Annotated in this window: 51 protein-coding genes and 5 pseudogenes (1 of these 56 only partly in view); 16 read left to right on the forward strand and 40 right to left on the reverse strand. The window is 61.4% G+C overall.

From position 1 onward, the window contains the following. Positions 1-227: pseudogene (locus AB4Y36_RS27440) on the forward strand (ISNCY family transposase); the annotation flags it as partial. 483 nt (positions 228-710) lie between these two features. Here AB4Y36_RS27440 and AB4Y36_RS27445 read toward each other — a convergent pair. Next, the gene (locus tag AB4Y36_RS27445) at positions 711-1895 is read right to left on the reverse strand and encodes an endo-1,4-beta-xylanase (RefSeq protein ID WP_368684670.1); all 1185 of its coding nucleotides are present in this window, start codon (positions 1893-1895) and stop codon (positions 711-713) included. 94 nt (positions 1896-1989) lie between these two features. After that, positions 1990-2412 carry a hypothetical protein gene (locus AB4Y36_RS27450; protein ID WP_368684671.1) on the reverse strand — a complete coding sequence of 141 codons (423 nt, stop codon included), beginning with the start codon at positions 2410-2412 and terminating at the stop codon, positions 1990-1992. A gap of 475 nt (positions 2413-2887) precedes the next feature. On the opposite strand from AB4Y36_RS27450, the gene AB4Y36_RS27455 reads away from it, so the two are divergent. Beyond that, positions 2888-3607, forward strand: coding sequence for an alpha/beta family hydrolase (locus AB4Y36_RS27455; RefSeq protein ID WP_368684672.1), 720 nt, complete (start codon positions 2888-2890; stop codon positions 3605-3607). A gap of 411 nt (positions 3608-4018) precedes the next feature. Here the strand turns inward: AB4Y36_RS27455 and AB4Y36_RS27460 are convergent, their stop codons facing one another. The 9 genes from AB4Y36_RS27460 to AB4Y36_RS27500 all read right to left on the reverse strand — a co-directional run bounded on the left by AB4Y36_RS27460 (position 4019) and on the right by AB4Y36_RS27500 (position 10444). Then, positions 4019-6211 (reverse strand): ATP-binding protein, encoded by a 2193-nt coding sequence (locus AB4Y36_RS27460; RefSeq protein ID WP_368684673.1) that lies wholly within the window; start codon positions 6209-6211, stop codon positions 4019-4021. A gap of 231 nt (positions 6212-6442) precedes the next feature. Further along, entirely contained in the window at positions 6443-7036 is a 594-nt protein-coding gene (locus AB4Y36_RS27465; protein WP_368684674.1) for a hypothetical protein, read from the reverse strand. Positions 7037-7068: 32 nt separating this feature from the next. Then, the gene (locus AB4Y36_RS27470; protein ID WP_069266262.1) at positions 7069-7311 is read right to left on the reverse strand and encodes a hypothetical protein; all 243 of its coding nucleotides are present in this window, start codon (positions 7309-7311) and stop codon (positions 7069-7071) included. 233 nt (positions 7312-7544) lie between these two features. Beyond that, complete coding sequence (locus AB4Y36_RS27475) at positions 7545-7853, reverse strand: hypothetical protein (RefSeq protein WP_368684675.1); 309 nt, start codon at positions 7851-7853, stop codon at positions 7545-7547. A gap of 105 nt (positions 7854-7958) precedes the next feature. Continuing rightward, on the reverse strand, positions 7959-8240 hold the full coding sequence (locus AB4Y36_RS27480; RefSeq protein WP_368684676.1) for a hypothetical protein: 282 nt from the start codon (positions 8238-8240) through the stop codon (positions 7959-7961). An 80-nt stretch (positions 8241-8320) separates the two neighbouring features. Further along, positions 8321-8734 carry an Hsp20/alpha crystallin family protein gene (locus tag AB4Y36_RS27485; protein ID WP_069266264.1) on the reverse strand — a complete coding sequence of 138 codons (414 nt, stop codon included), beginning with the start codon at positions 8732-8734 and terminating at the stop codon, positions 8321-8323. A 40-nt stretch (positions 8735-8774) separates the two neighbouring features. Continuing rightward, complete coding sequence (locus AB4Y36_RS27490; protein ID WP_069266265.1) at positions 8775-9215, reverse strand: Hsp20/alpha crystallin family protein; 441 nt, start codon at positions 9213-9215, stop codon at positions 8775-8777. A 365-nt stretch (positions 9216-9580) separates the two neighbouring features. After that, positions 9581-9988, reverse strand: a complete 408-nt coding sequence (locus tag AB4Y36_RS27495) for an Hsp20/alpha crystallin family protein (RefSeq protein ID WP_069266266.1) — start codon at positions 9986-9988, stop codon at positions 9581-9583. 15 nt (positions 9989-10003) lie between these two features. Beyond that, a complete protein-coding gene (locus tag AB4Y36_RS27500; RefSeq protein ID WP_069266267.1) occupies positions 10004-10444 on the reverse strand; it encodes an Hsp20/alpha crystallin family protein in 441 nt (146 codons plus the stop codon). A gap of 246 nt (positions 10445-10690) precedes the next feature. On the opposite strand from AB4Y36_RS27500, the gene AB4Y36_RS27505 reads away from it, so the two are divergent. Further along, a complete protein-coding gene (locus AB4Y36_RS27505; protein WP_069266268.1) occupies positions 10691-11074 on the forward strand; it encodes a hypothetical protein in 384 nt (127 codons plus the stop codon). Between the two features lie 193 nt (positions 11075-11267). Here the strand turns inward: AB4Y36_RS27505 and AB4Y36_RS27510 are convergent, their stop codons facing one another. Then, complete coding sequence (locus AB4Y36_RS27510; protein ID WP_368684677.1) at positions 11268-12488, reverse strand: sensor histidine kinase; 1221 nt, start codon at positions 12486-12488, stop codon at positions 11268-11270. Between the two features lie 635 nt (positions 12489-13123). Beyond that, on the reverse strand, positions 13124-13414 hold the full coding sequence (locus AB4Y36_RS27515) for a hypothetical protein (protein WP_368684678.1): 291 nt from the start codon (positions 13412-13414) through the stop codon (positions 13124-13126). A 242-nt stretch (positions 13415-13656) separates the two neighbouring features. On the opposite strand from AB4Y36_RS27515, the gene AB4Y36_RS27520 reads away from it, so the two are divergent. Next, positions 13657-14139 (forward strand): hypothetical protein, encoded by a 483-nt coding sequence (locus tag AB4Y36_RS27520; protein ID WP_368602984.1) that lies wholly within the window; start codon positions 13657-13659, stop codon positions 14137-14139. Positions 14140-14323: 184 nt separating this feature from the next. Here the strand turns inward: AB4Y36_RS27520 and AB4Y36_RS27525 are convergent, their stop codons facing one another. The 10 genes from AB4Y36_RS27525 to AB4Y36_RS27570 form a co-directional block, all read right to left on the reverse strand. Then, positions 14324-15202 carry an amidohydrolase gene (locus tag AB4Y36_RS27525; RefSeq protein WP_368684679.1) on the reverse strand — a complete coding sequence of 293 codons (879 nt, stop codon included), beginning with the start codon at positions 15200-15202 and terminating at the stop codon, positions 14324-14326. Positions 15203-15263: 61 nt separating this feature from the next. Then, a complete protein-coding gene (locus tag AB4Y36_RS27530; RefSeq protein ID WP_368684680.1) occupies positions 15264-16592 on the reverse strand; it encodes an MFS transporter in 1329 nt (442 codons plus the stop codon). Between the two features lie 17 nt (positions 16593-16609). Then, positions 16610-17854, reverse strand: a complete 1245-nt coding sequence (locus tag AB4Y36_RS27535; protein WP_368684681.1) for an MFS transporter — start codon at positions 17852-17854, stop codon at positions 16610-16612. Further along, positions 17851-19128 (reverse strand): MFS transporter, encoded by a 1278-nt coding sequence (locus tag AB4Y36_RS27540; protein ID WP_368684682.1) that lies wholly within the window; start codon positions 19126-19128, stop codon positions 17851-17853. The genes AB4Y36_RS27535 and AB4Y36_RS27540 overlap by 4 nt, the downstream gene beginning before the upstream one ends. Then, positions 19129-20172, reverse strand: a complete 1044-nt coding sequence (locus AB4Y36_RS27545; RefSeq protein ID WP_368684683.1) for an amidohydrolase — start codon at positions 20170-20172, stop codon at positions 19129-19131. 11 nt (positions 20173-20183) lie between these two features. After that, positions 20184-21356 (reverse strand): porin, encoded by a 1173-nt coding sequence (locus tag AB4Y36_RS27550; protein ID WP_368684684.1) that lies wholly within the window; start codon positions 21354-21356, stop codon positions 20184-20186. Positions 21357-21430: 74 nt separating this feature from the next. Further along, the gene (locus AB4Y36_RS27555) at positions 21431-22807 is read right to left on the reverse strand and encodes an MFS transporter (RefSeq protein WP_368684685.1); all 1377 of its coding nucleotides are present in this window, start codon (positions 22805-22807) and stop codon (positions 21431-21433) included. Between the two features lie 82 nt (positions 22808-22889). After that, positions 22890-23828, reverse strand: coding sequence for an SMP-30/gluconolactonase/LRE family protein (locus tag AB4Y36_RS27560; RefSeq protein WP_368684686.1), 939 nt, complete (start codon positions 23826-23828; stop codon positions 22890-22892). A 19-nt stretch (positions 23829-23847) separates the two neighbouring features. After that, the gene (locus AB4Y36_RS27565) at positions 23848-24804 is read right to left on the reverse strand and encodes a hydroxyacid dehydrogenase (protein ID WP_368684687.1); all 957 of its coding nucleotides are present in this window, start codon (positions 24802-24804) and stop codon (positions 23848-23850) included. Beyond that, positions 24804-25505 (reverse strand): RraA family protein, encoded by a 702-nt coding sequence (locus AB4Y36_RS27570; protein ID WP_069266278.1) that lies wholly within the window; start codon positions 25503-25505, stop codon positions 24804-24806. The genes AB4Y36_RS27565 and AB4Y36_RS27570 overlap by 1 nt, the downstream gene beginning before the upstream one ends. Positions 25506-25700: 195 nt before the next feature. Here AB4Y36_RS27570 and AB4Y36_RS27575 point away from each other — a divergent pair, with 195 nt between their 5' ends. After that, the gene (locus tag AB4Y36_RS27575) at positions 25701-26441 is read left to right on the forward strand and encodes an IclR family transcriptional regulator (protein WP_368684688.1); all 741 of its coding nucleotides are present in this window, start codon (positions 25701-25703) and stop codon (positions 26439-26441) included. Positions 26442-26790: 349 nt separating this feature from the next. Next, positions 26791-27030: a hypothetical protein gene (locus AB4Y36_RS27580; RefSeq protein WP_368602994.1), complete on the forward strand. Its 240-nt coding sequence runs from the start codon at positions 26791-26793 to the stop codon at positions 27028-27030. 25 nt (positions 27031-27055) lie between these two features. On the opposite strand, the pseudogene AB4Y36_RS27585 reads toward AB4Y36_RS27580, so the two are convergent. From AB4Y36_RS27585 to AB4Y36_RS27600, 4 genes and pseudogenes are all read right to left on the reverse strand, one after another. Beyond that, positions 27056-27181, reverse strand: a pseudogene (locus AB4Y36_RS27585) (nitric oxide dioxygenase); the annotation flags it as partial. 117 nt (positions 27182-27298) lie between these two features. Further along, a pseudogene (locus tag AB4Y36_RS27590) lies at positions 27299-27460 on the reverse strand (LysR family transcriptional regulator); the annotation flags it as partial. A gap of 308 nt (positions 27461-27768) precedes the next feature. Then, positions 27769-30576, reverse strand: coding sequence for an ATP-dependent Clp protease ATP-binding subunit (locus tag AB4Y36_RS27595; RefSeq protein WP_368684689.1), 2808 nt, complete (start codon positions 30574-30576; stop codon positions 27769-27771). 41 nt (positions 30577-30617) lie between these two features. Further along, positions 30618-30791, reverse strand: a pseudogene (locus AB4Y36_RS27600) (encapsulin); the annotation flags it as partial. A gap of 647 nt (positions 30792-31438) precedes the next feature. Between AB4Y36_RS27600 and AB4Y36_RS27605 the strand changes: the two are divergent. Then, positions 31439-31897 (forward strand): hypothetical protein, encoded by a 459-nt coding sequence (locus tag AB4Y36_RS27605; protein ID WP_218108667.1) that lies wholly within the window; start codon positions 31439-31441, stop codon positions 31895-31897. A 34-nt stretch (positions 31898-31931) separates the two neighbouring features. Then, positions 31932-32264 (forward strand): DUF6566 family protein, encoded by a 333-nt coding sequence (locus AB4Y36_RS27610; protein WP_069266285.1) that lies wholly within the window; start codon positions 31932-31934, stop codon positions 32262-32264. A gap of 212 nt (positions 32265-32476) precedes the next feature. Here AB4Y36_RS27610 and AB4Y36_RS27615 read toward each other — a convergent pair whose 3' ends face one another. From AB4Y36_RS27615 to AB4Y36_RS27650, 8 genes and pseudogenes are all read right to left on the reverse strand, one after another. Continuing rightward, positions 32477-32998, reverse strand: coding sequence for a DUF1269 domain-containing protein (locus AB4Y36_RS27615; protein WP_368684690.1), 522 nt, complete (start codon positions 32996-32998; stop codon positions 32477-32479). Positions 32999-33012: 14 nt separating this feature from the next. Further along, positions 33013-33912, reverse strand: coding sequence for a LysR family transcriptional regulator (locus tag AB4Y36_RS27620; protein WP_069266362.1), 900 nt, complete (start codon positions 33910-33912; stop codon positions 33013-33015). 416 nt (positions 33913-34328) lie between these two features. Further along, positions 34329-34586, reverse strand: a complete 258-nt coding sequence (locus AB4Y36_RS27625) for a hypothetical protein (protein WP_368684691.1) — start codon at positions 34584-34586, stop codon at positions 34329-34331. Positions 34587-34644: 58 nt separating this feature from the next. Beyond that, a complete protein-coding gene (locus AB4Y36_RS27630; protein ID WP_342946407.1) occupies positions 34645-35556 on the reverse strand; it encodes a bestrophin family ion channel in 912 nt (303 codons plus the stop codon). Between the two features lie 133 nt (positions 35557-35689). Next, positions 35690-36697 (reverse strand): cytochrome d ubiquinol oxidase subunit II, encoded by a 1008-nt coding sequence (gene cydB, locus AB4Y36_RS27635; RefSeq protein WP_342946406.1) that lies wholly within the window; start codon positions 36695-36697, stop codon positions 35690-35692. Positions 36698-36701: 4 nt separating this feature from the next. Beyond that, the gene (locus tag AB4Y36_RS27640) at positions 36702-38090 is read right to left on the reverse strand and encodes a cytochrome ubiquinol oxidase subunit I (protein ID WP_368684692.1); all 1389 of its coding nucleotides are present in this window, start codon (positions 38088-38090) and stop codon (positions 36702-36704) included. Between the two features lie 99 nt (positions 38091-38189). Further along, complete coding sequence (locus tag AB4Y36_RS27645) at positions 38190-40466, reverse strand: FdhF/YdeP family oxidoreductase (protein ID WP_368684693.1); 2277 nt, start codon at positions 40464-40466, stop codon at positions 38190-38192. Between the two features lie 332 nt (positions 40467-40798). Beyond that, positions 40799-40924: pseudogene (locus tag AB4Y36_RS27650) on the reverse strand (cytochrome BD ubiquinol oxidase subunit II); the annotation flags it as partial. A gap of 320 nt (positions 40925-41244) precedes the next feature. Between AB4Y36_RS27650 and AB4Y36_RS27655 the strand changes: the two are divergent. The 3 genes from AB4Y36_RS27655 to AB4Y36_RS27665 all read left to right on the forward strand — a co-directional run bounded on the left by AB4Y36_RS27655 (position 41245) and on the right by AB4Y36_RS27665 (position 44469). Beyond that, positions 41245-42669, forward strand: coding sequence for a PLP-dependent aminotransferase family protein (locus AB4Y36_RS27655; RefSeq protein ID WP_368684694.1), 1425 nt, complete (start codon positions 41245-41247; stop codon positions 42667-42669). Between the two features lie 746 nt (positions 42670-43415). Further along, complete coding sequence (locus AB4Y36_RS27660) at positions 43416-44057, forward strand: MarC family protein (protein ID WP_368684695.1); 642 nt, start codon at positions 43416-43418, stop codon at positions 44055-44057. Between the two features lie 37 nt (positions 44058-44094). Next, the gene (locus AB4Y36_RS27665; RefSeq protein ID WP_368684696.1) at positions 44095-44469 is read left to right on the forward strand and encodes a TraR/DksA family transcriptional regulator; all 375 of its coding nucleotides are present in this window, start codon (positions 44095-44097) and stop codon (positions 44467-44469) included. 49 nt (positions 44470-44518) lie between these two features. On the opposite strand, the gene AB4Y36_RS27670 is transcribed toward AB4Y36_RS27665, so the two are convergent. The 3 genes from AB4Y36_RS27670 to AB4Y36_RS27680 all read right to left on the reverse strand — a co-directional run bounded on the left by AB4Y36_RS27670 (position 44519) and on the right by AB4Y36_RS27680 (position 47010). Next, positions 44519-45487 (reverse strand): Dyp-type peroxidase, encoded by a 969-nt coding sequence (locus tag AB4Y36_RS27670; protein ID WP_368684764.1) that lies wholly within the window; start codon positions 45485-45487, stop codon positions 44519-44521. 319 nt (positions 45488-45806) lie between these two features. Next, on the reverse strand, positions 45807-46361 hold the full coding sequence (locus AB4Y36_RS27675; RefSeq protein WP_069266295.1) for a hypothetical protein: 555 nt from the start codon (positions 46359-46361) through the stop codon (positions 45807-45809). 484 nt (positions 46362-46845) lie between these two features. After that, positions 46846-47010, reverse strand: a complete 165-nt coding sequence (locus AB4Y36_RS27680; RefSeq protein ID WP_368684697.1) for a helix-turn-helix domain-containing protein — start codon at positions 47008-47010, stop codon at positions 46846-46848. A gap of 394 nt (positions 47011-47404) precedes the next feature. Between AB4Y36_RS27680 and AB4Y36_RS27685 the strand changes: the two genes are divergently transcribed. Beyond that, positions 47405-48592 carry a TIGR03118 family protein gene (locus AB4Y36_RS27685; RefSeq protein ID WP_342946399.1) on the forward strand — a complete coding sequence of 396 codons (1188 nt, stop codon included), beginning with the start codon at positions 47405-47407 and terminating at the stop codon, positions 48590-48592. 221 nt (positions 48593-48813) lie between these two features. Here AB4Y36_RS27685 and AB4Y36_RS27690 read toward each other — a convergent pair whose 3' ends face one another. Further along, positions 48814-49998 (reverse strand): porin, encoded by a 1185-nt coding sequence (locus tag AB4Y36_RS27690; protein ID WP_069266297.1) that lies wholly within the window; start codon positions 49996-49998, stop codon positions 48814-48816. 511 nt (positions 49999-50509) lie between these two features. Between AB4Y36_RS27690 and AB4Y36_RS27695 the strand changes: the two genes are divergently transcribed. Next, complete coding sequence (locus AB4Y36_RS27695; protein ID WP_368684698.1) at positions 50510-50692, forward strand: hypothetical protein; 183 nt, start codon at positions 50510-50512, stop codon at positions 50690-50692. 25 nt (positions 50693-50717) lie between these two features. Here the strand turns inward: AB4Y36_RS27695 and AB4Y36_RS27700 are convergent, their stop codons facing one another. Further along, positions 50718-51398, reverse strand: coding sequence for a TetR/AcrR family transcriptional regulator (locus tag AB4Y36_RS27700; protein WP_368684699.1), 681 nt, complete (start codon positions 51396-51398; stop codon positions 50718-50720). A 235-nt stretch (positions 51399-51633) separates the two neighbouring features. Here AB4Y36_RS27700 and AB4Y36_RS27705 point away from each other — a divergent pair, with 235 nt between their 5' ends. The 3 genes in view from AB4Y36_RS27705 to AB4Y36_RS27715 are tightly spaced (at most 2 nt apart) and all read left to right on the forward strand, a layout consistent with a single transcriptional unit that may run on beyond the window. Next, positions 51634-52812 carry an efflux RND transporter periplasmic adaptor subunit gene (locus AB4Y36_RS27705; protein WP_368684700.1) on the forward strand — a complete coding sequence of 393 codons (1179 nt, stop codon included), beginning with the start codon at positions 51634-51636 and terminating at the stop codon, positions 52810-52812. After that, positions 52809-55982 carry an efflux RND transporter permease subunit gene (locus AB4Y36_RS27710; RefSeq protein ID WP_368684701.1) on the forward strand — a complete coding sequence of 1058 codons (3174 nt, stop codon included), beginning with the start codon at positions 52809-52811 and terminating at the stop codon, positions 55980-55982. The genes AB4Y36_RS27705 and AB4Y36_RS27710 overlap by 4 nt, the downstream gene beginning before the upstream one ends. A 2-nt stretch (positions 55983-55984) precedes the next feature. Continuing rightward, positions 55985-56919: the 5' portion of an efflux transporter outer membrane subunit gene (locus AB4Y36_RS27715; protein ID WP_368684702.1), read on the forward strand. It continues 529 nt past the right edge of the window; the window shows 935 of its 1464 coding nt (coding positions 1-935); the start codon lies at positions 55985-55987; the stop codon falls past the right edge of the window.

Below are 56919 nucleotides of genomic sequence, written 5' to 3' on the forward strand. Positions count from 1 at the left end.
GGCTCGGCCATGCGCTGCGCGTCGCCCAGGCGCTGCAGGCGCAACGCGATAACCGTCGCGTATCAGGCTCGCCATCCCGCACCAATCGCGGCGCCGCGGTACGCAAACCGAAACCATTGCCTGGCGCACGGAAGCAGCGCGAAGTGACGCTCGAGGACTTGAATGTGGCGGTAATGGGGACTCACCGCAACCCGGGAGGCTCGGTGCTAAAAACCCCCTCCAGATAAATATAAAGGACTGCGAAACAACCACACCCAGAACCAACCTCAACCCCGACATCTGTATTTAGCCGGGACCCCGACATCTGAAAATGGCTTTGACATGGTTTGTAGTCCTATTTTTTATCGAAGCGGCGATGACGTCGCGAGGCGATCTGGCTTCAAGGCGATTACGCTGGTGAAAGCAGTGGTCGTGAGTGTTAAGAACGCGAGCGCTGTTGGTGAATAAAGGGCTGGATCAACGCCTTTTTAAGCGGTCATGTGTCAAAGCGACAGCAATTGCCTGTCTTCGCTGCCATTACGGGGTGTGGGAGGCGGATTTCGCGGCTCAAAACGACAAGAATTGGTTGGAAAACAGCGACATTAATTGGTGAACTCCACACTCTTCCGATGGCCGCCAGACGACCGCGTTCTGTTCGAAGCTCTCTCGCCGCAATATGACGGATGCCTGGACGTCGGCAAGACCGTGGACTATCAATTTCGCCATCCGCCTTACGGCTGCCACGACGAATCGGCTATTGCCCAGAACGCGGCTTTCGGTTTCAGGTTCGCGTCGAATAGCAGCGGCAGATTGGTACGCGGCACCGGTATGGAGGTCAGCCACGTGTGCTTGTCCGAATAGCCCCAGAAGCTGACGGCCTTGATGCTTGGCTCGTGCTCGAACAGATCGAACACCGCGCGATACCGCTGCGCCTGCGCACGCATCACGTCGTTCGGCACCGGTTGGCCGAGATCGGGCAAGCACGCAGGCGGATGGCTCCAGCATGCGCCCGGGTCGCTGTAGAGACTGACATCGAGTTCCGTCACCTGGTTTTCGAGTCCGAGGGCGGCGACGTCGTCGAAAGCCTGCTTCATATTTTGCAGCGGCGGCCAGTTGATGCTGATATGCATTTGATGCCCGACGCCATCGATCGGCACGCCCTGAGCACGCAAATCGCGTATCACGGAGAGCAGCTTCGCGCGCTTGGCCGCGTCGTCCGTGCTGTACTCGTTGATATAGAGTTTGACGTCAGGGTCGGCCGCACGTGCGGCGCGGAACGCAATTGCAATGTAGTCCTTGCCGAGCGCGCGATACCACGGGCTGTCTTCGCGATAGACCTGATGCGGGTCGTCGCTGATGACTTCGTTCACGACGTCCCATGCATAGACCTTGCCGCGAAAATGCGTGACGACGTCGGTCACATAGCGTTGGAGCCGTGCCGCGACGATATCGTGATAATGCGGATCTTTGGCGTCGCCTGCAAAGAACCAGTCCGGAGCCTCGGTCCATTCGCCGCTCCTGTAATGCCACACCAGCGTGTGCCCACGCACGGCCAGGCCATGCGCCTGCGCGAACGCCACGATCTGGTCGGCCGGCGCGAAGTTGTACTCGCCTGCGGCCACGCCTATCGTGCCCGGCTTCATTTTGTTCTCGGCGGTCAGGCTCGAGAACTGGACGGCCAGCAGCGCGGCGTCGGCGGGACTGTCGATGGAATCGGGTTCAATCGCCGCGCCTACCTTGAAATGCGCGGCCATCACGCTTTTCAGTTGCGGCACGGCTTGCGTGGGAGCGACTGCGAGCGGCAATCCATCGGGGGTGGCAGCCGTTTGGTTGTGCGCGCAACCTGAGATCGACGCAATCGTGAGCAATGTGACGCCGGCGTACAGTGCACGCACGGTGACTCCCGATGGACGCATTCCCGTCTCCTTATAGTGATGTGCCTCGCCAGAAAGCATGTTTGCGTACCATGCGACGTTACCGGTAACGTCGTGGGATGTTAAACACCGGACTTCAAGGTTGCCATGCGGGGTTTACCTGACGCGCGCGAGGTGCAGCGGCGGCCTTTGACGCGCCGTTGATCGTAATCGTCCCGGCCCCGGTTTTGACAAACTGGCCTTGTAGCGACACGGGATCGCTCGCAACGCCAGCGTTGTTGATCGTGCCGGAGAAAGCGGTGTCGGTGCCGTCGGTGCCGACAATCAGGACGTGGTTGGGGGGAGTGTCGATGGTTCCGCTCCCGGAGAGATTGGGCAGTTCAGTGGGTATCTGCTGTGCCAGCGCCGGCACGGGTGACTGGCCCAGGAGCCAGATGGCATGGAGGATGCTGAGGGAGTTGAGCCGCTGATGCCGCGTCGTCGGCGATGTCGCCAATTGACTGCGCGCGACGCCTGCAAAAGTGTTTAACGATGCGCGACGAATCGATCTTGCAGCCATGCCAGCCCCTCCAATACCCGCCGGTGGAAGCTTGCCAGGTCAGTGAACTCGACCTTGGGAGACCGACCCATCGACGATAAATGTTGGACAGCGAGGCCCCGAACAGTCAATGCCCTACTAGTTGTGCCCTGTCGGTTGAGTTGTAATTAAGCCTCGCTAATAATAGGTAGGCAGATCGAATTGTCAAGAAGAAACCCGGAAGGATTCGATTGCGAATCTACCATCTCCTAAACACACGTGAACGCAGCCAAAATGCATGTTATTCAATATGTTTGCATTCAGTAAATTGGATACCTAAATATTATTAGCGGTGGCGACGATTGGCGGCTTCGCCCTTTAAATGAACTGCCCTTCGAGAAATTCCTTTGACGCTGATTGCAGTGTCGTAACAGTTCGCTGACAATGATGCAGGCGTGCAATTACACCGCTTGATGCAGAATCGGCGCAATGGCCACAACGACACGACCTGAATACCATGGACGACCCAGAATCGCTTTCCCTGGCACTGCCCGACGGCACCAAGGTCTCTGCGCTCCTCCGAGTGCCGGAGGACGCGCGAGCCCTGTATGTCTTCGCGCACGGTGCCGGGGCGGGCATGCAGCATGCCGGCATGTCGACATTGGCCGACGCGCTTGCGTCGGCCAATGTCGCCACACTGCGCTACCAGTTTCCGTACATGGAGCGGGGCTCCAAACGGGTGGACTCGCCGGCCGTGGCACATGCTGCCGTGCAGGCAGCAGTCGCAGAGGGCCGCCGGCGGCTGCCAGACCTGCCGCTCTTCGCGGGCGGCAGGTCGTTCGGCGGCCGCATGACGTCCCAGGCCCAAGCCATCGCACCGCTCGACGGCGTGCGTGGCCTCGCTTTCGTCGCATTCCCGCTGCACCCCGCGGGCGCGCCCGGCGTGGAGCGGGCACGGCACCTGGCGGACGTCACGGTGCCGATTCTCTTCCTGCAGGGCACGCGCGACAAGCTGGCCGAGCTTCACCTGCTGAGGTCGGTCGTCGAGACACTGGGGCCACGCGCCACGCTGCATGTGGTGGACGACGCAGATCATTCGTTCCACGTGCGCGCGTCCTCCGGCCGGACCGACGCGGAAGTCGTGCTCGAGCTGGCACGGACGATGTCGGCGTGGTTCTTCGCCGAAGGAGAGTTCGTGCCAGGTACCTGGTCCAGGAAATCAGGCGCGAGTCGATAAATCTACAAAGACTTCAACTGAACCGAAGACCGGGTAGAGCCCGATTGGGAGTGCGTGAACGTCCGTTCGTCGGGGCGACGCGGGGGTACGTTCCTACGGTTTAGATAGGAATACTTACTCAAGGACCACATTGAATGTCGATTTTCAGGAAAACTAAAACTCATGAAGCCTGCGAGGAGTCGCGCAGATCGGGGCGCGGGTAACAGGCGAGGGCGCCGGAAGACCGTGTACTGTCCCGAGGCGTCCCGATTGGACGCTCCCATGCGGGCGGCGTGCGTCGCGGAGCCGCCTTGCCGTCCGCGATATTTCCCGGCGAGCTTGCACATACGGCTCGGAGGGGCGAGGACCCAGGCTGTGAGGAATGAACGTCGGTGTGCGCGCGAACGAACCGCAATGTTCGGCGAGATGGCATCACTTTCGCTCCCTGCCTGCTGGCGAGGCCAGGATCATATCCAGAAGCAGGGGCGGCTGCAACGGCTTCACGAAGTGGTGATCGAAGCCTGCGGCGCGGCTGCGCGCCCGGTCGCCGTCCTGCCCGTAGCCGGTCAGCGCCACGTACGTGCGCGCCCGCGAGACGAGTAGGGTGCGTAAGCGCCTGCACAATTCGTAACCGTCCATGCCAGGAAGGCCGATATCGAGCACGACGACGTCAGGATCGATTGACGGCGCGCATTGCAGGGCTGCGACCGGATCATGAAGCGTCTCTACGATATGACCATGGATCCGCAGCCACTCGGCGAGCGCAAGGGCCGCATCTTCATTATCGTCGACCACGAGGACCCGCCGCCCCGCGGCTGCCGTCACAGTCGCCATACCGCCCTTCGTATCGGCAGGCAGCGGTTCGACGTTGCCGCGTGGCAGCTCGACGGTGAATTCGCTGCCGCATCCGGGCCCGTCGCTCGTCGCGCGCACCGAGCCGCCGTGCAGCTCGACGAGATTTTTCACGAGCGCCAGACCGAGCCCCAGTCCGCCTGCACCGCGTCCGTCGGCTGCGTTGCCGCGATAGAACGGCAAGAAGATTTGCGTGAGCGAGTCCGGTGCGATGCCCATGCCGTTATCGCGTACGCGGATCTGGACATGTTGACCGTCGCATGAAGCTCTTACGCTTATCTTGCCCGCCGCATCGGTATAACGTGCCGCGTTCGTAAGCAGATTGCTGATGATTTGCGCGAAGCGCACGGGATCTGCGTCGCAGATCATGTCGCTCCCGATATCGACCTCGAGGGCGTGTCCGCGCAGCTCGAGCAGCGGGCTTGCCATTTCTACTGCCTTCGCGATCGCCTCCCGAACATTGACGGTTTCCTTTTTCAGCACCACGTCGCCGCGTGTGATGCGGGAAACATCCATCAGGTCATCGACCAGACGGACGAGGTGGTCCACCTGGCGCTCGACGATCAAATGCTCGCGGGCCACTGCCGTTTCTCCGCGCAGCCGCATGAGCTGCAGCGCGGTGACAATCGGTGCCAGCGGGTTGCGCAGTTCGTGACCCAGCATGGCGAGGAATTCATCCTTGACGCGACCTGCCTGCTCGAGATCAGCGACCAGCGTGGCCCGTTCCGCATGCAGTCGTTCCAGCCGTTCACGCGTACGCACATGCTCCGTAACGTCAACGGCCGTCAGGATCAGGCTGTCGACGGGCTGGCCGCTTTCCGGATGCAGCGGATTGATGTGCACGGTGAACACGCGCCCAGCGCCAGCGGCTCCGTGACGGCGGTGTTCGTCGATGACGACCGCCTCGCCGCGCGCGAACGCGCGCCGCAACGCCTGTACGATCTCATGATCCCCGGGAAACACGTCGGCGTAGCGGCGACCGATGACGTCATCGTGACCCGCCAGCGCCGCGTAGGCGAGATTCGCGAGGCGGAAGCAATGATCGGGACCGACGAGCAGTGCGGAGGCGACAGGTGAATTCATCAGCATGCCGTCACGCTGTCGCTCGGCGCGCTGCCGGCGCAGGATTTCCGCCTCCAGGGCGCCCGCTTTTTGCCGCCAGAGCGCAGTGTGCCGGAATGCCTCCGCTGGCGAATCGGCGGTGAAAATGTCGTCTGGCAGCACGCGCGTATGGGCGTCGCAGATGTGCCGGAAAACGCCAGTTTCTTCGCCAGTCGGAAAGAGGCGTTGCGGGTAGGCGCACATCAGCGAGAAGTGGTACCGGGTGCCCAGCGCGTTCCACAGGTGCTCGAGCCGCAGGGCTGCGTCATGCCGGCCCTGCGCGGACAACAGCGCGACCATCTCGCCAAACGCGTGCACGGGTCCGCTGCGTCGCGCAGCGCGGGCGACAATGGCACCGACCGTCGAATCGAACAGACGCTCGTCCGGCCAGCCGTCAACGCTCAGACCTGAGAGCGTCGTCTGCGCATCGAGCATGACGAGTGACGACTCGCGGGCCTCAGGATCGCCGCGGACGCTGCGACCGCTCAGGCGCGCCCGAAGCGCGGCAAGATGCGGCTCCGTTGCAATCAGGATCGCGCTGCCGCCGGCGTCCAGCCCTTCTTCCGCGAAGTCCGCGACGCGCCGGATCAGCAGCGCATCGTCTTCATAGAAGTGCACGCAGTGGTCGGCATGGCCGCCCGATCCTGCCGTCAATACGTCGGTAGTTTTCATCGATGACACCGGAGGTATGGATCGCCTGCGCCCTTGCGCATCGGAGGCCCCGGCCGCCGAAAGACCAAAGCGGTGCGAGCAACGTTATGCCCAGCAAAAATCGTTCCGCTGCATACACTCCAGTTCCGTGCTGATCGGTTTCCAGTGACGCATCAGCCCGATGATTCCGGTGACCGCTATGACATGAAGCGAAGTTCCCGACGCTGGATATTTGGCTGTACGACGCCTGTGCTAGTTGCGCTGGAGCGAGCGACGCACTCGCGAATTCATGTCGCGGCCGACTGGCAGCCCAATAGCCGAAAGAAAGTATCGTGCCTGCGGGAAGCCGCTTTCGGGGTAGCGCTCGAAAATTCGGTTGAACGCCTCGACGAGTGGACGGGCACGCACCGGCACAGGGGCGTCAGGCCCCAGCATCAAGGCAGTTTGTCCAAACTTGACCGGTCCAGCCTTTATCAAGGCACGCAGCCCGGAATTCGCGCTGCCGCGCCCGAACAGCTCCATGCCGTATGCGCGGATCATGGCGCGCACGATCGCTTCCGCAGCGGGCGTAAGCGGCGGCATGGCCTCGACCAGGTGCAGATGCGGTGAGCGCACATTCGCCGTGGTGAAACGTCCGATGTCGTCGATGTCGGCTTGCAGACGCTGCACCGGCAGGTCAGGGCTGAAGAGCAGGAGCCGGATGCGTTCATAAAGCGCGTCTTCGTCGTCGGGATCGATGACTGCAATATCTGTCATTCTCTTTTCCGTGATGTGGCTTGTGCCCAAACAGTTCCGGAAGCACGGCGAACCGGACTCGGATCGACCCTCGAATCCGCCGTTGTTCACCGTGCGTCCGGACGGCAGTTGCTGATTGGCGGCTAGGTTCGTCGGACATACCGGTCTGAAACGACCGAGCGCTGCTGGATCCACGCGACGGCAAGCTCCAGCGCTTCATCGCGTGCCTCCTGGGCGTTGGCAAAATCTCCATCGACACCGAGCGTGCGTATTTCGCCCGCCCGGTCGGTGACGACGGCCGCGGCTGCGTAACGGCCACTCCCGGTGGCGGTGACCACCGGCCGGACCTCGCAGCCGTGATACTCGATGACTTTGTCCGTTTGCATATGACATCTCCAGCTGAGCATCATTTCCGAAACATCACCGGACAGGCGGAATTCGCGTCCAGTCCGTCAAGCGCAGCACGTATCATTCCCCGACCTGCACGCTCGGGTGGCCATCGGTTGGACGCCCGACGACGACCTGTATCGCACCGGGGTTACCGGAGAATTTCACGGTAACCTCGCGCCCACACGCGACCGCGGAGACGACAAGCCAGGCGTTGTGATCGCACACCCATTCAGCCTGCATGTCCCGGCACCACGATATCCGCCGGTTGGCTGCCCGGCACGGGGGACGGCTCCGGCCTCTCCCCACTGCCGTTGCCGGCGGTCTTCCGGCTTCGGCGGGCTGCGTCGCCCGGGTGAAGCGCGTCGAGGAACGTTCGGCCCTTCCCGGTCAGGTATGCGCGGCGTGCGCCCTCGGCGCAATGTTCCAGCATGACCAGCTGGCGTTCGAGCAGCGCGTCGAGTTCGGCGCGGTCCATGTCGAGCTGGTCCGGCGCCTGACGAACCAGCATCAGGGTCGCAAATTCGTGTGGACTGAGCATTTTCTTCTCCCGTAAGGCAGGGTCCCGACAGCAGCGGTCCCCTGCAGAAAAACGAAACGTAGTGCAAGCCGGAAAGGGGCTGCGCCACCATGCAACGCGGCGCGCTCACGCGAGGAATCGCGCCGGCGAACCCGTGTCGTTCAGACAGCCTGCGTTGATGGCGCGTATCGCGTACTCGACCGTCTCCCGATGCGCCTCGACCACGCTTGCCCAGTGCTGGGCGTAGCGCGGCAGATGCCAGTCCGCGACCATCTGCTCCGCGTGCCGGATGCGCACGACGGCCACGTACGTATCGCGGCCGGCATGAGGCAGCGCACAGTGCCGAACCGGAAACGCGCGGGTCTCGATCACGAAGCCCTTCCAGCATTCGCTGCGTACGTCGTCCATAAATACCTCCGCGTGACAGGTCACGCGGCGCGGGCCGCCCGGTCCACGCCGCATGACCGGCCTTGCCCCTGTGCATACGCCTAGCCAACGTTCACCTCAATGCGTCGCGGCTTTGCCTTCTCACGACGAGGAACGGTGAGCTTCAGGACGCCATCGCGCAACTGTGCGTCGATGCGCGAGGCGTCGAAATCGGGGCTGAGCGTGAAGGCGCGCCTGAAGTGCGGGTGGACCACCTCGCCATGCTGCAGGCGCAGTCCTGATGGAACGGGAATCACTGCCTCGCCCTCGATGTTCAGACTGCCGTCCTGCACGCGCACGTCGAGCTTTTCGCGCGGCACACCAGGCAGGTCGGCATATAGCGTGATGCCGCGGCTGTCCTCGAAGATGTCAACCGCAGGTGAGATCCGGGTCAGCTGCTTCGCAGGTTGCGCACCCTCGCGCGAGGCAACGTCAGTGCGCGACTCACGGGCGGCCAGTTCAGTGCTGTCGTTCATGATGTCCTCCGTGCTTTCACGTACTCCATTTGCGCCGGGCTCACTGGACGGCGATGGCGCGTGGCTTCGACGCCTCGGAACGTCCGACGCTCACCGTCAGGCATCCGTTCACATAGCGCGCACTGACCTTGTCGGGGTCCGCGTGCTGCGGCAGCTCGATCACGCGCCGGAATGCCCCCATGAAGCGTTCCGTGGCGTAGACGCGGGTCTGATCGTCCGCTTCAGGTCCGGGCGGCTTGCGCTCGCCACTGATCGCAAGCACCCCCTTGTCGATCGAAACGTTGATGGCGGCGGGATCGAGTCCTGGCGCGAACGCGACGATCTCGAGGCTGTCGTCGGTGCTGCCGATGTTGACGGGTGGAAAGGTTTCGCTGCGCGTGGCGCGCAGGCTCGCGGGCAAGCCCGCAAAGACGCTGGCCATCTGCCGTTGCAGGCGGTCGAATTCGCCCAGCAGATCGGTGCTGAAGAAAAGATCGCTCATGACTGGCTCCCTGAAACCGGGGCCGCGCACGAAAGACGAACGGAACCACGCGCTCCAGTCCGCCTGCCCGTGGGAAACCCCGCCGACAAACAAATCGAAACACGCAGCGCATGATCGCGACTGCCTGAGCGATGCATAAAATAGCGCAAGGAACGGAAATTTCAAGTGGCCCTGCAACATGTCTACCGGGAGGCTTCATGGACCTTTTCGACAGGCTTCAGGAGCAGATCGATACCGTGCAACCGCCGCTCTACTTGCCTCCCGCGCCGCCGTTTATCTGCCGTCGACGGGCCTCCGCTGTCAGAGGGTGGCAGCCAGGCAGCCGCCACCCGGTGCTTCCTGCCGTTGTTGCCCGCGCGCCGACCTCAGCCCGTCCGCACTTCGATTCGTCGCGGGCGCGCCTCGTCGCGGCGCGGGATCGTGAGCTTCAGTACGCCGTCCTTCAGGCTCGCCTCGATCTTCGAGGTATCGAAGTCCGGGGAGAGCGTGAACGTGCGCGCAAAGCGCGGCTCACGAACCTCAGCATGCTGCAGCCGCAGATTTGCCGGTGTCGGCACAACCGCCTCAGCCTCGATGGCGAGATTGCCGTCGTGGACTCGCACATCGAGCTTGTCCCGGGTAACACCGGGGAGGTCCGCCCACAACGTGACGCCCTGGGTGTTCTCGTAGATATCGACAGCGGGAGTAATCGTCATCCGCCGTGCGGAGGGCCGGCTTTCGCTGCGCGCGACCGCTGACGGGTCGCGCCTGCTCAGTTCGGTGGTATCGCTCATTTTCAGCTCCCTGGATTACTGGACTGTGATGGCTCGAGGCTTCGAAGATTCGCGCTTGCCGATGGCGATCGACAGGCAACCGTTCTCGTAGCGTGCCTGAACCTTGTCGGGGTCCGCGTTCTCCGGCAGTTCGATGACCCGCCGGAACGCGCCAGTGAAGCGCTCCTGCGCATAAACGCGTGTGTCCTCGCCGGTATCCGGTTGTGCCGGCTTGCGCTCACCGCTGATGGTCAGCAGTCCCTTGTCGATCGATACGTTGAGCTCCGCCGCATTGATGCCCGGTGCAAACGCGACAATCTCGATCGAGTCGTCGGTGGCGCCAATATTGACGGGCGGGAACGTGCCGAAGCGGCTCGCCCGGAGACTGGAGGGGAAAGTACCGAGAAGGCTCGCCATCTGCTGCTGCAGCCGGTCGAACTCGCTGAAGAGGCCGGATCCAGAATAGAGATCGCTCATGATGCAGTTCTCCTTGAACGACGCAAGGAGGCGAACGGGCCTACGCGCTCCAGCTCGCCTGCCAGCGTCTGGCAAACAATCGAAACACGCAGCGCACGGGACGCGGAAACCCGCGCGTCTGCCTGAGCGAATCCTAAGATAGGTACTCTGGCGAGGATTTCAAGGAGCAAAAGCGGCGTTACACCTTGAAAAAATTTTGCCAGCTCATATCATCGCGGCGGAAACATGTAGCAAGCGGAGGACACGATGGAATTCGATACCGACTGGTTGACCCTGGGCCCGCACCGCGTGCGTCTGCGCTCGACCAAAGGTTTTCCGACGGAAGCAATGCGTAAGGCGGTGGACGTCATCCGGACTGCGGTCGACAACAACATGAGCGCCCGCGCGCGCCTGGTGGAGGTGGTCTGCCGACAGGAAAAAAACTATGAAGTCACGATCGGGACGACCGTCGCCAAGGACAAGGTATGCGCGCCGCAGCTCGAAACGTTTATCGCAGGCGTGCTTGGTCTCCTGCCGGACCAGATCACCCTGATCGTTACCGCAGTCGATCAGTCTGAAGTGGACCTGCACTTCGGCGTGTACGAGCGGATGCTGGCCGAAAAGCTGGGCACCGCACCGCCGATCCAGTGACAGGGCTGCAGACGGGCCGGTGGCAGCCGCTGGAGTGTGCCCCCGGCGCGACAAGGACGTGAGGCGTCGGCCGAAGGCCGTCCTGCGGAGCAGGTCGGGCTGGATCCGCGATATCGACCCCGCCGGGAACACTGACCGAGAGGCGCTCACCCTGCTTACATCCGTTCAGATCACGAGCCGGGCGGGCGCCGCGTCAGCCTCGCGGCTTCAGGTCGACCGGAAAGCGGATTTCGAAGGTCGTGCCTTGACCCTCGCGGGACTCGAAGTGGATCTCGCCCTCGAGTGCGTGGCACAGCTCCCTGACGATCGCCAGACCCAGGCCGGCGCCCGGGATGTCGTCGCTGGCGGCCCGCTCGAACTCCCTGAACACGCGCTCCGTATCTGACGGCGCAATGCCGACACCGGTATCGGCCACGCGCATGAACCACCGGCCGTCACCGCATCTCGCGATGACCAGTTCGATTCCCCCCTCGCGGGTATATTTCGTTGCATTCGACAGCAGGTTCAGCGCAACCTGCTTGAGCTTGATGCGGTTGGACTGCACACGGACCAGTCCGGCCTCAAGCGAGGCGGACAGACGCAGGCCTTTTCCTTCGATCGCGGGACGGGCGTTCGTGACCAGTTCGTCAAACAGCATGGGCAGATCAACCGGCTCGATGCAGATCTGGCTGCTGTCGCCGACGACAACCGAATATTCCACCATTTCGTCGACCAGCTGCTTCATGTCCTCCGCCTGCCGGGTCGCGAGCGCAAGTCCGGCCTCGGCTCGGGACGGAACGCGCGCAATCAGTTGCAGGTCGATCGAAAAGGCGTTCAGAAAGTTGCGCAGGTCGTGCACGAGGCCGCGCGTGACCTGCATGCGCGACCGGTACAGTTCGCCGACCTCGCGTTGCTGCTCACGCAGTTCCTCGTTAGCACGCTCCAGCTGGCTCGTGTATTCGGCGATGGTCCGGTCACGCTCGCCGATGACCTCGCGGATCGATGTCAGGGTGACAAAGCTGAGCGCCTCGTCGATCAGATGCAGGGCGCGGGATTCGTGGTCGCGTGTGAACGTGTCGTCGGACTCCGCGAATGCCCGGACGGCGGCGGCCAGTTCCTGCCGGAACAGCTCCAGTTCACGCACGAGTTCATCAACGCGGTACCCCTGCTGCCAGCGCACGTTCCCGTGCTGCCTCGCATTGCGTTCAATGGCCCGCTCGACCGGTTGGAGATCCTGCTCTTCGAGCGCGATGCAGATGCCGCTCAGGATAGCGGGCAGATGATCGGCCAGCTGCTCCCACGTCAGCCGGTCGGCTTCGATGAGGTCGGCATCCGCAGCGACGGCCTGCATCCATCTTTCCGTCAGGCGCGCCTGTTCCCGTCGTAGACATCCGGCGAGGGCCTGCAGGGTAGTTCCCGTTTGAGAATCGGTCATGATCCGTACCAATGCGTGACACCATTTCGAAAGACCTGCGTGCGAGGCACATTATCGTTTCCTCGCACCGTCTATGGACAATGACCAGGATGGCAGCCGGGAACGCAATTTGCTCCGCCTGGCGGAAACAAGTCCACCGACCAGCAGAATACCTTCTATCCTGCCTGTCGACGACCCGCCTCAACTGCCTGACGCCTAGTGCCTCACGTTCACCCTCGAACGGGTACGGCGTGTACTGCGCACACAATGGCGTGGAGGCCCTCAACCATGCCCTGCGCCAGCCACCGATCTGATCATAACGGACTGGACGATGTCGCTGGCCGGTATGTGAGCTGTGCCGCCAGATCCGGGCGCATCCTGCGCTGGCACACATCCGGATTCTGCTTCCTACGGCGATGCCACCTTCGATGCCGGGGCCGGTGCAGTGGGACGACTGCCTTTATCAAGCCGGTCCCGGCTGCACTCCGGCCCGCCACCGTGAAAAGGTGGTGTCCTCGGTGAGCCACGGGCGGATATCCTGACGCGATCCGTCCGACAGGCAACGCCGGCTTTCAGCTTCCGATATTCCGGGATGTCGGGTCCAGGTGAGCGGGACCCATCGCGCCACCTTGAAAATTTTCATCAGTGAAACTAACTTATATCCAGCTCTGGCAGTGTGCCCGGTGATGGATCGGTTGCATGCTGCGTGTTTCGATTTGTTTGCCCCGCAGCATGGCAGGCGAACTGGAGCGCGCAAGCCCGTTCTCTTCCTTGCTGCGTCGAAGGAGAATACGATGAGCTGCCTTCATTTCCGCCCGGCTTCGACTACGTTGTTCGGGCACGTCCCCCGTACGATCGTCGCCGTGTCCGGCGTTTTCCAGGCGGTTGCGCAGCGTGCCCGGCGCACACTGTCGGAGCGCATCGCCGCCGGGTAGCTGACGTTTCACCAGTTCACGTCGAGCCTGTGCCGCCGTTGGCAGGGCGGTTGCCCCGCGGGCACCGTTTGCCACGACGGTATGCCGTCGTTCGCGCCGTGCACCCGGTGCGGTCCCACGAAGCGTTCAGCGCCGCGTTCGGAGCGGTTTTCGCGCGAGCACCGCATGGAGGGTGCGATACCGGTACCCGCGCGAAGGTGAGTGCTTCAATGGAACGGCTGAGAGTCGAGATACGCAACGGACTGGAGATCCGTATGCACACGCTCGTCGTGAGGCACGTACGCACGGCGGCATGCTTCAGGGAAGTGAAAGGAAAACGTGACATGCAGGGGAGCGTCACTGGACGTCAAGAGGCTTGCACCATGAACAGACGATTGTGTGCCTTGGTCCCGGCAATTGTGATTGCCGGATTATGGTCAGAGAACGCCATGTCAGCCAGCCCGCCGCTGCCGACTTTGCCCCTGCAACACGACATCTGGATCACCGGGACTGTCCAGCGTGGCAGCGGGGAGTATGCGCCGGGTGACTATACGACAATCATGCTGGATCGCCCCTCCACCTCGCCCTGCAACCACAAGGTGGTGTCCGACATCCTTCTTGGAGAGGGGGGCGAACCATCCCCCACGCTCCTGCTGCCGTATCTGAAACAGCGGGTTGCCGTCAGGGGACGCGTATCCTGCCCCGACTCGGGCATTGAATTTACGCCGCAACCAGACGTCGTGTTTCCGGTTTGGTGAGGGCGAGGGGAAGCAGGTATTGGACGCCACGATGCTCCCGCAGATCGCCGACTGCAAATCCGTCCATCAAACCGGGCAATCTCAGTGCGCGATCGACAGAGGAAAGCGCCCAAAGTTTCGCGAAAAAGCGTGCGGCGGACGTGGCCGTTCCGCCTCAGTACACCCTCACAACCATTTGTTTCGCTCACTCTGCGCCCACGAATCCATAAAGCCTCTCCGGGTTTTTGACGAAGATCTTCTCCTGCCAGTCCGCTCGTCCTATCCACGAAGCCATGACGTCGACCAGCAAGGCATCGTCCGGCTTGCGCGCTTTTTCCGTAGGATGCGGCCAATCGGTTCCCCACAGCATCCGGTCGGGCGCCATCGCAATCAAGGCCTTGGCGACCGGCGCCACGTCTGCATAGGCGGGAGCGCCGGCTTTTGTATCCACGTATGGTCCGGAGAGCGTGACCCACGTTTTCCCGTTGTCGACGAGGCGCTGCGCGGCCTTCATTGCCTCCGAGCCGAGGCCGTCCGGTTGCGGGATGTGCGCGATGTGGTCGATGACCAGCGGGCACGGCAAGGCGTTCAGGCGTGGTGCGAGTTCCGGCAGCCTGGCACCCTGGACGACAAGTTCGATGTGCCAGCCCAGCGGTGCAATACGCGCTGCGAGAGGCGCAAGCATGTCGATGGTCGTGGCACCTGGATAGCTCAGGTTGAAGCGGATGGCCCGCACGCCTGCCGTATTCATTTCATCGAGTTGCTCGCGGGTCACCGATGTGTCGACGACGGCTACGCCGCGCGCGTTGCCGTCGAACTGCCGAAGTGCGTCGATGAGACAGCGATTGTCGGTTCCGTAAGTCGACGGTGTAACGACAACGTTGCGATGAATGCCGAGGCGCTTCTGCAGGTGTCGATATTGCTCGACTGTCGCATTTGGCGGCCGAAGCGAAGTGCCTGGCGCAACGGGGAAGCGGTCGTCGTAGATGTGCATGTGGCAATCAATAGCACCTGCCGGCATTTTGATCGACGGCGGATTGACACCCGTCGACCAGACTTCTTCTTCAGCGCCGAACGCGCGCATGCTGGCCGTAATTCCAGCCGCGCCGATCGCGGCGAGAAACTTTCTGCGAGTGGTCTGCATCTCAGGCGATTTCGACTTTGTTCTTGTGGAGTTGCTTGCCCGAGCCGGGGCGCGTGAGCAACACGAGCGTGACGACGCTGACGAGGGTGAGCGCGCCGAGCGGCATCAGCGCGAGCGCGTAGCTTCCCGTTGCGCCCTTCACCCATCCATAGACGTTGACCATAAGGCCGCCGCCCAACAGGTTGGCGATGGCGTTGATGGTGGCCAGTCCAGCTGCGGCCGTGCTGTTCGAAAGCATGCTGGAGGCCAGTGCCCAGAACGGTCCCTTGAAGGCGTACGCGCCGACGAGAACCGCGCAGAGCATGACGATGGTTGGCCCGAGCGAGCCGCTCAGCGACGTGCCGAAGAGGCCGAGGCCGATAAGCAGCATGGGGATGACAGTGTGCCAGCGTCGCTCCTGGCGGCGGTCGGAGCTACGTCCCCAGTAGACCATCAGGACGGAGGAAAGCGCGTACGGAACCGCATTGAGGAGGCCGGTCTGCATGACCGTCAGCCCGAATGACTTCAGCAACTGTGGCTGCCATACCGAGAGCGTGCTCCCCGCACCCGACGCGCATACATCGACGAGCGCGAGGCAGAGGACGTAGCGGTTGCAGAACAGTTTCGCGAGGGACATCTGAGCGACTTTTTTGGGTTCCCGTTTTTCCTGCGAGAGCGCTGCCGTGAGCCATTCGCGCTCATCATCCTTCAGCCAGGTCGCTTGCGCCGGCTTGTCGGTAAGCAGTTTCAGGCAGATCAAGCCGAGAATGACCGTCGGGATGCCTTCAAGGATGAACAGCCACTGCCACCCGCGAATGCCCGCGAATCCGTCCATATGCAGCAATACGGCGGAAATCGGCGAGCCGATAAAGCTTGCCGCCGGGATGGCGACCATGAAAGTCGCGATGATGCGCGCACGATACTTCGCCGGAATCCAGTACGACAGGTAAAGGAGCACGCCAGGGAAGAAGCCGGCCTCTGCGGCACCGAGGAGAAAGCGCAGCACGTAGAAGCTCGACGGCGAGCGAACCAGCGCGGTGCCGGCGGAAACAAGGCCCCATGTAATCATGATGCGCGCAAGCCACACACGCGCACCAAACTTCTGGAGCGCGAGGTTGCTCGGCACTTCGCAGATGAAATAGGAGACAAAAAACAGGCTGCTGCCAAATCCGAATACCTGTGCAGACAGACCGATGTCATTGTTCATCTGCAACGAAGCCATGCCGACGTTGCCTCTGTCGATGAATGCGAGCAGGTAACAGAGCATGAGGAAGGGGACGAGACGCAGGACGACTTTCTTGATGGTCCGGGTCTCCACTTCGGTTGCGAAATCAGTGCTGGAAATGTTCATGCGCGTCTCCAATGCGTTTATTGTGCGCCTGTGCGGCGTTGCTTGAAATGGTGCAGGGCGGTAATGGCGACGACACTCGATGCGAGCACGATCGCCATCGCCGTGAAAGTCGAACGCACGCCCAACGCTTCGGACACGGTACCGACGAGCAGATAGCCGAACGGCATCGTGCCGTTGTAGGCCATGCCGTACATGCCGACGAGTCCGCCGCGAACGTGGTCCGGGCACCGCTGCTGGATGGTGGCGTTTGTATAGGTTGCTGAAAACGTGAGGCTGAAGCCGAGCACGCAGAAAGCGGGCACGGAAAGGCTGGCATCGTTGGTGAACGCCAGCGTGAAAAGCGCGGTGACAGCGAGCCACGGTGCGAAAGCGAGCAGCTTCCTGGTTGCACGCGGCCCCCACGCGGACGAGAGCAGAATCGCAGCAGTGAGCGAGCCGCCGCCCGCAGCGGCGAAGAAAATGCCCGTATAGCGCGCCGCGTTATGAAAGGCGTGGTCGGCAAGCAGCGGCACCAGCGTCTGATAGCTCGCAGCGAAAAGGCCCATGCAGGCAAGCGTCGGAAGGTAGCGAGCGGAAAACATATCCGAGAGGACGTAGCCCACGGCATCCCGGAGTCCGCCTCCGTCCGCGCGCGAACGCGCCGAAAGATTGGCGGGGTGGATCGAACGCACGCACATCGCCATCACGCACAACGCGCACCCGTACATCGCGAAAGCCGCCGCCGGCCCCAGCAGCGGATAGACGAACCCGGCGATGCTCGGACCCACCATGCGTCCGACGTTGTAGACCATCGTGTTCATGGCGACCGCGTTGGACGTCAGCAAAGGATTGCGCAGACTGCTGACGAGCAGGAGCTGCCGCGCCGGCGCCTCGATTGCGCTCGAAATGCCAATCGCCAGCGCGAGCAGGAGGATGAGCTTCACGCCGAGTGCGCCAGCCAACCACAGAACGAGCAGGATCGACGTCAGCGTCAATGACGTGGCAAGTACGCAGAGCGTGGCGCGGCGTGCATTCGCGGCGCGGATGCGCGAGCCGGCCACGGGTGCGACGATCAGCTGAGGTCCGTAGAGCAGGAAATTCAGGAGTGCCAATACGGAGGCCTTGCCCGAGAGATGATAGACGAGCAGGTTCAGCGTGATGTTCTGGGTCCAGCTGCCGAGTACGGAAAGCACCTGCCCGCATGCGTAGCGACGCAGCGCGGGCTCCGCGAGCGCCGGGAAGAGCCGGTCGTAAAATGCACTTTGACGTGCCGCCGTATTCATGCGAGCGTCTTCCCACGCGTTTCAGGTGCAAACAGAACGACGACCGCAGCGGCTGCGAAGGCAACAATCGTCGTCGCGAGTCCCTCGACGAAACCACTGGGCGTGGTGGCGAGCGAACCGATGATGAGAGGCGCGATAAAGCCGCCGAGACGCCCGCCGTTGTAGGCGAGGCCCATGAGGAAGCCGCGCGAAGCGGTGTCACCAATCACTTCCGCGAGGAATGGACCGGCGCCCGCGAAGATGCCGTTGACGCCGAACCCCGTGAGAAAGATCGCGCACAGAATCAACAACGGCTCCGCCGAGCCGATGTACACGCCGACGGCCACCGCCCCCACGAGGAGATACGCGATGAACATCGGGCGACGCCCGAGTTTGTCGACCAGCGCCGAGAAAAGCAGGAAGCCTGCGATGGCGCCGAACTGCAGTGCAAGCACGAATTTCAGGCTGTGTGCGAAATCAAAGTGCTTGACCGTGACGAGGAAGGTCGGCGTCCAGGTGAACACGCCCCAGTAGAGGTACTGGAGAAAGAAGATGAAGAAGAAAGCTGTGAGCAAGCCACGGACGTTGAGCTGTGCGCGCGGCGCGTTCCGGCTGGCGGCGGCCCGCTGTGCGGATGCCTTGCGCTCGAGCCAGATCGGAGATTCCGGAGTTTTGCGCGCAACCCAGAAGAGGATGAAGAACGGCGCGGCGCCGATGAGGAACAGCGTGCGCCAGCCCTGACCGCCCAATCCGCCATTCAGTTCGGTCACGATGCCCGCGATGCTGATCGCGATGATCGCGCCAATGGGAAGCCCCATCTGCATGAGCGCGCCGCCCTTGCCGCGCCGGCTCGCGTGCCAGGTCTCCGCCACCAGCGCCGCGCCGGCGGTCCACATGCCGCCCATGCCGAGCGCGCCGCACAGCCGCGTGACGGCGAACCAGTGCTCGTTCGGCACGACTGCGAGCAGGCCCGAAAAGAGGGAATAGATGCCGATGCAGAGCAGCGCGGTGCGCACGCGGCCAATTCGATCCGACACATAGCCAAAGAGGATGCCGCCAATGATCTGACCGGCGGCCGTGATGCTCGTGAACACGGCGAGTTGGCCTTTCGTGAGGCCAAACTGCAAGGCGAGTGTCGGCAGCAGGAGCGAGAGCAGGAAGGAGTCGTAACTCTCGAACGTCCAGCCGAGTCCCGCGAGAGACAGCGCCCGCCACTCAGGCACAGTCACGGAGCGGATGCCGGCGCGCTTCGTACTCGCGGGCGCCCCGCCGGCGATAGGGGTGTTCACTTTCATTTACTCGTCTCCTGGTACCGGGAGGCCGTATGTCGTTGTAGCGGTGCGGCTGAAAAGCGCCGACCTCTCCGTCATCGATCCGCTGGCGGCGAGTCGCTTGAAAGCGTTCCAAAGGACGGTGTAGCTGAACATGCCCTTGTCGACGGGAAAGTTGCTTTCGAACATGCAGCGCTCGGCGCCAAATAGCTCCATGCAGACGTCGAAGTACGGTTTCCACGCGGCTGCGAGCGTTTCCGAAGCAGGAGGACGCTCGGCCTGGGCGAAGTCGAAGCCGAACACGGGCATTCCGGCGCCGCCGAGCTTGAGCCGTGTGTTCGGCAGGGCGGCGAGACGCCGCAGCGATGCCGACCACGCCGCTCTCGTCTGCGTCGTTTGGCCGGCGTGAATACCGACGCCGACCGGGCCGCCGAAGTGGTCGATGACGATGGTGACGTCCGGGACGAGGCGCGCCAGTTCGAACAGCGCGTCGAGCTGGGTGTGATAGACCCAGACATCGAGCGAGAGTCCGTACCGGCCCAGCGTGCGCACGCCGTCGATGAACGCCGCGTTCTGCATGAGATCGCGCGGCGGTGTCACCGGGCTCGAGCGAACCCGTTCGTCCGCGTGCCACGCCAACGGGTTGCGGATGCCGCGCAATCTGCCCCCGGAGACCTCGATCATCGCCTCGATGACTGCATCGACGTCATGCCCCAGCGCAAGATCCGCACCGGCGACAATGGCTTCGCAGCAGCGCATCGCGCCATACGTCCCGCTCGCGAACATCGCGGCGACGCCATTGGCGAACTCGACCTCGCCCACGGGCTTCATGGCATCCGGGCCGTCGGTTCGCAGCATCGAGCGGCACTGCACGAACACCGTCGATACAATGCGGTGCCCGGCTGCCATGTCTTGCCGGAACTCGTCGGCGAGATAGCGGCCTGTCTGCCGGTCCCAGAGGTGATGATGCGCATCGACGATGGGAAGCTCCGGCAGCAGCGCATCTTCGCGATGCAACGCGAGCCAGGCGTCGCGAACTGGAAGATGCGGGGCGGGGACGATCTGCATGGTTTTCTTGCTCAGAACTTTTTGCGCATGCCGACCACGAAGCCGGTCTGGTCGTAATTCGCCGCGACCGTGCCGTAGCCGTTCACACCGAGCGCGGAGCCGCCCTTGTTGCGTGCGAACGCAGCGGTGGCATAGATATCGGTGCTCCTGGAGAGCAGATAGTCGGCGCTCAGCACGGACATCCACGGATCGGCGCTGCTGCCGTGCACGTCCTGGTAATAGGCGGCCGCCGTCACGAAGAAGGCGGGCGTGAACGCGTAGTTCGCGCCGGCCCACCAGAGATTGGCCGCACCCGACTGCGAGCCGTTGGCGGCGCCGATCGGATTCGCGGGCAGGAAGGCGCGCGACGCCTGCAGGTAGCGATAGCCCGCGAACGCCTTGAAGCTGCCGACGAGCCAGGTTGCGGCGGCGGTGGCGCGGCGCTCCGTGGCAGTGTTGGTCGCGACCGTGTTGCTGTTGCGCTGCTCGTACGAGAGGCTGGCGGCGAGCGGTCCGCCCGCGTAGGTGAGCGAGCCGCCGAAGTAGCGGCCCGTGAGTTGCGCGCCGGGCACTTCGCTACCATAGCCGGTGTCGTAGCGCGTGCTGTACATCGCAGCGACACTCACGGGGCCGAAGGCGCCCACGTACTTCGCGGAATTGTCCACGCGGCCCGCCGTTGCGTAGTCGATGGAGAGCGTGGAGTAGCGTGAGGATGCACCCATCGGATCGAACACGACGGCCTGATCGTAGAGCACCGAATTCTGGCGGCCGAAGGTGATCTGCTGGCCATGCCACGTGAGGCCCACCCACGCCTGGCGGCCGAACAGGCGCGAGGTGGTCGCCGCGTTCGCGCCCAGGCCCTTGGTCGACTGCGCGCTCGTGCCGTCGTTGACGTTGAAGCCGTTTTCGAGCGTGAAGATAGCCTTCATGCCGCCGCCGAGATCTTCTACGCCTTTGAGACCCCAGCGCGAACCTGAGAGATTGCCCGACACTTCGCGCGTGGTCGCGCCGCCGCCTGGCGTGTTGTTGATGTGCTCGATGCCCACATCGACGATGCCATAGAGCGTCACGCTGCTTTGGGCGTGAGCGGCCTGCGGCGCGAGGGCGAATGCCGCCGTTGCTGCCGCGGCCGTTGCCGTCGCCGCGAAAGCTCGCGGCGAAGTGCGCGTGAAGGCGTGCGTCGTGTAGGTCTTGTGTTCCTGCATGGTGTCTCCGGTTGTTGGTTTGAGTGCGTGCGGATTTTGGCGAGAAGCGGACAACGAAAAAGCGAAAAAATGATTCAGGCGTTCGGCTCCTCTCCCACGCCCGCGCCGGGGTCGCCAAGCCATGCGATCGTCAGCGCGCCGAGCAGCAGCACGGCGGCCACGGCGAGTAGCGGCACGGTGAAGCCGCCGGACATATCCTTGATGGCGCCGATCATCGACGGTCCGACGAAGCCGCCGAGATTGCCGATCGAAACGATCAGCGCGATGCCGCCCGCGGCGGCGCGGCCGGTGAGGAAGCCGGAGGGAATCGCCCAGTAGGTCGCCTGAAACGCCAGGATGCCGCTCACGGTCACGCACAGCGCGACGAGCTTGAGGAGCGGCGTGTCGAGCATCGCGCTGATCGCGAGCGCGGCGGCCGCGATGACGAGAGCACCGGCCACGTAGGGAATGCGATGTGCGGCACGGTTCGCGAGGCGTGCCCACCAGAGCATCACGACGGCGCCGAGCGCATAGGGAATGGCTGCGAGCCAGCCCACCGTTGCGTGGCCGACGCCGAACTGCTTGATGATCTGCGGCATCCACAGGCCCACGCCGATCGAACCGACAATGCCGCAGAAGTTGATCAAGGCGAGCACGAACACGCGCCAGTTCGTCATGGCGTCGCGCAGGCTGGAGCCGTGTTTGCCGGCGATACTGCGCTGTTCGAGCGTGAGGCGATGCGCGAGCACGTCCTTTTCCTCGCGGCTCAGCCAGCGGGCCTTTTCGGGGCGGTCTGCGAGGATGAAGAGGCAAGCGATACCGAGCGCAATCGCGGGCAGCCCCTCCATGAGCAGCAACCATTGCCAGCTGCGCAACCCGTGCAGGCCGCCGAGCTGGAGCAGCGCGCCGGATACGGGCGAGCCGATCATGTTCGCAACGGGAATGCCGACGAGAAAGGCCGCTGTGACTTTCGCGCGCCACTTGCCCGGGAACCATTGCGTGAAATACAGGTAGATGCCCGGCGTGAAGCCGGCTTCGGCGATGCCGAGCAGAAAGCGCGCGGCGGCGAAGCTTTTCGGCCCGACAACGAAGGCCGTCGCCATCGAGATCAAGCCCCACGTGATCATGATGCGCGCGATCCAGATACGCGCGCCCACTTTCTGCATGATCAGATTGCTCGGAATCTCGAAGAGGAAATAGCCGATGAAGAAGAGCCCCGCACCCACGCCGAATTGCTGCGCGGTCAGGCCGAGATCCTTGTTCATCGTCAGCGCCGCGAAGCCGACATTGGTGCGGTCCAGATAGCTGATCACATAGCACGCGAAAATGAACGGCAGAATGCGCCGGAACGCGCGCGCAAGCGTGCGCTCGCTTTCAGCGTGCTGTGCGGCTGACATCGACGCAGGAGTCGATTCGGCATCCTTATTGTCCGTAGACGAAACCGCCTCGCGGAGGGATTGGGAGAACTGCATGTGCGCTCCTCAGTTGCTCTTTGCTCGATGCAACTTGCTGTCTCGAAGCCGGCTGGCGTTTGCGCGCTGCCGGCAATTTTCTTCAGGTCGCCTGGTTTGGCGTTTTTGCCTGTTTGGGAAGGGGCCCGGCGATGTCCAGCTCGGCCTTCAGCACGGTGCCGGAGACAGATTCGGTCATGAAAAGTGTCTTCATATCCGGGCCGCCGAAGCACAGGTTCGTCAGCGAAGCGCCCGCAGGGCTGGTCAAGATCAGTTCGGGCTCTGCGAGGTGATTCAGCACCCACGCGCGACCCAGCCCCGGATTGGCGACGAAGAGCCTTCCCGCGCTATCGATGGTCAGGCCGTCCGGGCCGCTCGGGCCATACGACGTGAAGAACTGGCCGACCTTGCTCACCGAGCCATCGGCCTGAAGCGGCGCGCGCCATACGCAGTTGCCGCGGGTCATCGCCACGTAGAGCACCTTTTCGTCGGGCGAAAGCACGAGTCCGTTCGGGCTCGGGCAGTTGTCGAGCAGCATGTCCAGCCTGCCCTCGGGCGTGAGCCGGTAGACGCGCCCGGTCGGGTCGTGCAGGCCCGTCTGGCCCTGGTCCGTGAAATACAGGTTGCCCTTCGAGTCGAACGTGAGGTCGTTGACGCCGCGAAAGCGTTCCGTGTTGCGCCGCTCGAGATATGGCGTGACTTCGCCGCGTTCGATATCCAGCAGCATCAGGCCGTTGCGGTAATCCGTGATGAGCAGGTGGCCGTCATCGACGAGCTTCATGCCGTTCGGCTCGCCGTCGTATTCGACGACGAGCTCCCACTTGCCGGCGGCGGAGATACGGAACACACGGCCGTGCGGGATGTCGGTCACATAGAGATGGCCGGACGGGCTCCAGACCGGACCTTCAAGGAATGAGTCGGTCGGCTGCCCGCCGCGATTCGCTCTGGACCAATCCGTTTGCACGCCTGCTTTGCGCAAGTGCTCCGGCATGCGGGTGAACACGTCCGCCTGGCGGATTTCCGGCTGCTTGAGATAGAACATATCGAACCTGCGTTTTCGATCAGGACTGCAAAGCGCTGCGCACATGCTCTTCGAATACGGCGATCACATTCGCCGCCGCACCCTTACCCATGTTCACGTACGCTGCGTCGCTGACGCCGCCGATATGCGGCGACAGAATGACGTTCGCGATGCCCTGGAACACATGGGGCGAGGGCATCGGTTCGACATCGAAACTGTCGAGGCCGGCCGCGAGCAGCTTGCCGCTCGAGAGCGCCTCGGCAAGCGCGGCTTCGTCGATCAAGCCGCCACGCGCCGTGTTGACCAGAATCGCGCCCGCCTTGAACTTGCCGAGTGCTTGCGCATTGATCATCTTGCGGTTCTCGTCGGTTAGCGGGCAGTGCAGCGATACGATGTCGGAAGAGGAGAAGAGTTCGTCGAGGCTGACGAGCGCAACGCCGGCGGGAGCTTCCTTCGCGTACGGGTCGAACGCTAGCACACGCATGTCGAATGCCGTTGCGGCTGCCGCTACACGCCGCCCGATTGCGCCAAGCCCGACGAGGCCGATGGTGCGACCAGCAAGTTCGAGAGACTTGTGCGTGGACTTGTCCCAGTGGCCCGCACGCATGCGCCCGTCGAGCTGCGGCACCGAGTTCGCGCAGGCGAGAATGAGCGCCCAGGTGTGTTCGGCAACCGCCGCCGCGTTGGCTCCAACGGCGGCGCGCACGGCGATCCCTCGTTCAGCGGCTGCGGTCTGGTCGATGACGTCGATGCCGCTCCCGTGTTTGGAGATGACCCGCAGGTTGCCACCGCAGGCGTCCATGACGCGCGCGTTGATCTTCCCGTAGCGGACGATGATGGCAGCGGGCTTGTGCAAGGCACAGAGCGCAACAAGGTCGCCCTCTGTCGGTTGACGGCCCGCGAATACAACCTCGAAGTCGCCCAGCATCTCGAGCGCTTCCGCTGCGAGATCGGGGCCGGTGACGATAAGGGCCGGCTTTTGCGTCGAAGCGCTCATTACAGGACCTCGCCTTCGGCGAGCATGCCCGCTGCGCGCAGTTCCTTGTCGAGCCACGCCGGGCGCAGCGCCTCGCGCTTGCGGATGGCGGCGATACGCGCGGTTTCCGCGTCGACCTTCTGTTGCGCCAGTACGAGAATGCGCTCGACGTCCTCGCGCGGAATCACGACGACGCCATCGGCATCGCCGACGATGAGATCGCCGGGGTTGATCGTCGCGCCGCCCGCGGAAATCTGGAAATTGACGCGGCCTGCCACGCTTTTGGTCGGGCCGCACGGGTTGAGGCCAGCGGCGAACACGGGAAAGCCGTTCTTCGCCAGTTCGGCAGAGTCGCGCACCGCGGCGTCGAGGACGAGGCCGCCGAGGCCGCTTTCGTGGGCCTGTGTCGTCATGATTTCGCCGATGAGCGCGCACGACAGGTCGCCCTTGCCGTCAACGACAATCACGTCGCCCGGCTTGGCGATGGCGAGCGCGGCGTGAATGGCAAGGTTGTCGCCCTGACGAACCTCCACTGTGACCGCGGGGCCCGCGACCTTCATGCCGGGAGCGACCGGCTTGACGCGGCCATGCAGCGTGCCGCGACGTCCCGCGACGTCGGCGAGAATGGCCGCCTGGAATTGCGACGCGGCTTTGACGAGTTCGGGCGAGACGCGCGTGATGTCGCGAACGATGGCGGGCGTGATGCTGGGAGATGCGCTCATGGTAATCAACCTCTTCGATTGCGTTGCACGTGGTACAACGCGGTTGTACAATGTGAAATCACTATAACGGTGCGTAAGGCGCACCTGCCATCCTCGTTTACCCTCCACTATGTACAACACAGTTGTACATAGTAAAACATTAGAGCAGAATGTTGTACGATGTACAATCGAGCAACAGAAACTGGAGAGGGGACGATGGGAAACGAAGGGGTGCAGTCTGTCGAGAAGGCGCTTTCGCTACTCGACATCTTCAGGCCGGGTGCCGAGTCGCTGTCGCTCGCGGCGCTGTCGCAAGCATCGGGCATGCATAAGACGACTGTTTATCGCCTGATGAATTCGCTAGAGCGCATGAACTACGTGATCCGCTCGGACAGCGGCTCGTATTCGCTGGGGCCGCGCGTGCTGTATCTCGGCAAGCTCTATGAGCAGTCGTTCCATCTTTCGTCGGTGGTCGAGCCGGCACTTCATGCGCTCGCGACGTCGACGAAGGAGAGTGCGTCGTACTACGTCATCGATCACTCGCAGCGCCTTTGCCTGTTCCGCGCGGAGCCATCCGAAGGTCTGCGCGAAACGCGGCTGCCCGGCACCGTGTTCGCGCTCGACGATACGGCGATCGGTCAGGTCTTGAGATTCTGGGGGCTAGGCGAAGCGATATTCGACACGACGCCTGAGCTGCCGCTTTTCACGTCGGGGGCGCGCGATCTCCATACGGCTGCATTCGCGGCACCCATCTTCGGGTCCGGCGACAAGTTCATGGCTGCGCTCACGCTCTCCGGACCGGCGTCGCGGCTCGACGCCGCGCGTACGTCGGGCGACATCGCGACGGTGATGCTGCGCGCCGCATCGGAACTGTCGAGGAAGCTCGGTGCAAGCGTTGGACTGTGCGAGCGGATGTACGGCGGCCTCGCTCCGGGGAGGGAGGCCGCCGCTGCATGAGCGTGGCGTTGCGCTTCCGACTGGAGCTTCTGCTGAGGCTCGTGCGTCAAAGTTTCTTTGGTGAAAATCGTACCCGGCTATGCACCGCGGGGGGAACGTCGGGGCGACGCGAGGGTATATTCCTACGGTTTAGATAGGAATACGTATCTTATCGTATCGATGCATTGCTCATCGATTCTTTAAGAGGTCCGCAAAGCCTGCGATCGACATGAAAGCTACTCATCCAACGGCGTATGCTGCGCCCGAAAGATGTATCCTCGTCTTTGTGAAAAACGATGGCTGACCCAGGCCGGGAAAGAATAGGGATGCGCATCACGGCGTGCTCGCAACACCGCCAGGAGGAGGACTCATGGAACCGCAGCAACCCGCAACGACCCCCGCACCGCAACAGCAGCAGGAGTTCGACTTCTATATCAATCTCGCCAAGCCGACGCTGGGACTTTATGTGCGCAAAGGCATGGGTTTGCCCGATCTTGCCGACCCAAAAAAGTGGCAGTTTTCCGGTCACATCTGGCAAAGCGAGCTCGATGCTGAAACGCTGAAGAACCTGGAGGCGAACGGGCATGCGTTCCAGGAACTCGGGGGATGAGCAGACGGCATTCCTCGCAGTAGGCCAGCAGGCACGAAACAAACCCCGACGGAATTGTTCCGCCTCCGCCTTCGCGTTTGACCGAAATTCGGTAGCTCTTTCCATTGGGCATATCCGAAAGGCTGTACTGGCGAATCTGCCGGAGCCCGAGTGAGAACCACCAAAGCGAACTCGCTGTATCCCGGCATGGATCATGCCTAGCCGGCGCGGTATGGTTCGCGCTCAGGGCAGTCGTTCACGGTCAGTGTGCGGAGCAGACCGGGCACGTGCGCGCGTTGCGTAGCAAAAGGCGACAGCCGAGATATTTTTCGAGCCGCTCAATACGTTCGCTAGCTGCCGGCTGGCCGATATTGGCGTCTCTTGCCGCACCGGAGATGCTTCCGCGTTCAACTGCCAGGATGTAAATACGCATGGCCTCCAGCAAATTCACAGGCGGTCTCCGCAACGCCGAAGCGCGACAGGAGGCAGACAACGGGTGCCGGAAGGATAGCCTCCATGAGACACCGCGTATGCTTCCCGGCAGAAGAAGATGCTTTTTCCGACAACGAATCGAGTGAATCTATATTGCATGTTTAAGTCATCGAGGCGTAAACAACGTAACGGCGCGCGCAAGGTCGCTCACGGGCGATGGCTGTTCTCGCCCGATGTCGTTCAATACGGTAGAAAAGTTTGAGAATGGGCGCCGGAGGTTAAAGAATTAACGGTTTAACCACCGGGCGCCACTTCATTCCTGACTATTTAGCTGGCGTTCCGCCCCGACTCTTTGTCGCTACGCTTTTTGCGCCCCTTGCCGGAGGCGGCTCCGGTCGAAGGTGCGGCCTTGTCTGCGTCTTCTTTAGATTCAGCGCCATTGCCTATCTGCGGCTCAGACGTGGCTGCCGGCTCGAGCTTGTTAAATTTCACTTCTTCGCTTTCTTTGTCGTAGTCAATTGCCACGCTATCGCCGGATTTGAGCGTGTCGCCGAGTATTTGCCTTGCAAGGCGTGTTTCCACTTCCTGGCGGATTTGCCGTTTCAGTTCGCGCGCACCGAATTCCGGTTGATAGCCGACATTGACCAGATGGTCCACCAGCGACTCGCTCACCTTGAGCGTGATGTCCTGTGCGGCTGCAGTGCGAACTACGCGATCGAGCTGAATCTGTACGATCGCGCGAATATTCTCCTTTGAAAGGGAATGGAACACGATGATATCGTCGATCCGGTTGAGGAACTCTGGACGGAAGTGGCCCTTGAGCACCTTCATCAGCTCCCCGCGCACCTCCTTTTCGCCCTTGCGCTGCGCCTCTGGCTGCTCGAGGTTATCCATGATGATCGAGGCGCCCAAATTACTCGTCGCGATGATGATCGTGTTGCTGAAATCGACCACGCGGCCCTTGCCGTCTGTGAGACGACCGTCGTCGAACACCTGCAGAAGGACGTTGTAGACATCGGGGTGCGCTTTCTCGATCTCGTCGAGGAGGATTACGCTATACGGGCGCCGCCGCACGCGCTCGGTGAGCTGTCCGCCTTCGTCGTAACCCACGTATCCAGGCGGGGCGCCGATAAGCCGGGCGACGGCATGGCGCTCCATATATTCGCTCATGTCGATACGGATAATTGCCTGCTCGTCCCCAAAAACGCTCTCCGCAAGCGCCTTTGCGAGCTCGGTTTTGCCGACCCCCGTCGGCCCGAGAAACAGGAACGTTGCAATGGGGCGGTGCTCCTGACCCAGGCCCGCGCGTGACAGGCGAACGGCATCGCTCACCGCCACGACCGCGTCGTCCTGACCGACCACGCGCTCTCGCAACTTGTCTTCCATCTTCAGAAGTTTTTGACGTTCCTCCTGCGTGAGCTCGGCAACAGGAATACCGGTAAGGCGCGAGACGACCTCTGCGACGGACGCTACCGTAACTTCCAGTGTTTCTGTGCCGGTTTTACGCTGCCATGATTCCATCTGCTCATCGAGCTGTTTCTGCTTGTCGTTGATGCGTTCCTCGAATGCCTTGGCCTCATCGAAGCGCTTGCGCGACGACGCGTAGTCCTGCTCGCGCTTGAGCTGGGCAACTTCCGCTTCGAGTTCCTGGATGTCGGCCGGCCGGGACGTGGCGCCGATGCGCACGCGCGCGGCGGCCTGATCGATCAGGTCGATGGCCTTGTCCGGGAGAAAGCGCGAGGTGATATAGCGGTCTGCAAACTCCGCGGCAGCGACGAATGCGTCATCAGAGAACGTTACCTGGTGGTGCGCTTCAAGCTTGTCCCGCAGGCCGCGCAAGATAACGATGGTCTGCTCGACGCTGGGTTCTGGAACGAGCACCGGCTGGAATCGACGTTCCAGCGCCGCGTCCTTCTCGATGTACTTCTGGTACTCGTTGAGTGTAGTCGCACCGATGAGGCTCAGTTCGCCGCGCGCAAGCGCGGGTTTCAAGACGTTCGCGATGTCGAGGCCACCTTCACCGCCGCCCTGTCCGGCACCGACGATGGTATGCAGCTCATCGATGAACAAAATCAGTTCGTCCTGCTTGGCCGTCACCTCGTCGATCAACTGTTTGGCGCGCTCCTCGAATTCGCCGCGGTATTTCGCACCGGCGACCATCGAATTGATATTGACCTCGACGAGGCGTTTGCCCCGCAGCACTTCAGGCACATCGCCATTCACGACGCGTTGTGCGAGTCCTTCAACAATCGCGGTCTTGCCGACGCCCGGTTCGCCAATGAGTACAGGATTATTCTTTTTGCGGCGCGCTAGCACTTCAATCGTGCTTTCAATTTCCTGAGCGCGACCGAGTACCGGGTCGAGCTTGCCCTGGCGAGCGAGCGCGGTAAGGTCGCGGCCGAACTTGTCGAGGTTCGGCGTGCCGGTGGGTGTTTCGACACGCCCGTCTTCCGCGCCCTTGCCGACGACCTTTACGACCTTCTGGCGCAGCGCCTCAGCCGTTACGCCATACTTCTTCAGCAGCGTGCCCGCCAGGCTTTCCGGGACGGCTGCAAGGCCGATCAGCAGATGCTCCGGGCCAACATAGGAGTGTCCGAGATCGCGGGAGGCCTGGAATGCGAACTGAAATGCCTTTTTCAGACGCGGCGATACGGTCATTCTCTCGAGCGATTCGTCGTCGCTGGCGGTCCCGTGCTTTGCGTGCTCGTCGATATAGCTCTTGATGTCCTGGGGAGAGAGCTTCAACTCTTTCAGTAGCGCCGCGCACACGTCGGTGTCGGCGAGCACGTAAAGCAGATGCTCCGTATCCAGCTCGGTGCGGTGTAACTCGTGGGCCTTTTCCGCCGCGCGCTGGAGCAGCTCCATGGTCTGTTCACTGAATGCATCGGTTGCGTCGACGGACTCTCGAGGCACACTCGCGCTCAGTCCGGACTCGTCTCCGAACCCGCTCAGGAGACCGGACAGATCGCCGCCCCCGCCGAGCAGAGAGTCGAACGGATTCAGCATGCTTTGGTGGCGCATCAGCTGTCGATAGTGATAGTCGCAGATCGACAGCGACTTTCGCTCGCCGTTCTCGGTCACAACGACTCGCGCAACAGCGGGGCGAGCGTGGCAGATATCGCAGAGTGTAGCCATGATCGAAGCACCTTTAACCGTTGGGGGTTAACCTGAAGAAGTCAGCGGGCGCCGTCCGTTGCCTGTGAAAGGGCAACCGGCACCGACGCTTCGCTTGTTGGCATCAAGAAAGTGAACGTTTCACGCAGATACAGCCTGACCGTAGTGTCGGTGTGGCCAAGATAGCCGATGGAAAGCTCCTCGCCGAAATGGAGCTCGTAGTCGCCCCCGCGTGTATCATGGCGCGCGCGTTCCAGGTGCGAGAGCCGGGGTCGCTGTTCACGACCGTGGTGGCGTCGCCGCGGTTGTCGGGCAAGTGTGCGGCCAGCTCGAAGCGCAGGTCGATCGTCGCCGCAATAAAGTTCGCGAAGGCGCCGACGGAACGCATCACGGCTTGCGGCTCGGTACCTGGCCTCTTCATCGGGAGACTCCTGAATAACGATGTGTGATATCCACGCAGTCAATACGTTGAATCACACTGTTTCAGTACGGCGAGAAGCCGCCTTTCAATACACCGTGGACTATCCGGAAGACCACGCCCGGGGTTGGGGGAAATCGCGGCGAAACCAAAAAGGGACAATTTGACGATTGAATTCTATTGTCGGATTCAGCGGATGTGAACATCTCGCCATCCGATACTTTATATCGGCGAATTCATGACCGAGCCAATTCACGATATCAGGTATCGGGTTCAAGAGAGGAACCCGATAATTTTGCGTGGTGAATTTCGATGTACGATTTGTCCAATGTGGCGATAAATGCATTGCATTGCTCACACGAAATGCATGAGGCGCCCGTTCGGCCCCGACCTGATCACGGGGTCTTGATTTTTGGTTTCGTCAGCTGCCGCCGGTCCGGTAGCGCTTTCCAACGGGGTTCAGTGATGAAATTCGATAATGAGGCGAGCGCGCGTGTGGATGCGCCCAAAAAAGCCGGGCCGCACCTGACTACGCACGAACATGTGGGGCTGAACGGCAAGATTGCGGTCGCCATTACCAATGTGGTGGGGACAATGTGGTGCGCTTATGTCTTTGCGGCGATTGCACTTGTGAGCTTACCCTCGGCAATCCAAAGCGGCATTTCAGCGCTCGTTGCGTGGATCGCCCAGACCTTTTTGCAGCTCGTACTGCTTTCGGTAATCATGGTCGGCCAGAAGGTGGCAGCAGCGGCATCCGACAAGCAGGCATTGCAAACCTACAAGGACGCCGAGGCACTCCTGAAACTGCAGGACGAAATGCGCAGCCTCATTGAAGTTAACAATACGCTAACGGAAGCAATTCATCGCGCAGTGCAGGAGATGAGAACCTCGACGACCGGACGGCCGGCCGCGCCGGCGGATTGACGACCAGCAGCCTGCGTAATCACGGAGACCCCGGATGGTGCCAACCGGGAATGTGACGTACAACGGGTTTGTGATAACGACACGATCCCGCAACAACGAGCGCGGCGGCTGGATCGCGCACGTGGAGATTCGTCGCGACGGCCGGTTGTTTGTTTGCAGCCCTGACACCGTCCAGCCGGAATGGTTGACGGAGACGGAGGCCAATCGGGATGGCCTCGAGCGAGGCTGCAAATTCATCGACCGTATAAAGAACGACCGCCAGGATCGCTCGTGGGTCGCCGTTCGCGAGCACGCGGAGCGCTGGTTCTTCAGACTCGAAACCTCGCAGGAAGCGCAGCAGATCGTCCGCGATCTCGATGCGCATTGAGGGCCCGCTAGCGCAGTCGAATCACGCCATGCACCGTGGCCGTACCGCGCCGCATCAACTGTCGTCGACATTGTTGGCGTAGTGATCGATTGCGACCTTGCACTCGTCTACGATGACCCGAAGCTGGTCCGGCGTTGGCGACTCATATCGGTCGACCCTTTCCCGGGATGGTGAAGCTGTGCCGCGTGCGAATCAGGCTGCAACGCAACGCCTTACCACGATAGAGATTGTGTGAAGATTTTGCCGCCATAACCGCGCACGACGTCCTCCACTTCATTGTCAGGCGGATTCCTGGTTTCGAGAATGAGCGCGAAGGTCCCCGGACGGAGTTCGAGTTCAATCGCGCCCGTTAGCTTCTTGTCCAGAACGTGCTCCAGCGCCCGACCCGCGAACCCGGCACCCGCGCCTGCGACAGCGCCCGCGATTGCGCCGGGCGGCCCACCCAACAGACCGATCAGCGCACCGCTTACTGCGCCGATCACGACGCCCCAGTGCGGCTCGCTGTATTGCGTCAGCACGTGCAGCTTGCCGTCCGAAGTCTTTTCGACCATCACGCCGCTTTCAATCTTGAAGTCATCGTCCTTTTCGAAATTGTGCAGATCGCGCGAAGCTCTTTGAGCGACTTCCAGATTGCCAAACGTTGCCACGATCAGTTTCTGAGTCATGCCCTCTCCTGTGATCATCATCCGGGACTCTTCAAGATAGTCAATCGGGATGCTCGCGTCATTGAACATTATTCCGATATTAACTATGGGTTCAACGCCTCCGAGATGTAGCTTCTGAGCGTGTCGACGACTTTGCGGACCCGCAGGGCAATTGGACGCTGCGGCTGGATCAGCAGGTTCAGGGCAAGCGCGGGCACTTCATATTGGGGAAGCACCCGCACCAGTTCGCCGGTCGCGAGGGCGTCCTTCACGGCCGGCGCCTCGAGCACACCGAGCCCGAGTCCAGCCAAGACCAGTTCATACATCGGACGCCAATGCGTCGTCTTGATGATCGTCTGAACCGGCACGGAATCGATGAGCGCGCCGTCCCGGCAGATGGGTAGCAGGTCCGCATCGAAAGCACCCTTCACGCGGATCAGATTGTGTCGCGAGACATCCGCCAGGTCGTCGATCGCGTCGCTGCGGCTCAGATAATCCGGCGAAGCAACGAGCACGCGTTCGATGTCCCCAAGCGGCCACGCGATGTACGCACCGTCGCCCAGCTGTCCGAGACGAAACGAGATATCGACGCCCTCGGTGACAAGATCGGTGACCTTGTCGTTGAGCACGAGCTCGATGTCGATGCGCGGATAGCTTTCACGGATGCGCTTGACGCCCTCCGGCAAAAGGGTTTCGCCGAAGCAATGCGGCGCTGCAATACGGATCGCGCCCTTCATTGCCTGTTCGTCGTTCGAGACTTCGGCCACGGCTTGCTCCACAGCGCCTAGAACGGCCTTGCTGCGTTCATGGAAGATGGTTCCCTCAGGTGTGCACTTGAAGGCGCGCGCGTTGCGCAGCAGCAGGCGGCATCCAAGGTACTTTTCGAGCCGCTCGATGCGCTCGCTGACGGCCGGCTGGCCGATGTCCAGATCTCTCGCTGCGCCCGAGATGCTGCCTCTTTCCACGACTCTGACGTAAATCCGCATAGCCTCCAGCAGATTCACATTGCGTTCCCTGCCGTGGCCGGGGATATTCGCGGTGCGTCCTTCCGTAAATGGCGTTGACATACGATTCCTCTCATTTCTTTAGCTCCAATTCTTGCGTCGCATCCAGAAGAGGCGACGTGGCGATGGAACAAGAGTAAGAGGGGGGACTCATGCGTGGAACGCACAAATCGCACTCACTGAGTAGAGTACAGTTTGGATGCACGAGCGCCGGATGAAGAGCGTAGATAACAGTTGGAGCACTGGCCAGCCCTGAACTGTTATGGAAACTGGATCGCCCAGTGCCGGGAGCGCTGGCGCAAGCTGCCTGCACAGTGCCACGGCTGCGGACGCGCTCGCGTTGCGCTTTCTGCCGCTCACGCCGGCGCTTACGTCGATCGCGTACCACGTGGAAAATGAATTTGGGGTCCTGATCTTCAGCGAACCCGATCTCGATGCAAGCGTAAAAGACTTCCTTCTGCAGCGCGATATGGCGGTTCATCGTCAAGCAGCGCACGTAGCGCATGGCCCGTCAACCCGGCGCTCGCCCCCATAGCAAAGCCAATAATCGAGCCGACCGGCCCACCGAGCAGGCCGATGAGCGCCCCCGTCACCGCGCCGATCGTCGTGCCCCAGAAGGACCGCGTTTGCCGCTCAAGAACGGACAGCTTTCCGTCAGGGCTCTTCTCCACCACGCATGATCGAACCCGTACAGTTGCAGGGAGATCGGCTCAAATGAGCTTGCGTGTCCACTCAGGTAAGCTGATAGGGGCGAACGGGAGCAACCGGGTCGGGAACGGGACATCCACATAGCTCCAGAACGGAGCGTTCAATATTGCGCGACATCGCGTCGAGTGCGAGCGCATTGGGCGCGACGCTGAACGGATCGGCGACTTCACTGGCAATCGCTTCGAGCGCTATCAGCGTATAGGCAATGAAAACGCACAGCAGCGGCGTAAAAAATTCCGTGGAATCCACGAGCCCGAACGGCAGTAAAACACAGTAGGCATAGACGGTTCGATGCAACAACACGTTATAAGCAAACGGAATCGGCGTTGCTGCGATACGCTCGCAGCCGCCCAATGCCTTGCCCAGTTCGTCGATCTGTGCGTCGAGCATCCACAGCTTCGTGTCGGGCGTGTGAAGGCGATGCTTCGGGAGCGAGAGCTCGCGCCGTATTTCGTTGAGAATGTACATCGGTTGATAGATCTGGCCGCCTACGATCTCGGCCTGCTCGCGGCCGAGGAGCCGCTGTAAATCCACCGTGGGATCGGTGCCGCGCAGTTCGTGCTTGAGGGCGTAAATGAATCCGACAATCAGCTGGGCGATGCGCAAGGTGTCTGCGCGCTCCGGAATGTAACAAAGCATCTGCGAAGTGAGCGTGCGTGACGCGATCAGAAAAACACCCCAGAGATGCCGCGCTTCGTTGAAGCGCTCATAACTCGCATTGTTTCGAAACGCGAGGAAGATAGCCAGTGCGACGCCGAACAGGGTGAAGGGCGCGGTGTTGAGCGGGATCTTTTCTCCAAATACGCGCCCGTGCGTGAAGACCGCCAGTGTACTCACCACCGCCATGAAGCACAGTTGTGGGATGATGGATGACAGAACCGAGCCGTTCCAGACGAACAGCAACCGGAACCAGTTTTCTCGGGGCCGGACGATCATGATGGACTTTTATTATCTGGAATAAGGAAATACGTTCGCCTGGCCTTAAGGCATGCGTGATCCATTCAGGTTTCCTCGCTGGCGCGCGCCGTAGTTATTCGGAGCTTGCGCGCGCCGCGAGGAATCACGTGCTTCAGTGATAGCCATGGTCTCCTTCACGCACCTTGCCGCGGAAAACGCGATATTGCATCGCGTTGTAGACGAGAATGATCGGCAGCACGATGATTGTGCCGACGAGGGCGAACAGTTGGCTCGAGTGGCTCGACGACGCGTCCCAGATCGTGAGCGAGGGCGGAATGATGTACGGCCAGATGCTGATAATAATGCCGGTATAACCGAGGAAGCAGATTGCCAGGGAGAGCAGGAAGGGGGTCGACTCGTGGCTCTGGTTAAGCGCGCGGTAGATGCCCACGACGCACAGCACAACCAGGATCGGCACCGGCAGGAACCAGCCGAGATTGCCGCTGAAAAACCATCGCTGTCTCACGGCGGGCAGGCCTAGCACCGTCCAGAGGCTGACGATGGCAATCGCGAGGAGCAGAACCGCGAGCAGCGGGCGCATCACCACGCGCATCTTGCGCTGAAGTTCGCCGTCGGTCTTCAGGATCAGCCAGCCGCAGCCGAGCGTCGCATACGTGAGCAAGACGCCGAAACCGCAGAAAACGCTAAACGGCGAGAACCAGTCGAACGGGTCGCCCGCGAACTTGTCGTCGACGATCTTGATCCCCTGCAACAGCGATCCGAGCGTGATACCCTGGCACATTGCCGCGAGCGCCGAACCGCCGATGAACGCGAGATCCCATGCATGTTGCGTGCGCGTGGCTTTTGCGCGCAACTCGAACGCCGCGCCACGGAAAATCAGGCCGACCACCATGAGAATCAGCGGCATGTAGTTGGCGGGCAGCAGCGTTGAATAGGCGATCGGGAACGCGCCGTAGAGGCCGGCGCCACCGAGCACGAGGAACGTTTCGTTGCCATCCCATACCGGCGCGACGGTATTGAGCATCACCTCGCGTTCGGCTTTCCCTTCGAAGAACGGAAACAGCAGCCCGATGCCCAGATCGAAGCCGTCGAGCATCACGTAGATGAAAACGCCGAGTCCGATGATGATTGCCCAGATCACAGGAAGATCGATTTGCATGGCCTCATTCCCCCACCACAGCGTCGAGTGCGCGATTGTGCAGTCCCGGATACTTGAGCGATTCGATGCTTTCCACTCCGGTGGCCGGACCCTTTTTCATCATCTTGAGCATGTAATAGACGCCCGTTCCGAACACGAGAAAATAGACAATCACGAAGATCAGCAGCGAAACACCCGCCTGCTGCGCGCCAATGGGCGACATGGAGTCGACGGTACGCACGATGCCGTACACGGTCCACGGCTGCCTGCCCACTTCAGTCGTAATCCAGCCCGCCAGTAGTGCCAGAATGCCGGATGGTCCCATGCACAATACGAACCACTGGAACCAGCGCGCTTCATAAAGGCGGCCGCCGCGACGAAGCAAAAGTGCGACCACGGAAGTGAGCAACATCAGCATGCCGAGTCCGGCCATGATGCGGAACGTCCAGAAGATAATTGGCGAAAACGGGCGATCCTCCGGGGGAAACTCCTTGAGTCCGCGAATTTCGCCGTTCCAGCTGTGGGTGAGAATCAGGCTGCCGAGATGCGGGATGCGGATCGCGTAACGCGTCACTTCCGCGTTCATGTCGGGAAAGCCGATTAAATTGAGCGCGGTACCGCCGCGCTCGGTTTCCCAGAGCCCTTCTATTGCGGCGATCTTCGCCGGCTGATACTCCCGGGTATTGAGGCCGTGCGCGTCGCCGACCAGAATCTGAATGGGCGCGAGAAAGAGCAATATCCACAGCGCCATCGAGAAACTGCGCTTCACCGGCACGTCGCGCCGCCCCTGAAGCAAATGCCACGCGCCGCAGGCGGCCACGATAAAGCCGGCAACGATAAAGGCTGCGATGGTCATATGCGCCAGACGGAACGGGAACGAAGGATTGAAGATCACCTTCCACCAGTCCACCGGCACGATGCGGCCATTCTGAATCGCGTAGCCTTGCGGTGTTTGCATGAAGCTGTTTGACGAGAGAATCCAGAATGTCGAAATGAGCGTGCCGATCGCGACCATGAGCGTGGCGAAGAAATGCGCTTTCGGACTCACGCGATTCCAGCCGAACAGCATGACGCCGAGAAACCCCGCCTCGAGAAAGAATGCGGTCAGGACTTCATAGGTGAGCAGTGGACCCGTGATATTGCCCGCAATCGTCGAGAACCCACTCCAGTTCGTCCCGAACTCGTAAGCCATCACGACGCCCGAGACCACGCCCATGCCGAACCCCACCGCGAAAATCTTCGACCAGAAGCGGTACATGTCCTTATAGGCCGCATCGCCCGTGAGCAGGAGGCGCCATTCGAGCACGGCGAGAAAGCTTGCCATGCCTATGCTGATCGCCGGAAAGACGATGTGAAACGAGACGGTGAATGCGAACTGCAGCCTGGCGAGATGAAATGCGTCGAAGATGTCCATGATTCTTCTGAGCTCCTGGTGACGACTGCATTTGCCTGCCAAGGACAGGCCGGCCGCGGGAAGCCGGGCATCCGGCCGGACTACCGGAATACCATGAGACTAGTTTCCCTCCGCGCGCACGACATGCACGGGCACTGATTTGTACGAAGGCGTTCCGCTTTCCTTGTCGATATAGTCCAGCGGGACGAGTACGTTGGCTTCCGGGTAATAGGCCGCCACGGAACCGCGTGCGATGCTGTACACAATGGCCGTGATGTTCTTGAGCCGCAGCTTGCGGCCCGAGGTGACCGTTTCGATGTCGACAAGGTCGCCGTGTTCGATGCCGTACGCGGCCATGTCGTCCGCGTTCATGAAGAGCACGTCGCGCCGTCCAAACACGCCGCGGTAGCGGTCGTCCATTGCGTAAATCGTCGTGTTGTACTGGTCATGACTGCGGATCGTGATGAGCCGCAGCACGTTTTCCGCACCCAGCACGTCGGCGTCTTCCTTCACGCCGCCATAGACGGAGAACTCGGCCTTGCCCGATGGCGTGTGCCACTGCCGTTCGGTTGGCGGAAGCGGCAGGCGGAATCCGCCCGGTACGCGAATGCGCCGGTTGAAGTCCTCGAAGCCGGGTACGGTCTGCTCGATCAGATCGCGAATCTTGTCATAGTCGGCGATCAGGTCCATCCACGCCACTTTGGTGGCGGGCAGCGTGGCGCGCGCCATGCCGGCAACAATCGCGGGTTCGGAGCGCAACTGTTCGGAAGCGGGCGTGAGCTTGCCGGCCGATGCATGAACCATGGACATCGAATCTTCCACCGTGATGGATTGACGCCCGGTACCCTGCATGTCGAGTTCCGTGCGGCCGAGGCACGGGAATAGATAGGTTTCCTTCGAAACGAGCAGATGGGTTCGATTGAGCTTCGTGCCGATGTGCACGCCCAGGTCGAGTGCAGCCATCGCGGGAAACGACTGTTCGGAGTCGGGTAGCGCAACGGCGAAATTGCCTCCCAGGCAGAGCAGCGCCTTGGCCTTGCCGTCGATCATGGCTTGCATGGCTTGCACCGCGTCGTGACCGTGCGCTTCGGGCGGCGTGAATCCGCAGGCCTTCTCGATCAGCCCGAGAAACGCTTTCGACGGCTTTTCGGTGATGCCCACCGTGCGGTTGCCTTGCACATTCGAGTGGCCGCGCAGCGGACAGATGCCGGCGCCGGGCTTGCCGAAATTGCCGCGCAGCAACAGCAGATCGGCGATCAAGCGCACGTTGGCGGTGCCTTTATTGTGCTGCGTGACGCCCATGCCGTACGTGACGATCGTCGCGTTCGATTTGGCGTAGGCGATCGCCACATGTTCGAGGTCGGGCCGCGTAAGGCCACTGGCTTTCTCGATGTCTTCCCACGAAGTGGCTTCGAGGTCCGCCGCGAAGGCGTCGAAGCCTTCGGTGTGCTGAGCGATGAACGCCTTGTCGAGTATGTCGCCTTGCTCCGACTCCATCTTCAGCAGCGCTTTCATGACGCCCTTGAGCGCGGCCGCGTCGCCGCCGGCGTCCAGCTGAAAGTAGGTCGACGCGATGCGGGTCGAGCCGAACGTCGCCATTTCAATCATGCTTTGCGGATCGGCAAAGCGTTCGAGCGCGCGCTCGCGCAGCGGATTGAAGACGATGATCGGCACGTTTCGCCGCGCAGCTTCGTGCAGCGTGCCCATCATGCGCGGATGGTTCGTGCCCGGGTTGTGACCGATGGAAAGAATGAGTTCGGTCGAATCGAAATCTTCGAGAGAGACAGTCCCTTTGCCGATCCCGATCGATTGCGGCAGACCAACGCTCGTCGGCTCGTGGCACATGTTCGAGCAATCGGGGAAATTGTTCGTTCCGTACTCGCGTGCGAATAGTTGATACAGAAACGCCGCCTCGTTGGATGCGCGTCCGGACGTATAGAACTCGACCTGGTCCGGCGTAAGCGAGCGCAGGATCTCACCGATGCGCGCGAATGCGTCTTCCCAGTCGACGGGCTGAAACTTGTCGGTGGCGCGGTCGTATACAAGAGGATGTGTGAGCCGCCCCATGTCTTCGAGCTCATAGTCCGTTTTCTGCAGCAGCGAGCTGACTGTGTTCGCAGCGAAGAATTCCGGCGTCACCCGCTTCGTGGTGGCTTCCCAGGTCACCGCCTTTGCACCGTTCTCGCAGAACTGGAACGTGGACCGGTGTTCCTTGTCCGGCCACGCACAGCCGGGGCAATCGAAACCATCGGGTTGATTGGTCCGCATCAGCGTAATGGGCGCCTCGATGCTTTCCATTTGATCGTGAATCGCCTGCGCGGTTGCTTTGAGCGCGCCCCAGCCGCCGGCGGGGCCGGTGTAGGGATGGACGCCGGGCACATCACGTAGTTTCGTCATGGGAAACTCCATTGGGTTTTCTACGCACGCTGCGAAAAGCCGGGACAATGCCATACCGGGACCGCACAGGTCCGCGGATGATATCCGGCGTGCCACGCTTGATTCTAGGCAATCCCGAATTCGGAACAAGAATTAACTTATTAACTTCGACTTTTTATTTTATCGTTGTGTATATTTGAATATCTCGATCTCCATTGCTGGACAGACACCGTCACATGACCATCGTCCAAACAAAAATGAGGTGGAGCTAAAATTCTCCACCCCATTCTAGGGATGCAGCGCGTTGTCGTGAACTGCCGCCTAACCGATATTAGCTATCGGGAGCGCAGGCGTTAGTGCTTGACCGGTACCACCTTGCCTCGGAACAGATAGAGGTTGTACCCGATCATGACCGGAAACACGATACCAATGCCGAACAGCATAGGCGTAAGCGTGGTGCTGTCCGAGGCGGCGGCCACGGGCGTGATTACGGCGACGATTGCCGATGCCGACCGTTGTCGGCAGGCCGCGGCTCGTGGCCTCATGGCGCATGTTCGAGCAGTCGGGGAAATTGTTGGTGCCGTACATGCGTACGAACAACTGATAGAGGAACGCAGCTTCGTTGCTTGCGCGGCCCGATGTGCCCATCAGGGTGTGCGCGGTATCTGGATAGGCGCAAGCGTAGAAGTTAAGAGGGGCTTGCATGACACACAGAATCCACCTGGAACATGGAGTACAGTTTCGTCCGCCGCAGTACACTGTATGAACTGTGCTGTGAGAGATTGCCGGGGAGACCACAGTGAAACTCTATGAAAAACTCGCGGACGATATCGAGACGCTGATTCGCAAGGGCGTCTACCGCCCCGGCGACCGCGTGCCGTCGGTTCGCCAGGCGAGCCAGCAGCACCGCATCAGCATTACCACCGTAATACGCGCCTATCTGCTGCTGGAAAGCCGCGGCGTGCTCGAGAGCCGCCCGCAGTCCGGGTACTTTGTGAGCACGTGCGTGGGCGAAGGACGCACGCATTCGGACGAATTGCGCACGAGCCGGCCGATTGCGGTGTCGGCGACGGTCGATGTGAGCCGCCTCGTGCTGTCCACGCTGCGCTCCATCGGCGCCGACGACGCTGTGCCGCTCGGTTCGCCGTATCCGGACCCGCAGCTTTTTCCCTACGAAAAGCTCAACCGCTACGCGTCGGCCGCGGGACGCAGGAAGTCACTATGGGGCGTGACCAACGCGCTGCCGCCGGGCACACCGGAACTGGTCCGGCAAATTGCCCGGCGGTACCTCGAAAACGGGATGGCCGTGGACCCCAACGAGATCATCGTGACGGTGGGGGCGACCGAGGCCATCAATCTGTGTCTGCAGGCGGTCGCCAAACCGGGCGACGTGATCGCCGTGGAATCGCCCACGTTCTACGCCATGCTTCACGCCATCGAGCGCTCGGGCATGAAGGCGATCGAGGTGGCGACGCACCCCGAGTACGGCATCGAAATAGAGGCGCTGGAGAAGATCATTGAATCAGGGCCGATTGCCGCCTGCATGGTGATGCCGAATTTCCAGAATCCGCTCGGGTTTCAGATGCCTGACGAGCGCAAGCGCGAACTTGTCGCCCTGCTCGCGAAGGCGGGGATACCGGTGATCGAAAATGGTGTGTACAACGAACTGTATTTCGGCGATTCGCATCCCACCACGCTCAAGTCGTATGACAAAAAGAACATGGTGCTTCACTGTGGGTCATTTTCGAAGAGTCTGACAGCGGCGTATCGCATCGGCTGGGCTTTACCCGGCCGTTATCGCGACGAAGTCGAAAAGCTGAAGTTTCTCAATACGCTGACGACTTCGGTGATTCCCCAGCTCGCGATCGCCGAATATCTCGAACGGGATGGTTACGAGCATCACTTGAGGCGCATCCGCAAAAACTACGCGCAACAGGCCAATCTGATGAAGTCGATGGTCGCGCGCTTTTTTCCGGCGGGCACGCGCACGTCGAGTCCGACGGGTGGATACGTGTTATGGATCGAATTGCCGGCGAAGGTGGATTCGATGAAGCTCTACCAGCTCGCTCTGGCGCGGGGAATCACGATCGGACCGGGCCATATGTTTTCCGTCTCGGACAACTATCGAAACTATATCCGGCTCAATTACAGCACGCCGTGGTCGCCGGAAATCGAGCAGGCGGTCATCACGGTCGGCAAACTCGCAGCGTCGTGCGCGCGATAGGGAAAGCGTGCTGCTCAGGTAAGCCAGCAACCAAAGTCGTCATATCGGACGAGTTCGCGCCGTCGTACATTTGCACCGGGCCGTGATGTGCCGTCAACGTTTGGTCAACGGCATGCACCACGCAACTTGAATGTTATTTGTCGATCTGATGCGGCGCGGCGCGCAGTGGATTCCTGTGAAATAACCCTCTGCGTATTCCTACTTCTTCATCATGGCCATAACGAGAAAATGAAACGGTAGCGTGAGTAGAACGGTCGCGCCGAATCCGACGCACCAGAGAATGGCCATCCACTTCAGATCGTGCAGAAAACGGTGCCTTCGGCTCTTTCGCTCAAGCGCCACGATTGACTCCCGCTGGTCGTCAGGAAACTGATTATGGCACCGGCACGCGCGAGCAAGCAAGACGGATTGGTCCAGCAGGCCCGCGAACACCGGACTTACACGTGATGCCAAGTATCGGAAGAGATGAGGGAGATTTTATTTCGGGACTTGCTGCCGCGGCACAGACCATGGCGCAGCAGGCACAGGTACTGTGTACATGCGTTGCCATTTTCAAGCTCGATGGCGAGCCTGTGGGCCGACTCTCATCGAAGCCGTCGGTGGCCGATTCGTGGTGATATGCTTCGAAGCGGCGCTCACAAGCCTGTCGCGAAGGCGGACGGCCCGGGCTGGATTGAAGCGTCTGCTGCGTTCGTCGAACGGTACGCGTTGGAATCGTAGGGTGGACTGCGATCACGAGGTTACTCATGGCCATCGACTTCACGTTTTCGATGAAGGTCTTCTCCTCGCTCTTTGCGATCATGAATCCCGTCGCGAACATCCCGGTTTTTCTTTCGCTAACCGAAGGGATGGCGGAAGGGAAGAAGCGGGCCGTTGCGGCCACAACCTTTATCGGCGTGACAATTGGCTGTGCCATCTCCGTCACGCTGGGCGAGACGATCCTCAACGTGTTTGGGGTCAGCATCGACGATTTCCGTCTCGCGGGAGGCTTGCTTGTATTGCTGATCGCGCTGGACATGGTACACGGCTCGCCCAGCGCGCAGCACACGCCGCAGCAACGCGAAGTGGGGGGGAGCGGCTATGATCAGGACGTGGCGATCTTCCCGCTGACGACGCCTCTTCTTGTCGGCCCCGGCACGATCGCCACGCTGGTCGTGTTCGGGCACGCCGCAGCCGCCAACGGAGAGATTGGGAGTCTCGCCATTGGGCTGGTCGTATTCCTCGCATTGCTGGCCGTTGTGTTGTTTTCCGCGCCGTATCTCGGGCGCTTTCTGTCTGCCAAGGTGACGGCAATCGCCAGACGTCTGATGGGTATGATACTGGCAGCCATCGCAGTCGAAATGATGGCCGCAAGTTTGACGACAATATTCAAGGGTTTGGTTCACTAGCTCGCAGTGTCATTGATGGATCTTCGGGAGAATCGCTATGACTGGCCAGATATTGAGCGAAGCGTTCATCGAGAATCAGCGTCAGCGCTTGCTGGCGATGCAACGCGAGGTGCTCGGCGGTGAAGAAGGGACGATTTCGGCGGAGCGCAATCAGGAGGAGGCGTCCGGCGACGACGCGAGGGAGTTCGAGGACGATGCCCAGAAGATGGAGCAGGATATCGCCAATCAGGCGCTGCGCAGCGTGAACGACCGCAGGATCGCCGACATCCAGCGTGCGCTTGAAAAGATCGCCGAAGGCACCTATGGGTATTCCGACAATAGCGGCGAACCTATTCCCATCGAGCGACTGAAGGTACTGCCCGAGGCAATCCTAACGGTACAGGAGGAAAGCGAGCGCGATGCCGGCCGCTGACTTCGCCCGCTTTTCACTTACTCTGCCACGCGACGGGTAGTAGCCGCGATCACCCTGCGATGCTGCTTAAAAATTGTCGCGCCGGCGCAAAGAACGTCACCCCCGTTACGGCCTTTGAGAAGTCCAGAATCCGGTCGTGGAGCGGTGGCGGATCACCGATAAACATTCGCTCGAGCATTTTTTCTATCACCCACAGATGGCGTGAATAGCCAATGAAATAGGTGCCGTACTCGTTACGCCCCGGCGCGGCGAACGGCATGTTGTCGCGGAGAATATCGTGTTCGCCGTCTGCATCTTCAATGGTGCAGAGCGTCTTGTGCGATTTCTGGCCCGTCGTCGCGTCCGCCAGCTCGACATTATCGAATTTTTTTCGACCTATGATGGCTTCTTGCGTCTCCACGCTTTGTGCTCGCCAGGCAGCCATGTCGTGCAGATACTTCTGGATCACGACATAACTGCCGCCGGCATAATCCGGGTCTTCCTCCGCGATTATTGTTGCGTCGGGCAGATCGAGACCATCGGGGTTCGCGGTGCCATCGACGAATTCCAGCAGATCGCGTCCGTCGAAATAACGGAATCCCGCCACGTCGTCAATGACTTCGACTGCGGTGCCGAAGGCTTCGAGGAGAATTCTTTCGAATTCGACGATGACGTCCGTCGATTCCGCGCGTACATGATAAAGCAGATCGCCCGCGGTTGCGACGGCGGTGTGAGTCGCGCCCCGTACTTCCTGGAACGGTCTGAGCTCCTTCGGCAGCGGCTTCCCGGTGAGTGGCCCCCAGGCGCGATGTGAGATCCCTACGTTACAGCTAAAGTGGCCACCGCTGGCTCGAATCCGGACGTCTTTGACAAGATCGTCGGTGCTGGCGATGACGGATCGAGCGAGAGCGATCGACGCGTTGTCGTCCTTGACCACGAGTACGAGGAAAGCGGCGGCGGCCGAGCAGGGCGCATCGATCGCTTGCGGTTCGACCGCGAGTGCTTGTTGTTGCGCGGATGGGATCTGCGAAGTTGGCACGTTCAAGGGCCCTCCTGTGGTGACGCGAACTGCCGGATCGCATCGGGACGATGTTCAGGGACGGCAGGTTTGTGGCATGAGCCGCTACACAATCACGATAACATCCATGCCGCTTCTCCATTTTTTGGGCAGACATTGGGCACCCACTTTCTTCGCCGAAGTCAGGAAAAAACGGCAATAAACTTATGAATGACGGTCTCTTTCCGTCATATCACTTGTAGTTTTGCGCGATCTGAAGCTGCGGCATGCTCCGATTCTTAATATCGGATGAAACCAATCTGAGGTAATGCGAGAACGGACCGAAACCAAAAAGTAATGCCTAGCGAATCGGCGCGGTCGAGTCGCCCGCAAGTAGCAATTGAGGGAGCTGCGAAAATGACCAGTTGTCCCCGGTGCGATCGAATATCCATACGACGTCGAAACGGTCATCGGGCCACGTTGCAGGGACGATGGGCGCGCGCGGCATGTGCCCGATGAGCGACGGCAGCACTTTGTGCTCCCACGCAATCAACACGACGCCCGCGCGAGTGAGTACGTCTGCCATTAGCGCTCGACCGTCGTCTTTCAGATAAGTCGTGACGTAGTCGACCTGCGACGTCTCACGCAGCAGCGAAACAAGGGGCGCCACAGTTTGCATCGACCGCTTGCTCTTGCTCGAAGGACCTGCACCCGCAGCGAATACGGTGGCTGGTTTGAGTTGCGCCGCATGCGCTTTCTCGATTGGGCAAAAGAATCGTGCCAGAGCGCCAGCACGCTGCCAACCGCGAACGCAAAGGCTCTCCGCGTCAGGCTTGCCGTCCGCTTCGATTCCCATACCTTCATTTGCGGCGGGCTTATCCGCGTGCCGGATAAACATGATTCTGTCGGGTCGCATGCTGCCTCCAGAGGGTACCGGTTAAAACACGGTCTACGATGTTATAACGAATGTCGAGTCGACTGGCTGATGCGGTTCGATACGGGGCAGTGGCGGGTCGGGACTTGTGAGAAAAGCGATCGAAGAGCGGCGAGCGCCGAACAAATGGAGACGCGTCAGTTTCCGCGGCAATGCAGAGGAAACGAAACACGCGTGTTCCGATGTCCATTTGACGTCGCGATGGCTTGCAACGCAAACACTGCGTGTCCGCGCAAGACGCGGCCGACTTCTGTCAGGACTACTCCGCGGATGCGCAATACCAGCGAGCACGCGTCCAACGACCGGGCTTGGCAGCGCGAGACCGTATGCCGGGCGCGGATGCCGGAGCGCGCTGGGACTCCCTTTCATCGGGAGCAAGTAGAGAAGCGCGAAGAGCATGATCGCCGAGCCGACGAACGCCACCAGCAGCCAGCCGACGCTCCTCATTCGCGCATGCCCGCGCCTCTTAAGCCGTTGCATGGATGATGTAGCCCGCGTTGCGCACCGTAACGACCATCGCCGAGAGCCGCCCGTTGAAGCTCAACTTGCGCCGCAGGTTGCTGATATGAATGTCGATTACGTTCGTCTGCAAGTGATAGTTCCAGACTGACTCGAGCAACATCGCGCTCATGTTCCCCTCATTCTCATTGGATAGATGTTATCGGTTTAAAAGTAGCAGTCCTGATTCAATACGCGGCCGGGCCTCGGAACGGTGAACCGAACCGGAGGCAGACATGTTGGCTTACGGAATTGAGGCGGACGACCGTGCAACGACCGGAGCCAGGCACAGAGCGTTGATGTTTGAATACGTGCGCTTGCCCGGTTGCCAGCGGAGAATCACACCCCGGCGTGACACGAACATGGCGCAAGGCTTACAACCGCGTTGAGGAAGCAGACGCGCCAGGTGATGACGGCTTGTGGATGCGGTGGCTGGCGGAAATTTTTTGCGTCGAGCGGGAATATTTGAAGTACAGCGGTCGTTTAGCCTGCGGCGATATTTCGCCAGTCAGACGCGGAGGGAAGTTATGTCTCAGATCTCGTGGGGTCTCAAAGCGGCGGCCGTGATCGTCTTAGCCGCCGGTTTCACAATCGGGCATGCTGCTGCCGATGAAGCTTACGTCGTCACACCGCTTGTATCCAACCTGGCAGGCTCTGCCCCGAAGGTCGACGGGGTCCTGCAGAACGCCTGGGGTATCGCCTTTAGTCCGGCAGGAAGTCCGTTCTGGATCAACGACAATGCCACCGGCTGCTCCACGCTGTATGACGGCCAGGGCACAAAGGTGGCGCTGCAGGTCTCCATCCCGCTGCCAGGCAACGTCATACCGGCCGGCGCCTGCCATCCCGTCTTTCCCAACAATCCACCGAAACCCACGCCCGCGGCACCCACGGGGATAGTTTGGAATCCTTCGTCGTCTTTTCTCGTCCCAGGTACCAACATCCCGGCCGTATTCATCTTCGCGACCGAAGACGGCACGATTTCCGCCTGGGCCGGTGGATTGAATCCGGCGAACAATGCTGTGATCGCGGTCGATAACTCATCCAATCCCTCCGCCGCCAGCGGGGCCGTCTACAAGGGGCTCGTCTTCGGAGTGAACGCGCAAGGGGGATTCCTCTTTGCGACGAACTTCCGTGCGGGCCGGATCGATGTATTCGGACCGAACGGTTCGAACGGGTTGTTCACGCCCGCGACGACCGACGGTGGCTTCGCCGACCCGAACATGCCGGCCGGCTACGCCCCGTTTGGTATCGCGAACATCGACGGGGACCTTTTCGTCACCTATGCGCAGCAAGACGGTCCGAAGCATGACGACGTTGCAGGCCGCGGTCATGGATTCGTCGATGTATTCGATACCGACGGCCACCTGCTGCGCCGCTTTGCGAGCCAGGGGACGCTCGACTCGCCCTGGGGCGTAACGCGAGCGTCGTTTGCGTTCGGGCGCTTCAGCGGGAAGATCCTCGTTGGCAACTTCGGCAACGGCCGAATCAATGTCTTCGACAACGACGGCACGTTCGTCGATCAACTGGAGAATGAGTTCGGCAATCCACTGGCTATTGACGGCCTGTGGACGCTGACGCTCGGAGGCGGGCGCAATTCAAGCCCGGACGCGCTGTACTTTTCGGCGGGGCCCAACAAGGAGTCCAATGGACTCTTCGGTATCATTGCGCCAGTCAATGGCACCAAAGGACGAACGTCCGCTCAGAACGGGCAATGAACCGCAGCGTGGTTCCACGGTGATGTCGATTCGAGTTGAGCCGAAGGACTCCACCTCGTAGCTTGTGCAACCGTAAGCGCGCAGCGGCAGCTGATGAAAACATTGCCCGCCAACGTGGCGGGCAATGTTCTACGCCAATGCCGAATGCGATATGCCTCGTCTCGCAGTCCGGGTACAACAATCCGGCTCGGTGGCCGCGGTATGAAGGTTCTGGCGGCCGCTTAGAAGCGGGTCAGCATGCCGATCGCAGCCATCACCTGATTGCTCGTCGCCGAGAAACCGCCGGCGTTGTACATCACTGCGACGTTGTTGTGACCGATCGCGCGCTGGTACATCGCTTCTCCATACACTTCCGTGCGCTTCGACAGCGAGTAGCGCGCAATCGCGTTGACCTGATTCCACTTCGGATCGGAGCCGATGTTCGACTTGCTCACTCCGTTCAGATGACCGTCCGTGAAAGTATCCATGAGGCCAAGATTCAGCGCTGGCGTGAGTGCGTACTTGACGTTCAGTTCATAGTTGTCGAAGTGAGTCGAACCGCTCACCGGGTTCAGGCCGAACGCGGACGTGTTCTGGTACTGGCTGTGCGTATAGACGAAGTTGACCGCCGCCGGGCCGAACGTATAGCCGATGCCTGCACCGACCGTGCGCTGCACATTCGCCGTCAGGTTGCCGCCGCCCGCGGTCGCCTTGAACTCGCTGGGGTCGGCCGCAACGTTCTGGTTCGCTGTTCCGGCAGGGGTGCTCGCCGCTGCCGAGCCGTTGATCTGGAGGTAGGCCGCTGCCAGTCGCAGCGGGCCGTTGTTGTAGCTCGCGCCAGCACTGTACGCACGATCGACGGCGAAGCTGGTGCTGTTGCTGAATGCGTACATGCCGCCAAACTTGAAGCCGGCGTAGTCGATACTGGCAAACTTCACCGAGTTGCTGAAGCGGACAGTATGTTGCAGGTTGTCGTTGTCGTACACGTGCGCGAAGCCAGAGTCGCCGAACGTGCCCGCGGTGCCGGACAGCGGCGAGACGTAATCGACCATAGAGTCATACTGGCGCCCCATCGTCAAGGTGCCGTATTGATCGCCGGTCAGGCCGACAAACGCTTGACGGCCGAACATGCGACCACCCTGGCCGAGTGTGCCGTTGTTGACGTTGAAGCCGTTTTCGAGCACGAAGATCGCATGCAGACCGCCGCCCAGGTCCTCGCTGCCGCGCAGGCCGAAGCGGCTGCCGCTGATATTGCCGCTCGCGAGTGCGACGCGCGAGCTACCGTGGCTGGGCGCGCCGTTCTGGACGTTGTTCGTATAGGAGATGCCCGCGTCGATCAGGCCGTACAGGGTGACCGAGCTCTGAGCACTGGCCGCGGACGCTGCAGATGCTGCGCAAACGGCGACGGCAATGGAAATCTTCTTCATGAGATGCCACTCGATGACGTGAGAGAAACGATCGCGCCAGTCTATAGCCGCGTCCGGCGCAGAAGCCGAATCGCCCTTGAAAATAAGTGCTGCAAGAGAATGGGTTCCTTCATCAAATTGCAGCAATTGAGCGGCGATTTGACTTTGCGACCGGTGGCGAGACGACCGGCATACGTATTCGTTTCCATAACGAGTTGCGCCACCGCAACAACGTTGGTTAAGTAGGCGTTTCCTTGGTTCAGTGAGGACGGGACCTTGCTTACATGAAAATTTGCAAACGATTAATTAAGTAGATTTTTAAGGCGGCTTTCACCCATATGCGACAAGAACGGGTGGCGTGGGCACGACATTGGTTGTTGAACCGCGTTAAGGCCGGGGATCGATTGTGAACAGACTTAAGTCTGCGGCCGTTGATTCGCGAAGCGACAACAGACAATTGCGTTCGTCGTTTCAACGTCTGACGCACATATACTTTCCAGCGCCACCTATCGTTATACCTATAGGAGTACTAGTGGAAAAGTATTTGATCGCCAGAAGCGGTAAGGCGAAACCGGAAAACGTCCATCAGATCGTTCAGGAGGCGCTTCGCAGTGCTGCGACGGCGTCCACGCCCAACAGTGCTATTGACGTGCTGGGCGACGCGTTGCTGGAACTGGAGCGTCTGCTGGGGCTAAAGAGCGGGCGTATGCATTGATGGCCTGGCGCAGTGCCACTTCCCGTCAGTCGATCACGTTCTGTGACGTCGCGGGCAGTGGGCACCGGGCGATCCTCTCCGCCTCCAGGTATTTGAGGCCGAACGCCTGCAAAACGATGGCCGCTGTGTCCTCGGCGAACTGTTCGGCTCGGGTCCGGAGGACCTTGCGCGCACGATTCGCCGGCTTGGGTGACCCTGACAGGTCAAGCTCAGCAGCGACCGCAGCGAGCACAGTGCCAATCACTGAAATAACGCACATTAAGACATCGGCCACCGTGAAGCGCTTTTCTGAAATCCCTTTCGCAGTATCTCTCAATAGCCGTTGACCAAGCCCCCTGCTGAGCGCGCGCGCGGACAGCCCTTCGCGTATCAGCAGTTGTCCCCAGACCGGTTCACGGCAGGCGCGCATGAGCGTGTGGCGTACCGACACGGCGATCACTTCTGCCGGGTCGGAGAGTCCGCTGACAACGTGATCGAGCGTCTTTCCGAATTCGTCGAAAAGCCAGTCGCCGAGTGCAGCGAAGATCCCTTCCTTCGAGTCGAAGTGATTGTAGAAAGAGCCGAAACCCACGTCGGCGGCCTCGGTGATCTCGCTGATCGTAACGCCGTCCATTCCCTTTTTCGCTACCAGCACGAATGCGGCGTTGAGCAGCCGGACACGCGTCTCGTGCTTGCGTCGGGCTCGACGGGGCGATTGCCCCGTCATCGGCGCGCGGCTCGCGCCCGGCCCCTTGATCGGTGGCCGACGCCTCGCACTCAGGTTAGGGCCATCTGGCAATCCTGCCTCCCAATTCGCAGTTTCTTCATATTTTAGATGTACGTCTCATAGTTGACAAGTGTATCAGTTATGGGTCTAATGTCATCCGTGCGGAGGGCATGGCCAAGCACCGTCTCATCTGTCCGCGCGGATGACTTTTTCACCTGGATTCATCACCTGCCTTTTGAACATCGTGAAACTTTCCGGACCCGTCGCGCCGAAACAGGCGCGCCCCTCGATTTCTTCCCTGTTCCAGCCGACGTACCGGTTGCCCGTCGTCATCGCGGCGTGCAGCGCGATCTTCCTTGGCGCATGCCATCAGCGAGAAGCCGTCGTGCCGGAGCCCAAGCCGGTGGTGGCACGCGCTGTTCATCCAGACGGACATGTGGCCAGCGCGTCACTGCCGGCGCAGGTGCAGGCACGCTATTCCACGCCGCTATCATTCCGCGTCGGCGGCAAGGTCATTGAACGGCGCGTGCGCATTGGCGACACGGTGAAGGCCGGACAGGTCGTCGCGCTGCTCGATCCGACCGATCTGCAGAACAACCTCGTCAACGCGCGCGCGCAGCTCGATGCGGCGGAGCATCGCCTTGTGTTTGCGAAGCAGCAGCTTGACCGCGATGAGGCACAGGCACGCGCGAACCTCATCGCAACCGCGCAACTGGAGCAATCGCAGGACGCCTATGCTTCCGCACTCGCACAGCGAACCTCTGCTCTCGCGCAGATGGCGCTTGCGACGGATCATCTACGCTACGCGACGCTAACGGCCGATCACGACGGCGTCATCACCTCGGAAGACGTCGATACCGGGCAGAACGTGCAGGCCACCCAGGCCGTGTACCACCTCGACTGGACGGGCGATGTAGACATCGTTTGCGACGCGCCAGAAAGCACGGTCAACGCGCTCAGTGTCGGCAACAAGGCGCGCGTGTCGTTGCCGGCGCTTCCCGGCAAGTCGTTCGATGCAACCGTGCGCGAGGTGTCCGCTGCCGCGGATTCCCAAAGCCGCACGTGGCGAATCAAGCTGACCCTGACCGCACCGGGTCCCGAAGTACGCCTCGGCATGACGGCGAACGTGAGCTTCGCTGTCGCAGCCGATGATGCTGCGAGCGTGCCGTACACGCTGCCGGTGACTGCGCTTTTCCATCAGGGTGAAAACGCTGCCGTATGGGTCGTTCGCAAAGATAGCGACACGCTCGAGCTGCGCCCCGTCACGATTGATCGATTCGACGAACGCACGGTGTCGATCGCTTCCGGTTTGCACGATGGCGACCGGGTCGTGTTGCAAGGCGTGCATGCAGTGAGTTCGGGAGAGCATGTGCAGGTGGTGCCTCCGCTGCGTCAGGAGGACCCCACGACATGAACGCCCGCGACCATGAAAACACCCGCCATAGCGCGCCCGTCAGCGCTCCCGGCAAGGAAGCCGCCGACGCAACCGGCTTCAATCTCTCATCCTGGGCGCTGCGGCATCAGCAGCTCGTGATCTTCCTGATCGGCCTCGCCACGCTTTTCGGTGTGATCGGCTATGTGCACCTCGCGCAATCGGAAGACCCGCCGTTCACGTTCCGTACGATGGTCGTCAAGACCTACTGGCCGGGCGCGACCGCACGCGAGGTGCAGGAGCAGATCACCGATCGCATCGGCCGTCAGTTGCAGGCTGCGCCCTATGTCGACAACATCAAGAGTTACTCGCGGCCGGGCGAGTCGATGATCTTTTTCGCGATGAAGGATTCGGCGCCGGTCAAGGAAGTCCCGGAGACGTGGTACCAGGTCCGCAAGAAAGTCGGCGATATCGCGGCAACGCTTCCAAAGGGAACCGTCGGGCCGTTCTTCAACGACGAGTTCGGCGATGTCTACACGAACCTCTACGCGCTCGAAGGCGATGGTTTCTCTGCCGCGCAACTGCACGACTACGCGGACAAGCTCCGTACGGTGCTGTTGCGCGTCCCGGGCGTCGCCAAGGTCGACTATTTCGGCGACCCCGATCAGCACATCTTTGTCGAGATCTCGAACGCGCGGCTGACGAACCTGTCGATCTCGCCGCAGCAACTGGCTCAGGCCATCGACGCGCAGAATACCGTCGCGCCGGTGGGCACCTTCACGACGGCGGATGATCGCGTGTTCGTGCGCCCAAGCGGCGCATTCAAGGACGAACAGGCGCTAGCGGACATGCTGATCACGGTCAACAAGCGGACGTTCCGCCTTGGCGACGTCGCGAGCATCAAACGCGGCTACGACGATCCGCCCGTCACGCAGATGCGTGTGGGTGGCCAGGCAGTGCTCGGCATCGGCATTACGATGCAAAAGGGCGGCGACGTGATCGACCTCGGCAAGGCGCTCGACGCGAAGACGGCCGAACTGCAGGCAACGCTGCCGGCGGGGCTGAAGCTCGTGCCGGTTTCGAGCATGCCGCACGCCGTCAAGCACTCCGTGGACGAGTTCGTGCGCTCGGTCGGAGAAGCCGTGGCGATCGTGCTGGTCGTCAGCCTGGTGTCGCTCGGTCTGCGAACCGGCATGGTGGTCGTGATCACGATTCCGATCGTGCTTGCCGTGACAGCGCTGTGCATGCATCTGTTCGGCATCGGTCTGGATAAGGTGTCGCTCGGCACCCTGGTGCTTGCGCTGGGGCTGCTGGTCGACGACGCGATCATTGCGGTCGAAATGATGGCGGTGAAGCTGGAGCAGGGCTGGAGCCGGATGCGCGCGGCAGCATTTGCCTATTCGAGCACCGCGTTTCCGATGCTGACCGGTACCCTGGTAACGGTCTCGGGCTTCCTGCCGATCGCGCTCGCAAAATCGAGTACGGGTGAGTACACGCGCTCGATCTTCGAGGTGTCGGCCATCGCGCTGATCGTCTCGTGGTTCGCCGCGGTCGTACTGGTACCACTGCTGGGCTTTCATATGCTGCCCGAGCGCAAGGCTCATGCTGGCGCGGGCCATGGCGATGAGCAGGAGGTGTACAACACGGGCTTCTACCGCCGCCTGTCGGGCTGGGTGTCATGGTGCATCGAGCGGCGCTGGGTCGTGCTCGGCGTCACCGGCGGCCTGTTCGCGCTTGCCATGATTGCGTTCACCCGCGTGCCGCAGCAGTTTTTCCCGAACTCCGAGCGGCCAGAACTGCTGGTCGATCTGAGGCTGCCGGAAGGCGCCTCGTATCAGGCCACCCTGCGTGAAGCGCAACGCCTCGAAAAAGTCCTGCACGGCAGGCCTGGCATCGATCATTACGTCGACTTCGTTGGCACCGGTGCGCCGCGCTTCTATCTGCCGCTCGACCAGCAATTGCAACAGCCGAACTTCGCACAGTTCGTCATCACCGCGAAGGACGTCGAGGCACGTGAGGAACTGATGCACTGGCTCGACGCGAAACTGGAAATGGACTTCTCCGGCGAGCGCACGCGTGTCGCACGACTCGAGAACGGGCCGCCCGTCGGCTTCCCGATCAAGTTCCGCGTGAGCGGAGACGACATTGCAACGGTGCACTCGATCGCCGAGACGGTCGCGGAGCAGGTCCGTGCCGACCCGCGTACGCGCAACGTGCAATTCGACTGGGATGAGCCGGCCGAGCGCTCAATCTCGTTTGAGATCGACCAGAACCGCGCGCGCCAGCTCGGCGTGACGTCGCAGGACGTGTCGAGCTTCCTCGCGATGACGCTGTCCGGCTACACGGTCACGCAATATCGCGAGGGCGACAAGCTGATCGATGTCGATCTGCGTGCGCCGAAAAGCGAGCGCGTCGATCCTGCAAAGCTCACGAGCCTCGCCGTCCCCACACCGAACGGCCCGGTTCCGCTCGGCTCGCTTGGGCATGTGCGCGACGGGCTCGAATACGGCGTGATCTGGGAACGCGATCGCCAGCCGACGATCACCGTGCAGGCTGACGTGCGCGGCGACGCGCAGGCCATCGACGTGACGCGCAACATCGAGCACGCGCTTGCCGCTGCGCGCGCCAAATTGCCGGTCGGCTATCGCATCGAGGTGGGCGGCGCGGTCGAGGAAAGCGTCAAGGGCCAGACGTCCATCAACGCGGAAATGCCACTGATGATCATCGCGGTGCTGACGCTGCTGATGATCCAGCTGAAGAACTTCGCGCGCACGTTCATCGTCGTGCTGACCGCGCCGCTGGGCCTGATTGGCGTGGTAGCGGCCCTGCTGCTTTTCGGCAAGCCGTTTGGCTTCGTCGCTTTGCTGGGCGTGATCGCGATGTTCGGCATCATCATGCGTAACTCCGTGATTCTGGTGGATCAGATCGATCAGGACATCGCAGCGGGGCACGCGCGCTTTGACGCCATCATCGGGGCGACCGCGCGGCGCTTCCGCCCGATCATGCTGACGGCAGCCGCCGCCGTGCTCGCACTGATTCCGCTGCTTCGCTCCGGATTCTTCGGACCGATGGCGACCGCGCTGATGGGCGGCATCACCGTTGCCACATTGCTGACGGTGTTTTTCCTGCCCGCGCTCTATGCGACCTGCTTCAGGGTCCATCGTGACGAGCGCGGCGCGCAACAGGTCGTCGTCGAGCATACCGAGGGTTGATCATGAGTTTGACTTACAAGACATCCGTGGCTGCCGCGGCTATGGCGCTCGCCATGACGGCGTGCTCGTTCGGGCCGAGCGGCGAGCCACCGGCCATGCCAGCGCCCGAGCATTACGGTGCCGACGCGCAGCCGGCGAAGACAGTGTCCGCAGGTGGTGTTGCGCAGACCTTCGAAATCGGCGCGACGCCTGGCTCGCAATGGTGGCGGCTGTACGGGTCCTCCGACCTGGATGCACTCGTTGACGAAGGATTGCACAACAGCCCGACCCTTGCGGCGACGCAGCGTACGCTCGCGTCCGCGCAGGAGGAAATGCGCGCACAGGTCGGCGCATCGACGCTGCCGTCGATCGACGGCGCCGCGCAGGTCGAGCGCGCGCGTACGGCCGTGGTGCCGGGCCTTGGGCCCGAGCAGGTCCAATACAATTTTTTTGCCGGACAACTGTTTGCGCATTACACCTTCGACCTGTTCGGCCAGACGCGGTACACGAACTCCGCGAGCGCGGCCCGTGTGAATGTGCAGGCTTATGAGCTGGAGGCGTCGCGTCGCGCGCTTGCCGCGAACATCGTCGGCACTGCTATCAATGTGGCGGCGCTCGACCGGCAGATCGCACTTACCGAACGGCTCGTTGCCGTGTCCAACGATGCTGCGCATGAGGACCAGCAGCGCTACGCGCTAGGCTCCGTCTCGCGCGCACAGGCGCTTGCGTCAAAACAGGACGCGGCTGCCATCGCGGCGACGTTGCCGCCGCTGCGCCAGCAACGCGCGTGCGCGATCCATGCGCTCGCCGTGCTGATGGGCCGCACGCCGGACAACGCGCCGAGCGTGCCGGCCCTCGACAGCCTGTCGCTGCCCGGGCAGGTGCCCGTCGCCGTGCCGTCGGACCTGTTGCGCTCGCGCCCAGACATCCAGGCAGCGGACGCTGCCGTCAAGGCGGC

The organism is Paraburkholderia sp. BR10936, from assembly GCF_040965735.1.
In the GTDB taxonomy this organism is placed as follows: Bacteria; Pseudomonadota; Gammaproteobacteria; order Burkholderiales; family Burkholderiaceae; genus Paraburkholderia; species Paraburkholderia nodosa_A.

What these genes read in the sequence shown, in the direction of transcription:
- AB4Y36_RS27450 (WP_368684671.1), bottom strand. Translation starts at nt 2,412, where the DNA reads ATGGCTGCAAGATCGATTCGTCGCGCATCGTTAAACACTTTTGCAGGC.
- AB4Y36_RS27565 (WP_368684687.1), bottom strand. Translation starts at nt 24,804, where the DNA reads ATGAGCGCTTCGACGCAAAAGCCGGCCCTTATCGTCACCGGCCCCGAT.
- AB4Y36_RS27680 (WP_368684697.1), bottom strand. Translation starts at nt 47,010, where the DNA reads ATGAGCGCGATGTTGCTCGAGTCAGTCTGGAACTATCACTTGCAGACG.
- AB4Y36_RS27660 (WP_368684695.1), top strand. Translation starts at nt 43,416, where the DNA reads ATGGCCATCGACTTCACGTTTTCGATGAAGGTCTTCTCCTCGCTCTTT.
- AB4Y36_RS27630 (WP_342946407.1), bottom strand. Translation starts at nt 35,556, where the DNA reads ATGATCGTCCGGCCCCGAGAAAACTGGTTCCGGTTGCTGTTCGTCTGG.
- AB4Y36_RS27700 (WP_368684699.1), bottom strand. Translation starts at nt 51,398, where the DNA reads ATGACGGGGCAATCGCCCCGTCGAGCCCGACGCAAGCACGAGACGCGT.
- AB4Y36_RS27445 (WP_368684670.1), bottom strand. Translation starts at nt 1,895, where the DNA reads ATGCGTCCATCGGGAGTCACCGTGCGTGCACTGTACGCCGGCGTCACA.
- AB4Y36_RS27510 (WP_368684677.1), bottom strand. Translation starts at nt 12,488, where the DNA reads ATGACCGATTCTCAAACGGGAACTACCCTGCAGGCCCTCGCCGGATGT.
- AB4Y36_RS27480 (WP_368684676.1), bottom strand. Translation starts at nt 8,240, where the DNA reads ATGGACGACGTACGCAGCGAATGCTGGAAGGGCTTCGTGATCGAGACC.
- AB4Y36_RS27665 (WP_368684696.1), top strand. Translation starts at nt 44,095, where the DNA reads ATGACTGGCCAGATATTGAGCGAAGCGTTCATCGAGAATCAGCGTCAG.
- cydB (WP_342946406.1), bottom strand. Translation starts at nt 36,697, where the DNA reads ATGCAAATCGATCTTCCTGTGATCTGGGCAATCATCATCGGACTCGGC.
- AB4Y36_RS27710 (WP_368684701.1), top strand. Translation starts at nt 52,809, where the DNA reads ATGAACGCCCGCGACCATGAAAACACCCGCCATAGCGCGCCCGTCAGC.
- AB4Y36_RS27545 (WP_368684683.1), bottom strand. Translation starts at nt 20,172, where the DNA reads ATGCAGATCGTCCCCGCCCCGCATCTTCCAGTTCGCGACGCCTGGCTC.
- AB4Y36_RS27675 (WP_069266295.1), bottom strand. Translation starts at nt 46,361, where the DNA reads ATGCGACCCGACAGAATCATGTTTATCCGGCACGCGGATAAGCCCGCC.
- AB4Y36_RS27595 (WP_368684689.1), bottom strand. Translation starts at nt 30,576, where the DNA reads ATGGCTACACTCTGCGATATCTGCCACGCTCGCCCCGCTGTTGCGCGA.
- AB4Y36_RS27505 (WP_069266268.1), top strand. Translation starts at nt 10,691, where the DNA reads ATGGAATTCGATACCGACTGGTTGACCCTGGGCCCGCACCGCGTGCGT.
- AB4Y36_RS27530 (WP_368684680.1), bottom strand. Translation starts at nt 16,592, where the DNA reads ATGAACATTTCCAGCACTGATTTCGCAACCGAAGTGGAGACCCGGACC.
- AB4Y36_RS27580 (WP_368602994.1), top strand. Translation starts at nt 26,791, where the DNA reads ATGGAACCGCAGCAACCCGCAACGACCCCCGCACCGCAACAGCAGCAG.
- AB4Y36_RS27475 (WP_368684675.1), bottom strand. Translation starts at nt 7,853, where the DNA reads ATGCTCAGTCCACACGAATTTGCGACCCTGATGCTGGTTCGTCAGGCG.
- AB4Y36_RS27690 (WP_069266297.1), bottom strand. Translation starts at nt 49,998, where the DNA reads ATGAAGAAGATTTCCATTGCCGTCGCCGTTTGCGCAGCATCTGCAGCG.
- AB4Y36_RS27575 (WP_368684688.1), top strand. Translation starts at nt 25,701, where the DNA reads ATGGGAAACGAAGGGGTGCAGTCTGTCGAGAAGGCGCTTTCGCTACTC.
- AB4Y36_RS27525 (WP_368684679.1), bottom strand. Translation starts at nt 15,202, where the DNA reads ATGCGCGCGTTCGGCGCTGAAGAAGAAGTCTGGTCGACGGGTGTCAAT.
- AB4Y36_RS27555 (WP_368684685.1), bottom strand. Translation starts at nt 22,807, where the DNA reads ATGCAGTTCTCCCAATCCCTCCGCGAGGCGGTTTCGTCTACGGACAAT.
- AB4Y36_RS27605 (WP_218108667.1), top strand. Translation starts at nt 31,439, where the DNA reads ATGAAATTCGATAATGAGGCGAGCGCGCGTGTGGATGCGCCCAAAAAA.
- AB4Y36_RS27645 (WP_368684693.1), bottom strand. Translation starts at nt 40,466, where the DNA reads ATGACGAAACTACGTGATGTGCCCGGCGTCCATCCCTACACCGGCCCC.
- AB4Y36_RS27685 (WP_342946399.1), top strand. Translation starts at nt 47,405, where the DNA reads ATGTCTCAGATCTCGTGGGGTCTCAAAGCGGCGGCCGTGATCGTCTTA.
- AB4Y36_RS27610 (WP_069266285.1), top strand. Translation starts at nt 31,932, where the DNA reads ATGGTGCCAACCGGGAATGTGACGTACAACGGGTTTGTGATAACGACA.
- AB4Y36_RS27535 (WP_368684681.1), bottom strand. Translation starts at nt 17,854, where the DNA reads ATGAATACGGCGGCACGTCAAAGTGCATTTTACGACCGGCTCTTCCCG.
- AB4Y36_RS27470 (WP_069266262.1), bottom strand. Translation starts at nt 7,311, where the DNA reads ATGCAAACGGACAAAGTCATCGAGTATCACGGCTGCGAGGTCCGGCCG.
- AB4Y36_RS27485 (WP_069266264.1), bottom strand. Translation starts at nt 8,734, where the DNA reads ATGAACGACAGCACTGAACTGGCCGCCCGTGAGTCGCGCACTGACGTT.
- AB4Y36_RS27500 (WP_069266267.1), bottom strand. Translation starts at nt 10,444, where the DNA reads ATGAGCGATCTCTATTCTGGATCCGGCCTCTTCAGCGAGTTCGACCGG.
- AB4Y36_RS27490 (WP_069266265.1), bottom strand. Translation starts at nt 9,215, where the DNA reads ATGAGCGATCTTTTCTTCAGCACCGATCTGCTGGGCGAATTCGACCGC.
- AB4Y36_RS27455 (WP_368684672.1), top strand. Translation starts at nt 2,888, where the DNA reads ATGGACGACCCAGAATCGCTTTCCCTGGCACTGCCCGACGGCACCAAG.
- AB4Y36_RS27550 (WP_368684684.1), bottom strand. Translation starts at nt 21,356, where the DNA reads ATGCAGGAACACAAGACCTACACGACGCACGCCTTCACGCGCACTTCG.
- AB4Y36_RS27495 (WP_069266266.1), bottom strand. Translation starts at nt 9,988, where the DNA reads ATGAGCGATACCACCGAACTGAGCAGGCGCGACCCGTCAGCGGTCGCG.
- AB4Y36_RS27540 (WP_368684682.1), bottom strand. Translation starts at nt 19,128, where the DNA reads ATGAAAGTGAACACCCCTATCGCCGGCGGGGCGCCCGCGAGTACGAAG.
- AB4Y36_RS27570 (WP_069266278.1), bottom strand. Translation starts at nt 25,505, where the DNA reads ATGAGCGCATCTCCCAGCATCACGCCCGCCATCGTTCGCGACATCACG.
- AB4Y36_RS27560 (WP_368684686.1), bottom strand. Translation starts at nt 23,828, where the DNA reads ATGTTCTATCTCAAGCAGCCGGAAATCCGCCAGGCGGACGTGTTCACC.
- AB4Y36_RS27460 (WP_368684673.1), bottom strand. Translation starts at nt 6,211, where the DNA reads ATGAAAACTACCGACGTATTGACGGCAGGATCGGGCGGCCATGCCGAC.
- AB4Y36_RS27640 (WP_368684692.1), bottom strand. Translation starts at nt 38,090, where the DNA reads ATGGACATCTTCGACGCATTTCATCTCGCCAGGCTGCAGTTCGCATTC.
- AB4Y36_RS27615 (WP_368684690.1), bottom strand. Translation starts at nt 32,998, where the DNA reads ATGTTCAATGACGCGAGCATCCCGATTGACTATCTTGAAGAGTCCCGG.
- AB4Y36_RS27520 (WP_368602984.1), top strand. Translation starts at nt 13,657, where the DNA reads ATGCACACGCTCGTCGTGAGGCACGTACGCACGGCGGCATGCTTCAGG.